Raw genomic sequence first — 57,671 nt, 5'->3', positions numbered from 1 at the left:
CCAGAGATCCATCAATGGTAGGTACATCATATCTATTTGGTATAGTTACATTGATTTTAGCTTATGCATTTGCTTTACCAGCAGGTATTGCAATGGCAAGAAATAAAGGTAAATTAGTAGATAAAATTGGTATCTTATATATTAATATTTTAATAGCTTTACCTTCATTAGCATTTATATTCTTCATGAAATATTTAGGTTCATTGATTAACTTGCCAGATAAATTCCCACAATTGGGACCAAGTAATATTAAATCTTATATAATGCCTGTATTAATCTTAACTATATTATCAACATCAGGTATTATGACATGGATAAGAAGATACATGATAGACCAATCTACATCAGATTATGTAAAATTTGCAAGAGCAAAAGGTTTGTCACAAAAAGAAATATTTAAGAATCATATTTTGAAAAATGCTATCATACCAATAGTAAATGGTATACCAGGATCTATAGTTTTAGCAATTGGTGGAGCTGTTATTACAGAATCAGTTTTCGCTATTCCTGGTATGGGTAAGATGTTACCTGATGCAATTAATTCAGTAAATAACAATATGGTTATTACATTAACATTTATATTTACAACATTATCAATATTTTCACTTTTAGCTGGAGATATATTATTGACAATGGTTGACCCAAGAATTTCATTAAATGCTAAGAAAGGAGATATCTAATGACTGAAGAAAAAATATTATCTAAAGATAATTTAACAGATGATATGTTTGAATTTGTTCAAGTAAATTCAAGAGAATCAGAAAAAATATCTACTCCTGAATATTCATATTGGGGATCAGTATTTAAGAAGTTTTTCGCATCTAAAGTGGCTGTATTTATGTTAGTTGTTTTAGTTATTGTTTTAGCTATTTCATTTATACAACCAATATTTTCTGGATATGATAACTTAGATTTAAGATATATTAATGATAGATCAAAACACTTTTTACAACCAAGTTTACAACACTTATTTGGTACAGATGACGTAGGTAGAGATGTATTTAACATGGTTTGGGCGGGAGCTAGAACAAGTTTAACAATATCATTTATTACTACATTGATAACAATGACATTAGGAATTGTTGTAGGAACAATTTGGGGATTTAATAAAAAGTTAGATTTTTATTTGATGGACTTTTATAATGTTATATCAAATATTCCATATCTATTGATAGTTATGATTCTTTCATACGTGTTGGGATCTGGTGTATGGCAGTTAATTTTCGCTTTATCCGCAACATCATGGGTAGGACTTGCCTATTTCATGAGAGTTCAAGTATTAATCATTCGTGATAGAGAATATAATATGGCATCAAAAGTATTGGGATCAAGTACGTGGAAAATAATTAAACACAACATTTTACCTCACTTGATTTCAATTATAGTAACATCAGCAGCTGCAAGGTTACCTGGATATGTTTCAACTGAAGTATTTTTAGGTTTCGTTGGAGTTGGGTTAGATGAAAGAATTCCATCATTAGGTAGAACAATACAAGCCCACTCACAATATATGCAATCAAAATCATATCTGTTTATAATACCAGTTGTGGTTATTGCTTTAATAACAGTTTCCTTATATATTGTAGGGCAAACATTAGCTGATGCTAGTGATCCACGTAATCATGAAGTTTAGGAGGTAGTTTATGGAAAATAATAAAAATATAATACTTTCTGTAAAAGACCTAGAAGTAAAATTTGCAGTTCGTGACAGAGAGTTGACGGCTATAAGAAAAATTTCTTTAGATTTTGAAGAAGGTAAAGTAGTAGCTTTAGTAGGTGAATCTGGATCAGGAAAATCAGTTTTCACTAAAACATTTACTGGAATGTTAGATGAAAATGGTAAAATTTCAAATGGTGAAATTTGGTTTGAAGGAAAAGATTTATCAAAATTTAAGACTGATAAAGAGTGGTTAGAAATTCGTGGTAAAAAAATTGCTACAGTATTTCAAGATCCAATGACTTCATTGAATCCTGTTCGTACTATTGGTTATCAAATTTCTGAAGTAATTATAAAACATCAAAAGAAATCAAAATCAGAAGCTAAGAAAATTGCTATTGAATTAATGGAAAAAGTTGGAATTCCAGAAGCTGAAAAAAGATTTAATGAATATCCATTTATGTATTCAGGTGGTATGAGACAAAGAATTGTTATTGCTATAGCGTTAGCATGTAGACCAAAAATCTTAGTTTGTGATGAACCAACTACAGCTTTAGATGTTACTATTCAAGCTCAAATTATTAAATTGATTAGAGATTTATCAATAGAATATGGATTTACAACAATTTATATTACTCACGACTTGGGAGTTGTTGCTAAAGTGGCTGATACTGTTGCAGTTATGTACGCAGGTCAAATTATTGAATATGGTACTGCAGAAGAAGTATTTTATGATCCAAGACATCCATATACATGGGGATTATTATCATCTCTTCCTCAACTTGAAGAAGAAGGTAAAGAGTTGTTTGCGATAAAAGGTACTCCACCAAGTTTATTCAAAGAAATAAAAGGAGATGCATTTGCTCCAAGAAGTGAATATGCTATGAAAATTGATTTTGAATTAGAACCACCAATGTTTAAAGTTAGTGATACACATTATGCAAAGACATGGTTGCTACATGAAAAGGCACCTAAGGTTGAAAGACCTTCTGCATTAAATAATTTACATGAAAGAATGTTAGAAATTACATCAAAAGGAGGTACTTATAGTGGAAAATAATAGAGAAGTACTAGTTGATGTTAAAGATTTAGAAGTTACCTTTACAAATGGTAAAAGAAAATTTGTTGCTGTTAAAGGTGTAAATTTCCAAATTTATAAAGGTGAAACATTTTCTCTAGTAGGAGAATCAGGCTCGGGAAAAACAACAATTGCTAGAGCGATTATCAGACTTAACAAAACATCCAATGGTGATGTAATGTTTAAGGGAGAAAAGATTAATGGAGATATTTCTAAAGAAAAATCAAAGGCGTTAAAAAAACAAATTCAAATGATTTTCCAAGATCCAGCTGCTTCATTAAATGAAAGAGCAACTATTGATCATATTGTTGGTGAAGGTTTAGATAATTTTAAATTATATAAAGACAAAGAAGATAGACAAGCGAAAATAAATAATGCATTAGATTCAGTAGGATTATTACCAGAACATAAATCAAGATATCCTCATGAATTTTCAGGTGGACAAAGACAAAGAGTTGGTATAGCTAGAGCCATAGTTATGAGTCCAGAATTAATTATCGCTGACGAACCTACATCTGCTCTTGATGTTTCTATTCGTGCTCAAGTCTTAAACTTGTTAAACAAGTTTAAGAAAGAAGAAGGATTAACATACTTATTCATAGCTCACGATTTATCGGTTGTAAGATATTTTTCTGATAGAATTGCTGTAATAACAAAGGGAAGGATAGTAGAAGTTGCACCAACTGAAGAGTTATTTAGAGCACCAATTCATCCTTATACAAAATCATTGTTACAATCAGTTCCGATACCTGATCCAAAAATTGAAAAAATAAAAGAAGTTCATGTATATGATGAAAGTTTAGCAAGTCAAGTTACAGAAAATCATAAGTTAAGAGAGATTGCTCCAGAACATTATGTATTTTGTACAGAAGAAGAAATTGCTAAATTTAAGGAAGAGTATTCAAAATTTAACTAGTGAAGATTTAAGACTGACATATTTTTTGTCAGTCTTTTTTTATTTAATAACACTTTTATTTTTGATATTTAAGAGTAATGAAAAACTTAAATATTTAAGATTATTTAATTTGTTTTGATAAAAATTATTTATATAATTTGAGCAGATATTATTACAAAAAATTAATATATAACAAAAAAGTTACCGAATTAATTGCAAAAAGGTTACAAAAAATATATAATTTTATACATAAGTTACAAAAATATTACAGGAATAGGTAAAAAGATGAAAAAAGATTTGTTAAAAAAAGCTGGTATTGCAGCTTTATCAACAGCTCTAATAAGTGGAGCTTTATTATTTCCATCATTGTCTTCTGCTAATGATGAAATGTATAAAATTAATAATAAAGTTAGTGTCTATATGAATGCGTATGATGCTAAAAATAGAAAGAATGCAGCTGGAAAATTTGGAGCTGGAGAATACTATGTATATAGAAAATTTGGAAATTACATAAATATTTCAGATACACCGGGAGAACCAGGAGGATGGATTAATCCATCTGATAATGAGGAAAATAAAAAAGTAAACTCTAATTCTAAGTCTAAAGCTAAAGAAGTTAAAACATCAACTACTGAATTTTTACAATTAAGTGGTGATATGATTACAATTAATGTAAACACACCTATATATATTTCTGCTGCTGATGCAAAAAATTCAGTTGATCAAAGAGGGACATTCTTCCCAGGTAGATATTATATATATAGAGAATATGATGGTGCATTTAATATTACTAGAGAAAAGGGAGTTCCAGGAGGGTGGATTTATTTTGATAGTTCTATAAAAAATGAATTAAAAATTTCAAATGAACTACCAAAAATTAGTGAATCTATTGAAGGAGCTAAAGAAACATTAAAAGTGATTTCTGGAGAAAAAACTAAAGAAGTTGTCAATAATGTAGATCAAAACAAATTTACTTTAGATAGAAAAGTTAGTGGATTTATGACGGCTTACAATGCTTCAAATTCGTTAAATGCGGTAAATACAGTTTATCCAGGAGAATACTATATATACACAAGATATAACGGTATGATAAATGTTACAACTGAGAAAGATGTTCCAGGTTCTTGGATAAATCCTAATCATACAAAAGCTGTTGAGACAAAAGTCGTAAAAGAAGAAAAGAAAAAAGAAGATACTAATAAAGAAACTAAAAAAGAATCAGTTGCGGAAATTAAAGAAGAACAAAAAGTAGAAGAAATTAAAGAAGATGTAAAAGAAACAGCTGCTGAAGTAAAAAAAGAGAAAAAACAAGAAAAATCTAAAGATGATGAAAAAAAAGAAGTAGTTGAAGAAGTTTCGGAATATAATTCTTATGACGTAATTGGATTTGCAAGACAATATGTAGGTTATAATTACGTATTTGGTGGTATGAGTCCAAGTACTGGTTTTGACTGCTCAGGTTTTACAAGCTATGTATTTAGAAATACAAGAGGTATTGTTTTATCAAGAGTAGCACAAGGACAATTTTATGGTGGACAATCTGTAAGTATGGATAATTTACAAGCAGGTGATTTAGTATTTTTTGGTAATTCAGTAAATGATATATACCATGTTGGTATATACGATGGTAACGGAAATGTTATACATGCATCAACGGAAGATACAGGAGTTATTGTAAGTAATTTTTATTCTTCATGGTATCAAAATAATTATGTTGGAGCAAGAAGATATTAATCTGATTTGAAAATTATAATAGGCAAGATGCGTAAGCATTAAGCCTATTATTTTTTTTGTTTATATTATATAATTAAAATAAGAATATATTAAGGAGATAATATGACAGATAATATTATTTATGAAAAATTAAAAACAGCATATGATGATTTAGTAAAAAAAATAGATTTTAAGCCTGAACTAGCAATTACATTAGGGTCAGGATTAGGAAAATTAGCTGATGTAGTTGAAGTTGAACAAGAAATTTCATATTCAGACATTGAAGGATTTCCAGTCTCAACAGCTCCAGGTCATAAGGGAAGATTTGTATTTACGTATATTCACGGCATTCCTACTGTAATCATGCAAGGGAGAGTGCATAGATATGAAGGATATAGTGCTTCAGACACTGTCATTCCTACTAGATTAATGGGGATGATGGGTGCTAAGACGCTTATCGTTACAAATGCGGCTGGAGGAGTTAATAAAAACTTTAGCATTGGTGATTTGATGATTATCAGAGATCATTTGACACAATTTGTTGAATCTCCATTAATGGGGCCGAATGTTAAAGAATTAGGTACAAGATTTCCTGATATGACTGAAGTTTATAATAAAGATTACAGTGATACTATTGAAAAATTAGCTAGAGAAAAAGGTATTTCAGTTCAAAATGGTGTATATTGTCAATTTTCAGGACCGGCATATGAGACTCCTGCAGAGGTAAGAATGGCAAGTATTTTAGGCGCAGATGCAGTAGGAATGTCAACTGCTATCGAAGCTATGGCTGCAAAACATATGGGAATGAAAGTTTGTGGGATTTCACTAATTACTAATTTAGCTACAGGTATTTCAGAAGTTGAGTTATCAGAGCAAGAAGTAATTGAAGCTGGTGAAAATGCATCAAAATACTTTATTGATTTGGTATTAGATTTTATAAAAACACTAAAATAAAATTAACCTCACAGTTTGTGAGGTTTTTTAGTAAGGAAAGATATGAATATAAATGTTAAACAAGAAGAAGCTATAAATAAAATAGATGGACCAGTATTGATTATTGCGGGACCAGGCACAGGTAAGACTTATACATTGGTTCAACGTGTAATAAATATGGTTGCCAATTTGAATATTGATCCTTCACAAATTATGATTTCAACATTTACCAATAAAGCATCTTTTGAATTAATTGATAGATTATCATTAAAATTTAGTGAATTAAATTTACATAAAGATGTAAATGATATGATGATTGGGAATTTTCATTCTATTGCAAGAAGGATTTTAGAAGAATATATAGAATTTACACCATTAAAAAGAGGATATATTCAAATAGATACAATAGAACAAAAATATTTAATTAATAGATTTCTGCCTTTTTTTAGAAAAATTGAAGGATATAATTTTCTGATTAATAGAAATAGGGAAGTAAGAGATATAGCTAAGATAATCAATAAAATTTGTGAAGATGGAATATTAGAAAGACAATCAAGTGATGAAAGGTTGAATATTTATCTTAAAATTGTAGAAATGTATGAAAATATTTTGAAGCAATACAATATGTTGGATTTCTCGCACGTTTTACTATATACATATAAACTCTTGAAGGAAAATCCGGATATTAGAGATGAACTTAGAAAAAAAATAAATTACATGATGATTGATGAATACCAAGATACAAATGTTATTCAAGAAAAAATTATTTTTGAATTATTAAATGAAAATCAAAATATTTGCGTTGTAGGTGATGATGACCAGAGTTTATATAGATTTAGGGGGGCTACCGTAAAAAATATTTTAGAATTTAGTAAAAAATTTCAAAATGTTAATAAAATAAATCTACAACAAAATTATCGTTCAGAAGGAAGTATAATAGGATTCTATTCTAATTATATGAATGGTTTGATTGATAAATATAAAGATTTGAGTAAATATAGACTTAAAAAAGTTTTATTTTCTGATAGAATGGCTAGATCTGAAAGAGTTGCAAAAATTACCGCAATAACAGATGATGAGTGGTATCAAAAAATTTACGAGCTTATATACAACCTAAAGAGTAAGGGGGCAATAAACAATTACAACGAAGTTGCTTTATTGTTTAGTTCTTTAAATCATGAAAAAGCTAGAAAGTTAATTTCATTTTTGAAAAGTAGAGATATAGATGTCTATATGCCGGCTACATCTACTTTAATTTCTCAAAATGAAATCAGAAAATTAATTGGGGCTTTATATGCGATTTTCAAAAATGTAATAGAGAAAAATGCTAAAAATATTGATAGAGAAACACAAATATTTTTAGATAGTTGCTATGATAATTTTTACAAATCTAAATTAAAAGAAGATGAACTTGATCAATTCATATTAAGAATGTCCAATTATATATCATCAGAGGATATAAAAATTACACTTCATGATATTTGCTATAGACTTTTTGGCTATAAGCCATTTTTTGACTATATGAATGACATTGAAAGAGCAAAAAAATATTCTAGATTTTTAGAATTGATAGATGCATTTAATTTAATTGAAAGAATTTACACGATAACATCCTCAAATTTAGAAAAATTTTTAAATGTATTTTTCTATGAATTTATTAAATTTATAAAAGATGAGAATATTTCTGAATTTGAAGAAGAAACAAAAATTCCGGAAGAAAATTCTGTGAGTGCGTTAACGATTCATGCTTCAAAAGGAATGGAATATCCAGTAGTTATCATGGCTTCAATGTGGGATAAAGTGTTCAACAGTTACAAAAATAAACTAGATGATGACTTAAATAAAATTAGTTTAATGTATTCTGAGGATACTTCATTTGAACCTAACGAAATGGTAAATTTATTAGATTTTTACCGAAAAAATTATACAGGCTTTTCAAGAGCGAAAGATTTATTGGTTTTAGCAGGTCTTGAAAATGAATACATTTCAGTATCGGATGAATTAAAAGATACATTTGACAGTTTGGAAGAGATGAATATAGATGAACTTAAAATGGAAAAAGGTCAGATTAAAGATACTAAAATAAAAACTTCATATTCATTTACTGCTGACATTGTACCATACAATAATTGTCCTTTTGAATATCTTTATTTAAGAAAATTAAAGTTTTCTATGCCTAAAACTCCAAGTCTATACTATGGTTCGGTAGTTCATGAATCTATAGAATATATTAATAAAAAAATAATAAAAGGCGTTAAAGTACTTAAAGAAGATATTGCAAAAGTGACAACCGAAATTGCAAGACAAAAGTATATTCAAGGAGCGGAAAGTCTTAATAAGAAAAATGTTGAAAAAGCTATAAAAGAAGTAGAGCTATATTTTGATTTTTTAAATACTTTAGGAAATCCTGTTGAAAGCGAATTGAATATAACCATGTCTACAGATAAATATGTGATCACTGGTAATGTCGATATGATTTATGAAAAAAATGGAGAATATCATATTGTTGACTTTAAGACAGGTACACCACCAGATGAAAATGGGGGGCATCATTCACTTGAAACTTATTTTAATCAAATAAACCTATATGCACATTTATTTGAACTTACTAAAAATAAAAAAATTGCAACAATGTCACTATATTTTACAGATTTAAATGCAAAAAAACGTTTATTCACTTTTGAATATGATGAAGCTAAAAATATAGAAATTAAAAAAATGATAGATGATACAGTTTCAAAGATTGAAAATGAAGAATTTAATATATCAGAGAAATGTAAAGAAAGCAGGAGTTTATTGAAGTTTTTTATGGCTAAAAAATAACAAAAACTCACTTACGACACTAGTCCTTGCTTAACGAACTGACCTCCTTAAAGTCGACTTTTATAGCCGACGTTAATGAGGTCAGTTCGTTTGTTGTGGCTGCGGAGGTGTATAAGTGGGTTTTATTTATTTTATATAATGTAATATAAAACCAAAGGAATGAAAAATAAAAATTTGGTTCTATAATATAATTATAATTAGTATTTAAAAGAACCGAATTTTATCTTTTAATACTCTTAAAATGTTACTTTAATTCTTAATTAAATCTATGTATATTTGATAAAAAAACTAATATCTAATTCTCCAAATGTCTTATTTTATTTACTGACGATATTTGACTAATAAATTTTTAATTAATATCAAACATTGTGTATTGACTTTTAATAATGAAACACATTCATTAATAATTACATCTATCTTGATATAGAAATATGATATGGAGTTAGGTATCCCGCTCGTTGTGCAGCATACATCGCATTTACAGCTATATTTTGAATACTAGAATACTTGTTAGGCTCAAAATCATAATAATCTCTTATTATCAAATATCCACTTGAAGCTCTTTCCCAGCTAAACTTATGTATGGCATAATATAAATCCTTTTGAGATGTTGTTCCAGAATTTGGAAAAGCATCATCACCCGTGCTTTTATATGGTTTATTCTTTAATTTTGAAAAAACTGGAGAATTCTCAACTTTATACCCATTAACTGGTGAATAAACCGAGTTTTTATTTTTATTTTTAACTGCATGAGTTAATAATTCTGATGATAAAACATACCCCTTAGCATAAAACCAGGCATTAACCGCTGCAACTTGTATTCTAAATTCTCGGTATGGATCTATTGTAATAATAGGACTTACATTGGATATATTTTTTAATAAAGATTTCCGGGAATAGTCATTTTTTCTATTTATCATGTTATTATATTTATAGTCATTGTAATCCTTCAATTGTTGTTCAAGTGTATCAATAAGTTCTTTAGTTTTTATAGTTTTATCATGATTTAAATTTCCGGATAGTATCAAATTTTTATAAAATTTGATATTATCTTCTAAACTTTTTTCAACGGAATAATTAATTTCAGATAATTGATTTTCAATAGCATTAATTTGATTATCTAGATCTGATATATTAACCACTTTCGAAATTTGATTATATGATTCTTCATTTGGATCTATAGCATAAACATTAGATGTATAAAAAGTTAAAACAGTAAATAAAATCGCTAAAAAATTTTTTTTATATTTTCGCATAAAAACCCTCCATTTATTATATAATATTTTCAAATATATAATATATTTTCTTATTTTCATCAAATATAATTATTAAGGTCTTGAAAAAAAATGAATCATGCTTGTTTTTTTTAATAGAATCTATAATTTTTATATCTCTTAATTTTATCAATCTCGTTAATCCTGCACTTTTTATCATTTCAGATAATAATTTCATATCACTGTCTAATTCTACATGTTTATAACATTCAGCACAATCAATACTATAATCAAAGTTTTTAGAATTTAATTTTAATATTCTTTGACCATCATTTACAAATCCTCTTTCAGATTCATATAAAACATCAATATTATAAGGTTTTTTGATACTAATTCCCCATGAATTTAATAATGTTTTTTTATAAAAATTATTATTATATTGTATAAAAAATAAAATTAGAGCAAGCAAAATTAATACAAATAAAATGATCCCTATTCCTATTTTACATTTTCTTTTCAAAAATACCTCCTTATTTCTACAACAATTAAATAATTACAAAAATTATATTGAACATAAATATCATTAAAAAAATAAATATTAAAAATAGTAATTTTGAGATTTATTTATTTTTTTTAGGAAATCGTTTTTTTTTAAAAATAACAAAATACAATTTAAATGTCAAGATAAAATTAATAATATTAAAATAAACTATTTTTAGTATATTCATATTATTTAACATTATAATTATTTTAAAATAATTTAATATTATATACCTTTTCGTTAATACTAAAATAAAAACGTGGTATTAAGTAACACTTAAATTCTTTGATGTATAAATATTATAAAAAAACGTTTTAGAAACTAATCTCCCTTTATTTGCTATATTAGTTTGATTTTTCTTGTATTTTTTATTTAATCATTTTTTGTACATTCTTATATTAGCATTAATATTGTTACATTTATTTTATAATTAAAAGCAGACGGATTTCTAAATTTTCTAAGTTTTGTCCGTAAAATTTTGAATCTTTTGAAGAAAATAGCAGACAAAAAGCCTTTATTCGCCATTTTTGTCCGTAAATTTTAAGTAGGAATGTGAATTACTTCGATAAAAGCAGATGAAATCAATTAAATCGGATATTTTATCCGTAAATTTATCCGAGAAAAGCAGATGAAAGTTTTAAAAATAGAGATTTCATCCGTAAAATATTCAAAATAGGGGTGAAATTTTTTAGTAATGTATTTTTAAGTGCAATATTTATATATATTTTCTTTCAGATATTTTTGCAACTTTAAAATTGTGTACGAAGTCAAATAAAACGTCAGAACTATAGGTATTATTTAAAAACTTAAATTGTAAAAGTTTTGTAAGTAAAACATCAAGATAACAAATTAGAAAATCTCCAATGATAGTATCTTTTTTTTGTAAATAAACGGATCTAGCATCAAGTTGAGACTTCATTATATGAAAAGATACTTCTATTCTCCAAAGTATATGGTAAGCCTCATATACATCTTTTTCAATCATAGACAGTTCAGAAGTAACAATAAGATTGTAACCAGCTAGTTCCAAAGATTTTTTGATTAGTTTTTCATTCATAGTTACTTTAATTTTGACATCTGTTTCATTTCCTTTTTTATCAGTTTCTTAAGTTTTTTAAAATTTAAAAAAGCTAGTAAATATGCTAGCTTAAAGTATGTGATATATTAATTTAATAAAAAAAATCATGGTGCTAAATCATAAATACGGGAACTGCCAAATTCCTGTATATAATATTACAAATTATTCTAATTATAGATGTGAAAATATATGAATTAGGTTAAGTTATACACTATAATTGTTTTTTTAGCCTTAAAAATGGTATAATAATAGTTATAGAATGGAGAAAATATGATAAAAAATAAAAGATTTGAGAGTGCTTTGGATATTTTAATGACAAGTGTTATTTCACTAATGATTATCTATTTTTTAGGTTTATCTGGGATATCTAATTTATTTTTGTTTGTTCCATTTATAACACTATTGATTAGATATGATATTAAGAAATTTTTTATTTCATTTTTAATTACTATAGTAGGAATGTATTTCATAACAGGTATTTTAAGCACTGTGATTTTTGGAACTCTTATATTAATTATGAGTTTTGTTATTTCAAATTTAATAAAAAGACAATGCAAAATAGAAAAAATAGTTAAGATTTCTACATTTGTATATATCGGATATATTATTTTAACATTTTCAATACTTTATTTTGTTTTTAAGGTTAACATGATTACGGATATTAAAAATTCTATGGAAAACATTGTAAAATATATGGAAGAATCTTTGAAGAGTGATATAAATTTTTCGAGTAACTCAATTGATTTGTATATTCAAAATTTGAAAAGTGCAACAAATTATTTTATAAGTATTATTCCTGGATTTTTGGTAGTTTTTGCAATATTAATCGCATTTTTTAATACAGTTTTTAGTCTTAAATTATTGAAAAAAATAGGATATGAAATAAAGCAAAATACTAAATTGAATAATTTTAGATTAGGAAATGAATTTAGAGCATTTGCAACAGCTGTGGCAATAGGATATTTAATTTCACTTGTATTTAAAATAAAAAATATAGATTTAGTAATGAAAAATATATCATTTGTATTGATATTTTTATTATTTGGAAATGGTATATTAACGTCAAACTTTTTATTGGAAAGAAAATTTAATCTTATAGTTGCTTATATAATTGTTATATTTGTATTTGTATTTTTACAAGCATATATGATATTTGCTTTTATAGGATTGATGGATTTAATAGTAAATTTAAGGATGGTATTTAATTTAAGAGAGAGTATGAAATGAGTAATAATTTTTTTGATAAAAAATATTTTAATATATGGATAAATCCAATTCTTGTATTAGTTATAACAATAATTTTATTAATATTAAATATATATCTGGGGATAATTGGTATATTTGCTTCATTTATAGCTATAGGTGTAGCTTATGATACTTACAATAAAAAGGATAAAGAGATTAAGAACTATATTGATCAATTGGAAGTTTCATTTGAAGGATTTACAAAAAGCGCAATATTTACAATGCCATTTCCTATTGCAATATTAAATGATAATCATGAATTAGTTTGGTATAATTCAAGATTTAAGGATCTTATAGGGCAAAAGTCTTCATTGATACAGATGAAGATGTATAACATAATACCTGAAATAAATGTTGAAAAATTAAATAGTAGAAATTTCTATAGCATGGATATAGTATATGGATTTAGAAATTATAATGTACAATTTAATTATACAAATCATGATGGAAATAGTCCGATGACATTGTTGTATTTTATTGATACTACTGATAAAGAAAATACTTTGAAAAAATATGAAGATCAAAAAATTGTTTTGATGAATATAAGGCTTGACAACTATGAAGAATTGTCTCAAAACACTTCAAGTGAGAAGAGACCAATTATATTTGCTGAAATAGATAGTAAGATAACTTCATATTTTCATAAATATGGAAGCTACATTAAAAAGAATGATAATAGTAAATATACAGCAGTTGTTCATAATAAAGAATATAATGAAATGGCACAAGAAAAATTTAGTTTTGTTGAAGATGTAAGAAATGTAAGTACTGGAGCATCAATGGCTCCGACTTTATCAATAGGAATTGGTAAAAATGAAGAATCACCTAGAGCTATTGAAAAATCAGCTAACTCTGCGTTGGATATTGCATTAGGTAGAGGTGGAGATCAGATAGTTATTAAATCAAAAGATAAATTGGAATATTTTGGAGGCAAAAATCAAGCGACAGAAAAACGTACAAAAGTTAAAGCAAGAGTAGTAGCTCATGCATTGATGCAACTAATAGATAAATCTACAGATATTTATATATCAGGACATAAAAATCCGGACATGGATTCATTTGGTTCAGCTTTAGGGTTATGGCATGTTGCTACAAAAAGAAACAAGATAGCATATATAGTTTTATCGGAAATAACACCTGCAATTAGAAATTTATATGATTATGCTGTAGAAGAAATAGAAGGATTGAGAGAACATATTATTGTTCCTGACGAAGCTTTTGAGAAAATAAAAGAATCTTCATTAGTTATAGTTACAGACAATCATAGGAAAGCGTCAATTGAAGAACCACGTATGCTTGAAAAAACAAAATCTGTTGTGATAATTGATCATCATAGAAGAGGTAGTGATTATATTGATAATGCTATATTAAATTATATAGAACCATACGCATCATCAGCTTCAGAATTAGTTACAGAAATGCTTATGTATATGGATGAAAAGATAGAAATTGACAAAACGATTGCAAATGCACTATTTGCAGGGGTTGTTGTTGATACTAAGAGTTTTAATCAGCAAACTGGAGTTAGAACATTTGAAGCAGCTGTAGTGCTAAAAGATAATGGAGCAGATCTAGGTATTGTAAATAAACTTATGAGTGAAGATTTACAAATTTTGAAATATAGATCTGAAATAATATTAAATTCTCAAATATATAAAGATATATACATCTTTGGGGAATTTAATCATGATTATGAAGAATCAACACTAATCGCATCGCAAGCTGCAGATGAAATGATGAGTATTGGAAACATTAAAGCATCATTCGTATTTACAATTTCAAAAGGGAGGATACATATTTCTGCAAGATCTTACGGGGATGTATCTGTACAACTTATTATGGAAAAATTGAATGGGGGTGGACATAGAACAATGGCTGCTACTCAAATAGATTCAACAATAGAAGAAGCAAAAGAATTGCTTAAAAAAGCAATTTCTGAATATGAACAGGAGGAAGATTAATGAAAGTTATATTAAAAGCGGATGTTAAAGGTTTAGGGAAAGAAGGCGAATTAGTAAATGCAAAGACAGGTTATGCAAGAAACTTTTTATTTCCAAATAAATTAGCTGTAGAAGCAACTAAAGAAAATAAAAAAGCTTGGGAAGAAGAATTAAGAATTAGAAAAGAAGAGTTTGAAGCAAATAAAGCCGAAGCAGAACAATTAAAAGAAAAATTAGAAACATTATCAGTAGTTGTAAAGAAAAAATCAGGAAATGATGGAAGATTATTCGGATCAGTAACATCAGGAGATATTGCTAAAGCTTTAGAAGAAAAAGGAATAGAAATAGATAAAAAGAAAGTGGAATTGAGTGATAACTTAAAAATAGCTGGGATTTATACAGTTAAAGTTAGAGTTTTCCCGGAAATGTTGGCAGATTTAAAAGTAGAAGTAAAACCAGAATAATCGGAGAAATATATGGAATCAAATTACGCACCAAGTGATATAAAAACAGAAAAAGCCATTTTAGGGCTTGTAATAGTTCATAATGATTTGGTGAATTTATTATTAGAAAAAATTAAAAGAGATGATTTCTATGATTTAAGAAATTCTGTAATTTATGATGCCATATCTGAATTGAGTTTTGAAAATTCTCCAATAGATTTTAATATGATTAATGATAAGCTAAGTTCTAAAGGTACACTTGCAGATGTTGGAGATGAGACATATGTAATGACTTTATTAGATAGTACTTATTATAGAGCTAATTATGACTCATATTTAAATATAGTAAAAGAAAAGTCTATGCTTAGAAAATTACTAACATTTGGAGATGATGTAATTAATAAAGTTCATACTACCAAAAATTCATCAGAGGAATTAATAGGAGAATTTTCAGAAAAACTATTTAAATTAAGTAGCTTTGATAATAATGAAGGACTTGTTAAACTTGAAAATACAATGGAAGAGGCGTTTAATCATATATTGGAAATGTCTCAAAATGATGGAGATATCACAGGAGTTACAACTGGTTTTAGAGATCTGAACAGACAATTATCAGGTTTGCAAAATTCTGATATGATTTTATTAGCAGCTAGACCATCAGTAGGGAAGACTGCTTTAGGAATTCATATGGCACTTAATGCAGCTTTAGCTGGGAAAAAAGTAGCAGTATTTTCACTTGAAATGAGTAGAAGACAGATATTTCAAAGGATTTTATCGATTATAACAAATGTAGAATTGCAATATATAATATCTGGCAAAATCCCTGAAGAAGATTGGCAATTATTATATGAAAAATCAAATATAATCCCAAGTATTGACATGTATGTTGATGATACAGCAAGTATTTCTCTAACAGAACTAAGAGCAAAATCTAAACGTATGAAACAAGAACATGGTATAGATTTGATTCTTATTGACTACCTTCAATTGATGACGACTGATATTGGTAGAAATGAAAATAGACAACAAGAAATATCAAATATTTCAAGAGGATTAAAGGCGCTTGCAAAAGAATTAAATATTCCGGTATTGGCACTTTCACAATTATCAAGAAAGTCTGAAGAAAGAACTAATAAAAGACCGATGCTATCTGACTTAAGAGAGTCTGGGGCTATCGAGCAAGATGCTGACGTTGTAATGATGTTATATCGTGATGATTATTACAATGAAGATTCAGAAGAGCAAAATACAATTGAAGTTATAATTGGTAAACACAGAAATGGTCCAACTGGCACTGTTAAATTATACTTTAAGAAAGAAAATACTAAATTTTATGACTTTGAGCATATGCAAGAAAATGAGTAGAGAATATATATTAGAGCCACTAAAAAAAGAACATGGCTTATTATTAAAAAATTGGGCGGATCATCAAGATCCGTTGTTTATCGGATACAATTATAGTGATTTATCTGATAAAGAATTAGATATTTGGTTTAAGATGAAGCAAGAGCGTAATCATGCTTTATATTTTTCAATATTTAATAAAGATAGAGATTTAGTTGGATATATCGGTGCAAAAGAAATTAATAAAGTTTTAAGGACTGCTAAATTAGGCATAGTCCTTAATTCAAAATTTATTTCTAAAGGTATAGGATCAATTGTTTTGGGTGAATTTTTAGAATTATATTTTAAGAGTTTGAACATGAGAAGATTAGATTTAGAAGTAAATGCTTGGAATTTAAGAGCAATTAACTTATATAAAAAGTTTAATTTTAAGATGCATTCTTCCGAATATATCAAATTTGAAAATCAGGCTATTGATATTAATAAAGAAAAATATAAAGGATATTTTGAAGAGCGCAATGGTGCTATTTTTACAAAAATATATGAGATGAGATTAAAAAGACAGGAGTATTTAGATGAAATTACAGATTGAGCAAAATATTATCGATTTGGGTACAACACCTATTGAAAATATGTTTATAAATACTTATTTGTCTTTTGCAAATGAAGTACAAATTAAAGTATATCTATATGCACTTTCTGTTGCATATAGTGAAAATCAAGAAATTTCAAATGATAATATTGCTATCGAAATGAAGTTAACAGAGGGGCAAGTTGTTGATGCGTGGCAATATTGGATTGATCAAGGATTGGTAGAACAAGATGGAGATAAATATATATTTAAATCTGTTAGAACACAATATTTACAATCCATGTATGGTATGAATCAGAAAAAGGGTAATACTTTTGCGAGAAGCACTTTTGAAAAAGATTATATAGAAAAAGAAGAAATTTATAATAATTCTGTTGAGTCAGTTGAAAGTAGACAACTTATTGAAAATATTGAAGAGTTTATATCTCAAGGACAATATATTCCTTTGAAGTTAAATCCTAGAGAAATCAAGAAAGTATTAGGGACTATGAATGATTTTGGAGCTAGTACAGATTTCATATCATATGCATATATGATGGCGTCCAATATTAGAGGAATAAAATCGGTAGATCAAATAATGGCTACAATTAGAAATTGGATGATTGATGGCGCTACGGATATTGAAAAGCTTGAAAAATATCTTGAACAAAAAGAAAATAATGAAAAAGAAAAAAAATCAGAAATTAAAAATATTAAATCTTCATCTAAAAAGGTTTCACTTGCTGATAAAGATGACAGGATGAGTAAGGAAGAGAGACTAAAATTTGTTCAAGAAAAAATGAATAAGAAGCTTCCAACTAGAAGAAGGAAATAACCATGAAAACAGTTCAAGAAATATTAGAAGATAGAAGAAGGCAAAATGAAATCAATTTGGAAAATAGGATTGATGAAGTTAGAAAAAAAGTGCCTAGAATTATTGAAATTTCAAATGAAATAAAAATAAAAAATATCCAAAGAATTAATAATCTTATTGAAAAAAAATCATCTGACGATATATCGAAAGAGATTTCTAAATTGATTTCTGAAAAAAATATTTTGATGGAAAAAAATAATATTCCAAAAGATTATTTGGAAATGAAATATCATTGTGATATATGCCACGATACAGGAGTTAACGGAACTAGGATATGTGAATGTAGAAAAAAACTTGAAGTTCAAAAACTGTATAAAGATAGTGAAATTGAAGAAATCATAAGAGAAGAAAATTTTGATAATTTTAATTTGAATTTGTTTAGAAAAGATAGACAAAGTAATGAAAATATAAGTCCATATGAAAATATGAGGGACTTAAAAGAGCAATTTTATGATTATGCAGTTAATTTCAGCAGAGACTCTGTAAATTTATTTTTATTTGGTCCAGTAGGTACGGGTAAAACTTTTATGATTAATAGTATTGCGAAAGAAGTATTAGATAGAAATTTTTCAGTTGTATATCTTTCTGAATCAGATCTTGTTAATTTGATTTTAGAGTACAAATTTGCATTTTCCAATCAAAAATCAGATCTTTTGCCAAGGATAAATTCAATATATGATTGTGATTTACTTATAATTGATGATTTAGGTTCAAATAATATAAATGATAATACAAAGTCGGCTGTTTTCGAAGTGTTAAACAAAAGAATTGTAAAAAAACTTCCAGTAATTATATCATCAAATTTGGATACAGAAGATGTTAGATCCATATATGATACGAGAATCTCTTCACGTATCGTAGGAGAATTTTATCAAAAATATTTTTATGGAAATGATGTAAGGATAAAAAAATGAGTTATATCTTAAGGGATGAATTTACTAGATTAAAAAAGTATAATATTGAAGAACTTGGTATAAAACCTGAGATTATTATTGAAAATCAGGCATTGAAAGTGTTGAAAAATATCGATTTAATTAGAAGAAACACTTTTGCTATAGTTTGTGGACTTACAAATAATGGGGCTATCGGATTAGCAATTGCAAGAAATCTATTAGCACTCGGAAAACAAGTTGAAATTTATATTATCGATAATAAAGAAGGCATAACAGAAGATTTTGAATATCAATTTAACTTGGTGAAAAAACTAAATATTAAAATAAATGATCTTGAAACATTGGAAGAATTGCAAAATTTATCCAGTGACTTAAATAGAGTTAACACTATAATCGATGCAATTACAGGTTTGGAATATAAATTTATTTTCAATGGTACGACAGAATATATTATAGATACTATAAATAAATCAAGAATTTACACTATATCAGTAGATATTCCATCAGGATTGGATTCTGATGATGAAAATTCAAATCTAAAATGTATAGATTCAGATGTGATAGTTACATTTCATAAATTGAAAAAAGGATTAAATAAAAAACATAGAATTAATAATATAGAAATTATTGTGGAAAATATCGGATTATTTGAGAGAGGTAAAAATGTTAGATATTAAGCTTATCAGAAAAGATAAAGATAAAGTTATAGAAGGATTAAAAAAGAGAAATGGGGAATTTCCTATTCAAGAAATTATTGATCTAGATGAAGAAAGAAGAGCTTTAATTACAGAGGTAGAAGCTAAAAAAGCTGAACAAAATCAAGTTTCAAAATCAATTCCACAATTGAAAAAAGAAGGAAAAGATGTGGCTCCTATCTTTGCTCAAATGAAGGAATTGTCAGCAGAAGTTAAGGAAATGGACGAAAAAGTAAGAACTATAGATGCTGAAATTAGAAATAAATTATTATACATACCAAATATTCCAAATGAAGAAGTTCCTCTAGGAAAAGATGACAGTGATAATGTTGAAATTAGAAAATTTGGAGAACCAAGAAAATTTGAATTTGGACCAAAAGCTCACTGGGATTTAGGTGTTGATTTAGATATTTTAGATTTTGAAAGAGCTGCTAAGGTTACAGGTGCAAGATTTTCAATATTTAAGGGCTTAGGAGCAAGATTAGAAAGATCTATAGCTGCATTTATGCTTGCAACACATACTGAAGAATCAGGATATACTGAATTATCTGTTCCATATATGGTAAACAGAGACTCTATGATTGGTACAGGGCAATTGCCAAAATTTGAAGAAGACGCATTTTACTTACCAAGTAAAGATTTCTTCTTAGTTCCAACAGCTGAAGTTCCTGTAACAAATTACAGAAAAGAAGAAATTTTATCATACGAAGAATTACCAGTGAAATATACTGCATATACACCATGTTTTAGACAAGAAGCTGGTTCAGCAGGTAGAGATACAAGAGGTTTAATAAGAAATCATCAATTTGATAAAGTTGAATTGGTAAAATTAGCGAAACCAGAAGATTCATATGAAGAATTGGAAAAATTAACAGCAGATGCTGAAAAGATATTACAATTATTGAATATTCCATATAGAGTTGTGATGCTATCATCAGGAGATTTAGGATTTTCATCAGCTAAGACATATGACATTGAAGTATGGATGCCATCATATGGTAGATATGTTGAAATTTCATCATGTTCAAACTTTGAAGATTTTCAAGCTAGAAGAGCAAACTTGAGATATAGGGATGGAGAAGGAAAAGTAAACTTTGTTCATACATTAAATGGTTCAGGATTGGCTGTTGGTAGAACATTTGCAGCTATTTTGGAAAACTACCAAAATGAAGATGGTTCTATAACAATTCCTGAAGTTTTAAGATCATATATGAATAATAAAGAAAAAATTTCAAAATAGGAAGTTAAAGTGTCAGAAAATAAAAAAATTGTGTTAACTGGCGGTGGTACCACAGGCCATGTTTCAGTAAATTTAGCACTTATACCATTATTAAAAAAAGAAGGATGGGATATTTATTATATCGGATCTAAAAAAGGTATAGAAAGAGAACTGATTAAAGATATTGAAGGGGTAAAGTATATTCCAATTTCTACTGGAAAATTGAGAAGATTTATTTCATTTAGAAACTTTTTAGATATTTTCAAAGTTATGTGGGGAATATTACAATCTATATTTATAATATTTAAGATTAGACCATCGGTAATTTTTTCAAAAGGAGGATTTGTTTCTGTGCCAGTTATAGTTGGAGGATGGTTCAGCCGTGTACCTTCAATTGCACATGAATCAGATTTAACACCAGGACTGGCTAATAAATTAGTTCAACCATTTGTAAAAACTATATTTACAACATTCCCAGAAACAGAGAAATATATAAAATCTGGAAAAGGTAAGTTTTTAGGGCCGGTAATCAGGGAAGATTTGAAAAATGGAGATAAAGATTCAGCAAAAAAATGGTTAAACATAAATAATGATAAACCAACACTATTGGCTATGGGAGGCTCATTAGGAGCTGAATTTATAAATAAGACGATAATAGATAATTTAGATTATCTAACTTCTAAATACAATGTTATCCATGCAACTGGTAAAAATGGATATAACCCATCAATTCAACATGACGGATATTATCAATTTGAATATATTAAAGAAAATTTAAAAGATGTATTTGCTTTATCAGATATTGTTATTTCAAGATCTGGTTCAAATGCAATTTTTGAGTTTTTATACTATAAAATTCCTATGATTTTGATTCCATTACCAATGACTCAATCAAGGGGAGACCAAATTGATAATGCTAAATCATTTGAAAAAAATGGATTTGCTAAAATGATTATGGAAGAAGATTCAAATAGCGAGAAATTATTGAGTTTAGTAGATGAAATGTTTGCTGAAAAATTGGGATTTATTTCTAAAATGAATAATTTTAAATTTGATGAAAATGTATTAAAAATTTATAACAAGTTAAAAGAGATAAAAAAATAAATTAATTATAATAAATTATTGCAAAAAGGTTACAAAACATATATAATTGTTTTGATAAAACTTTAATTATAAATAATTATGAAAGAGGAGAAATGAAGAAAAAATATATAAAAAATATATGTATACTTTCATTATCCGCTGTAGTAACTGCTGGAGCACTATTTTTTCCTAAGTTATCTTCAGCCGATAGTGAGAGATATGTCGTAAATAGTAGAATAAGTGTTTATACAAATGCGTATGATGCAAAGACTAGAAAAAACTCTACAGGAAAGTGGGGAGCTGGAACATATTATGTTTATAGAAGATTTAATGGATCTATAAATATTACTGATGTACAAGGAGAACCAGGGGGATGGATTAATCCTGACGAAAATTCTCAAAGATCACAAAACACTCAAAATAATAAAAAAAGTGTTGTTTATACATCAAATCAAAAGGTAGTAGTGGCAAATAACGGAAAGATGTCATTGACAGCGAACACTCCAGTATACATATCATCCTATGATGCTAAAAATAAAGTAAATCAAAGAGGGACATTCTTCCCTGGAGATTACTATATTTATAGGGAATATGATGGAGCATTTAATTTATCTAAGACAAAAGGTGAACCAGGAGGTTGGATATACTTTGATAGTTCTATAAAACAAAGTGTAAGTAAACCAAGTAAGTTACCAGAAGTTAAAGAAACAATAAAAGAATCTAAAAAGAATATGGAAGTACATTCTAATAATAAAAAAGTGGAAGTTGCTAAAGCTAACGAATATGTATTAAAAGGAGATGTAAGAGGATTTATCTCATCATATGATGCTGTTAATGGATCAAATCCTGTTAATACTGTTAGAGCAGGTAAATACTTTGTATTTTCAAGATATAATGGAATGATAAATGTTACAACATCTAAAGATGTACCGGGATCATGGATTAATCCAAATCATGTAAAAGTTTCAAATGCTAAACCTGCACCAAAGCCAGCACCTAAACCAGAATCTAAAAAAAATAAAAAGAAACCAGAAATAGATATTGTTAAACCTGAAGAGAAATATCAAACTGATGTAAAAAATCTTTCAGATGAAGCTATGATTTTAGTGTTCAAGAAAAATAAAAAAGAAATTAAAGCAGTTGATATTTCTGAGTGGAATGGAGATACAATTTATTGGGACAAATTAAAAGCTAATGATATAAAAGGTGTTATAGTTAGAGGTGGATATAGTACAGATATCGATGCAAATGCAAGAAAAAATATAAGAGAAGCATTAAATCATGGATTACATGTAGGAGCTTATTGGGCAATGTATCCAATAAGTGAGGAAGAAGCTGTAAAAGAAGCTAGAACATTTAATAATTTAATGAGTGAATTTAAAGGAGAAATAGAACTTCCATTGTTTGCAGATTTTGAGTATTTTAGTGATAAATATGCTAATAGTCAGGGCGTTTACTTAAATAAGAAAACTCGAACAGATATCGTTATTAAATTTTTGGAAACATTAAAATCTTATGGATGGTACGTAGGAAATTATGCTAATGTAGATTATATGGAAAATTATTTTGAAGCAGATAGATTAGAGCATTATGATTTATGGTTAGCTGATTGGAGAATAAACCCATCTGAAAAATGGTTAGAAAAATCAGGAATTCATCAATATTCATCAGAGGGTGAAAAGGTTGGAAATGGATCTACATCAACAGATATGAACAAAATATTTTATGATTATCCATCTATTATAAAAAATCTAGGATTTAATGGATTTATTAGAAATGTAGACATCAATAAAATTAAGTCTCATAAACCAGAAACACCTAAAGCTGCTAAGAGTAAATCTGTGACAGATTTAGCTTATGAAGTATTAAATAACAAGTGGGGAGTATGGCCTGATAGACAGGTTAGACTTGAAAAAGCGGGATATAACTATCATGCAATTCAAGATAAAGTTAATGAAATTTTAGGATATTAATAATAAAAAATCCTTTGCCAAATGTCCATAAGTCACAAAATTAGTATTTTAATTAAATTAAGTTCTTTGTCAAATACCCATAGGGCACAAGTAGTGCTGGTAAAGAATTAAAGTAACATATTGAGAGAATTAGATAGTAAAATTTCTAATTCTCTTTTTTTTTAATTTCCTTTTAATTTTAGTATTTAGTAAAAAAGCTATTACAAAATAACATTTTTAATTATTTTGCAATAGCCATTATTATATTATAAATTAATATGATTTAGAACTTCAATAATTTCTTCCATTCTCATGGATCTTGAAGCTTTTACTAAAACAAGTGAATTTTTTGTAATCAAGAATTTAGCTTTATCTATTAGTTTATCTTTTGTATCAAAGTAAAATACACGATTACCATCAAAGTGTTTAATAGCTTCATCATAAATATTTTTACTTAATTTTCCATAAAGTAGTAAATAATCAACATTTTCAGGTGATATTTCTCTACCTATTTCTTTATGCAGTTCAACTTCGTTATCTCCAAGTTCTAACATATCCCCTAAAATAGCTATTTTTCTAGAATATCCAGTTAATAAATTAGCTGTCTCCAATGCACTTCTTAAAGATTGAGGATTGGATTTATAGCTGTCGTTTAGTATGTCAAATCCCTTACATGGTATTAATTCTGATCTCATTTTTGTGATTTCTTTTTTTCCTAAAGCATCAATAATAGTTTGTTTGTTAACATCGAAAAGTCTACCTATTATTATTGCGATGGTTGAATTAAGAATTTGATGACTTCCTATTAGTGGAATATTAAATACATATCCATTTATATTAAATACACTTCCATTTTTATTTGATTCAATAATTTTAATGACAAAATCTGAATCTTCTCTAGTGCCAAAACTAATAGTTTTTTGCTTTATATTAATAGATTTTACTTTTTCTCTTAAAATATCATCATCATTATTGTATATGAAAATACCATCTTCTTTTAATCCATCAATTATGTGAAGTTTTTCTTCTGCGATGTTTTCTTTAGTTTTAAGTTGTTCTAAATGAGAATCACCAATATTTGTAATTATTGCTATATCCGGTTTTGCCATATTGGAAAGTACTTCTATTTGACCGAAACCATCTGTTCCCATTTCTACAACCCCAACATCGGTATGCTTATCAAATCTTAATAATGTTCTAGGTACACCGATATGATTATTTAAGTTTCCAATAGTTTTCTTTACGATTAAATCTTTTTCTAAGACACTTGATATTAAATCTTTAGTTGTAGTTTTACCGTTTGATCCTGTAATAGCGATTATTTTTAATTTATCTAAACCTTTTACATAATTTGTTGCTAAATCTATAAATGCTTGATTTGTGTTGTTAACCCAAATTATTGGTTTATTGTTTGGATTATCATATTCTCCATATTTAGAAAATGTAGCGGCAGCACCTTTGTTAAAAGCTTCATCAATAAATACGTGACCATCAAATTTTTCACCAATAATTGGCATATACATATCATCTTGCTCAATAGTTCTTGTGTCTATTGAAACTAAATCAATATTTGTATCTCCAAATTTTAAATCATTTAATGTTCCACCACAAAGGGAAGCAATTTCATTTAATTTTAAATTAAGCATTTTTTGACTCCTCTAAGGCTAAATTTATAAGAATATCTAAAAATTCAGAGTAAGTTGTGCGATCTGTAACTTCCCATAAACCTGCTGATAAGGATGTTGGAGTCATACCAGGGAATGAATTTATTTCATTAACATAGAAATCATGATTTTCATCCATGAAGATATCTACTCTAGCAAATCCTTTACATCCTGTTACTATATAAGCGTCTATTGCTAATTGTCTAACTTTATCTTCATCAGATTTTGGTAATTTATGAGGTACATTTATAACTAGATTTTTATCTAAATATTTTGCTGTATAGTCAAAAAGATCTCTTTCTGTATAATATGATCCTGGAAGAGATGCTTTAGGTTCTCCATTTCCAATTACAGAAATTTCCAATTCTACACCAATTTTTGCTTCTTCAACAAGAACTTTATTATCATACTTAAATGCTTCTTCAATTGCTTCTATTATATTATCTATATTTGCTTTTGAAACACCAATTGATGATCCATTGCTTGCAGGTTTTACATATACATTTTCTCCACAAGTATCAAAAATATTTGATAATAGGGAAGATTTGTCTTCATATCTTAAATATCTATTTTTTGTAACTAAATAATACTTTGCTTGAGGAATATTATTTAATTCAAAAATATCATTTGTAAGAGATTTATCGAAACAAACTGCTGATGAGGCAATTCCATTTCCTACATAATTTAATCCTAATGTTTGTAAAAATCCTTGTATTTGACCATCTTCACCAGTTGTTCCGTGAATACATGGAATGATTAAAGGATTATCTAATTTGTTTATATAAGTTAAAAAATTTATAATTGATTCATTTTTGTTTAATTTTGTATCAGTTTTAATATCTTCTGAGTCAATGATATCTTCAGTATATTCGCCGATTGGCACGAATTTTCCGTCTTTAGTAATATATGTATAACTTACATTATATTTTTGTTTGTCTAGATGGTTAATAATAGATCTTGCAGATCTAAGAGAAATGTCGTGTTCACTACTTTCGCCACCACATAGAATATGAATATCCACTGTTCCCCCTAAATTTTTTCATAATATATAAATATACTATAAAAGAGGTAATTAGGCAACTATGCCCAATTACCATCCTTAAATACTTGTACTTCAGTACCGTCTTTTTTCTTTCCAACGATATTTAAATCTTTTGTACCAACCATGAAATCAACGTGAATGATTGATTGGTTTACGCTATTTTTTTCTAATTCTTCAGGAGTCATATCATTTCCGCCTTTAATTGTTGTGGGATATGCTGCACCTAAAGCTAAGTGGCATGATGCATTTTCATCAAATAGTGTATTAAAGAATAAAATATTTGAATTTGAGATAGGGCTACCAAATGGAACTAAAGCAACTTCGCCTAGTCTTCTTGATCTATCTTCATCTTGATTTAATAATTCTTCTAAAGCTTGTCTTCCCACTTTAGCATCAAAGTCAACAACTACACCATCCTTAAATTCTACCCAAAATTCATCGATGATGTTTCCATTATTTGCTAAAGGTTTTGATGAAAATATTTTTCCATCAACTTTATCTCTCATTGGCATTGTGTAAACTTCTTCAGTTGGCATGTTTGGTAAAAATGCTTCGCCTTTTGCGTTTTGAGTTGAAGCTGCTCTCCAAATATGTCCATTTGGTAAACCGATTGTTAAGTTTGTACCATTTGAAGCTGTATAGTGTAAAGATTCAAAATCCATTTTATTTAACCAATCAGCTTTAGCTGTTAGATTTGAAATATTATCTTTCCATGATTGAACAGGATCTTCTTTATTAACTCTTGTTGTTTCAAAAATTGCTTCCCATAGTTCAGAAATAGGATCTTCACTATTTGGAAATACTTTTTTTGCCCAACCTTCTGTTGGAGCTGAAATAATTGTCCATGATGTGATATCATTCATTCTATATTTTTTCAAGTCATTCATTTTTGTGCTTAAAGCATTTGCTACAGCATGAATTTTTTTAGGATCGATATCTTTTAATAATTCAGGATTTACTCCACGAATAAATAATTGTTTTACACCATTTTTCAATAATGTTTCAGCTTTTTCATAATCATAGTCTGCAACTTCTTGTAAATCTTCAGTTGTTCTATATGTGTAATCCATTAATTTTTTAGCATCATCTTCCCATTCAACGATAACTTTATGAGCTCCAGCTGCATAAGCTTCTCTTACAACTTCTCTGGCTAAATCTGCTCTATCAACTGGAACATAGATTTGAACAGTATCTCCAGGTAAAACATTTAAGCCAACTTTTATGGATAATTCTGCTAATTTTGCTATTTTTTCTTGTAAATTCATAATTCCTCCAAACTAAGCCCAGTTTCCGTTTTTGAAAACATCAACTTTGTTTCCATCGTGTTTAATTCCAACTATATCTAAATCTTTAGTACCAACCATAAAATCTTCATGAACTAGTGCGTCATTTACTCCATGTTCTGCTAATTCTTCATCTGACATATTTTCACCATTTTTAATTGTAGTAGGATATGCCTTACCGAATGCTAAATGACATGATGCATTTTCATCAAATAGTGTATTGTAGAATAAAATATTTGAATTTGAGATAGGGCTGTCAAAAGGAACTAAAGCTACTTCACCTAGATATCTACCTCTTTCATCTTTTTCAAAAATAGAAGATAATGTCTCCTTTCCAACTTTTGCATCAAAATCAACAACTCTACCATTTTCAAATTTTAACCAAAATTCATCGATTACATTTCCGTTGTAAACTAATGGTTTTGAAGAATATACAACACCATTTACACCGTCTTTATGAGGAAGAGTAAATACTTCTTCAGTTGGCATATTTGGTACAAATCTTTCACCTCTTGCATTTGTACTCGAAGCAGCAGTCCAAATGTGACCTTCTGGTAGTTCTATTTGTAGGTCTGTACCATTTGATGCTTTATATTGTAAATATTTGAAGTTTTGTTCATTTAACCAATTAGCTTTTGTTAGTAATGTTTCCAAGTGATTTTCCCAAGCTTCTACAGGATTATCTAAATAAACTCTAGTTGTCTTAAAAATTGCATCCCATAAATCTTTTTGAGGATCTTCACTATTTGGAAAAACTTTTTTTGCCCATGCTTCAGTTGGTACGGAAACTACAGTCCATGAGTTGATGTCATTCATGGAATATTTTCTTAAAGGTTGAAACTTTTCAGATTGAGCTTTTGAATATCTCATTAATTTTTCAGGATCTATTCCTTTTAATAATTCTGGATCTTCGGCACTAATAGCAATTCTTTTTTGTCCTCTCACTGCATATGATTCCATTCTGTCATAAACATATTGAGGGATATTTTCTAGCACTTCTATAGGTGAATGTTCTAATGATAATCTTGAAATTTGTCCATCAACCCAATTTATCACAACTTCCTTTGCACCAGCCTTATACGCGCTTTCTGTAAGCATCCTTGCAAACTCAGCTCTTTCAACTGGACATCCGATAGAAATGATGTCTCCTTTTCCTACATTTGCTCCGACTTTTATTATTAATTCAGCATATTTTTTTAAATTTTCATTGAAATTCATAATTCCTCCAATTTTTCATATTAAATTTATTATAGCACTAATTGAAACAATTTTCGAATATTGATAATATATATGCTGTGTGATAAAATTAGAGATAATAATGCCTGAAAATAGGCGAATTTTACGGCCAATAAATATAAATTTGGTGACTAAAATGAATGGAGAAAATTATGAATGATTTAAAGAAGAAAATTCAACATTGGCAATTTATCAATTTTGGATTGCTATTATTTGATATAGCTGCTATTCAATTTGGTTTCTTATTTGCTTTAATGTTGAGATTTGATTTTAGTTATACAACAATACCAAGTATATATATTAAAAATTATATGGAAATGACACCGTATTATACGGTAATTACTTTAATAGTTTTTTATATATTAAAAATGTATAAAAGTCTATGGAGATTTGCAAGTGTTCCAGAACTATTTAAGGGAATATATTCATTTTTCATTACAACTGCTATACATTATGTTATAGCTTTGATATTCAAATTTAGAATGCCTGCATCATATTTTATAGTTGGTGGATTAGTTCAATTTTTAATGGTAACAGGAGTGAGATTTGCATACAAAATTTATTTAATTTTGATTACAAATAGAATTGATTCAGTTTCTGAAAAATTAATAAATAACGTGTTGATTGTTGGTGCTGGAGAAGCGGGGAGAATGATCGCACATGATATAAGAAATTATGAAAAAGAAAAATATATTGTTAAAGGTTTTATAGATGATAACCCAAATAAATGGGGAAGATATATTTTAAGTATACCAATTTTAGGAAATAGAGATACGATACTTTCAAATTCAGTAAAATACAAAATAGATACTATTATAATAGCTATCCCTTCAGCAAGTATTGAAATGAGACAAGATATTATAAATATTGCTAAGGAAACAGGTGCAAAATTAAAGATAATACCTTCTATTCCAGATTTGTTGGATAGTAACAATGTAACTATGAAGCAATTAAAAGATGTTCAAATAGAAGACCTTTTAGAAAGAGATTCTATAAAAATTAACACAGCTGCTACAATGAGAAATATTTCAGGAAAAGTAGTTTTAGTTACAGGTGGAGGAGGAACTATTGGTAGTGAACTTTCAAGACAGATAGCTCAAAATAATCCAAAACAATTAATTCTATTTGATATTTATGAAAATAATACATATGAAATTGAACAAGAATTAAGAAGAAAATACAAAGATCTTAATTTAGTTGCTGTTATAGGTTCAGTTAGAGAGCAAAAAAGATTGGACGATGTATTTAATCAATATAGACCTAATATTGTTTATCATGCAGCAGCACACAAGCACGTTCCTTTAATGGAAGTAAGTCCAAATGAAGCTATAAAAAATAATATTTATGGAACATTTAATACAGCATACGCTGCATTAAGATATAATGTTGAAAAATTTATTTTAATCAGTACGGATAAAGCTGTAAATCCTACAAGCGTTATGGGCACAACAAAAAGAGTTTGCGAAATGATAATTCAAAGTATGGACTATGTTATAAGAAACAAAGATTTATCAAAACTGCCAAAACTTGATATAATTAATCAAGGTAAATTGAGAGATTTTGATTGTAAATTTGTAACTAACTTCGTTGCTGTTAGATTTGGAAATGTTTTAGGAAGTAATGGTTCAGTTATTCCATTATTCAAAAAACAAATTGCAGAAGGTGGACCAGTTACTGTAACTCATAAAGATATCATTAGATATTTTATGACAATTTCAGAAGCTGTAGGATTAGTAATAGAAGCTGGATTCTATGCTAAAGGTGGAGAAATATTTGTACTAGATATGGGAGAGCCAGTAAAAATTGATACATTAGCAAGAAACTTAATAAAACTTTCAGGATATGTTCCAGATCAAGATATAAGAATAGAATATACAGGATTACGTCCAGGTGAAAAATTATATGAAGAAAAATTAATGTCAGAAGAAGGATTGAGAAAGACTGAAAATCAATTAATTCATATTGCTCAACCAATAGATTTTGATAATGAGATATTTTTCAATAATTTAATTTCTATGCAAAATCCTGCATCAAAAAATGATGTAACAAATGTATTAAAATATTTAAGCACAATTGTACCGACATATCATTCATCAGAGTCGGATTTATTAAATAATAAAGAAAAATTTGAACAGTTATATAAAACATCTAAATAAAAATAGAAAGGTAGATTAATGTCAGTATTATTAACAGGAGGAGCTGGATATATAGGCTCACATATAGCAGTGGAATTGCTATCACAAGGTAAAGATGTTGTGATTTTTGATAATTTTTCAAACGCATCAAAAAATGTAATTGAAAGAATAAAAAAAATTTCAGGAAAAAATGTAAAAGTATATGAAGGTGATATTAGATTATCTCAAGATTTAGAAGAAGTTTTTGATAATGAAGAGATTGAAGCGGTAATCCATTTAGCTGGATTAAAAGCTGTAGGAGAATCAGTAGAAAAACCTTTAGAATATTATGATAATAATATTTCAGGCACATTAGTTCTTTTAGATACAATGAAAAAATATGATGTGAAAAATATTATATTTTCATCATCAGCAACAGTATATGCTGCAAATAATGGTAAGCCATTTAGTGAAAATGATGAAAAGGGAAGACCAACCAATCCATATGGATGGTCAAAATGGTTTATTGAACAGATTTTAGAAGATTTACACACTTGTGATAATTCATGGAATATAGTAATATTTAGATACTTCAATCCAATTGGAGCTCATAGTTCAGGAATGATCGGTGAAGATCCAAAAGGTATTCCAAACAATTTACTTCCTTACGTAAATAAAGTAGCAGTGGGATTATTACCTAAGCTTATGATTTTTGGAGATGATTATAATACTAAAGATGGCACAGGAGTTAGAGACTATATTCATGTTGTAGATTTAGCTAAAGGACATACTTTAGGATTAGATGTATTGAAACAAAATAATGGAGTATCCATATATAATTTAGGTAGAGGAAATGGAAGTTCAGTTTTAGATATAGTAAATACTTTTGAAAAAGTTACAGGTGTAAAAATAAACTATGAAATTGGGACAAGAAGAGACGGAGATATTGATACTTCAATTTGTGATGCAAGTAAAGCTAATAATGAACTAGGTTGGACAGCTCAATTTGATTTAGCAAAAGCAATTGAAGATGGTTGGAATTGGCAATCAAATAATCCAAATGGGTATGAAGAAAATTAATTAATATAAGAGGAAAAATGAAAAAGTTAAATGTACAGTTTTCACCACCAGATATTTCTGAAAAAGAAATTGAACAAGTGGTAGAAGCATTAAAATCAGGCTGGATTACAACTGGTCCAAAGACAAAAGAATTTGAAAGAAGAATTGCATCTTATTGTGGTACAAATAAAGCTGTTGCATTAAATTCTCAAACCGCAGCAGCAGAGTTAACGCTTAGAGTTTTAGGTGTTGGACCAGGGGATGAAGTTATAACATCAGCATATACATATACAGCAACAGCTTCTGTAATAGATCACGTTGGTGCAAAAATTGTTATGGTTGATACACAAAAAGATTCTTTAGAAATGGATTATGATGCTTTAGAAAAAGCAATCACAGAAAAAACTAAAGTAGTTATACCTATTGATATTGCAGGTATTCCTTGTGATTATGATAAGATTTATGAAATTTTAGAACGTAAAAAATCTTTATATAGTCCATCAAATGATATTCAATCAAAATTTGATAGGGTAATTGTTGTAGCAGATTCAGCACATGGATTTGGATCAGAATATAAAGGTAAAAAATCTGGTTCATTAGCTGATTTTACAACATTTTCTTTCCATGCAGTTAAAAACTTGACTACAGCAGAAGGTGGAGCGGTTACATGGAAGGATGTTGAAGGTCTAGATAATGAGACATTATATAAACAATATCAACTATATTCATTACATGGACAATCAAAAGATGCATTAGCAAAAACTCAACTAGGAGCATGGGAATATGATGTAATGGGTCCATGGTATAAATGTAATCTAACAGATATAGCTTCTGGAATAGGACTAGCTCAATTAGATAGATATGAAGATATGATTGAAAGAAGACACTTTATCATGTTAAAATATAAAGAATCATGTGATAAATTAGGAGTGAAGGTATTAAATCATAAGGACGACATTAAGAAATCATCAGGACACTTATATATCACAATGGTTCCAAATATTACATTAGAACAAAGAAACGAAATTATTATAAAAATGGCAGAAGAAGGTGTTTCATGCAATGTTCATTATAAACCACTTCCGCTATTAACTGCTTATAAAAATTTAGGATTTGACATAAAAGATTATCCAAATGCTTATAATCAATTTGTTGGCGAAATAACATTGCCTCTTCATACAAAACTTACAGACGAAGAAGTAGAATATGTTATTGAAAAATATACAGAAATTCTAAAAGAATATTTATAATCAGGGGTAAATATGAAATTAAAAAAATGGGATGATTTACCAGATAATTTTAAAAATAATCAAGTAAAAGTTTATTATGAAATATTAGAAGAAAAAACATTTAGCTTGATTATTAAGAGATTATTTGATATAGTTCTTTCTTCATTACTAATATTTTTATTATCTCCAGTTATTTTAATTTTATCTATTTGGATAAAATTAGATTCAGAAGGTGAAATATTTTTTAGGCAAGAAAGAGTAACTCAATATGGAGAAATTTTTAGAATTTTTAAGTTTAGAACAATGGTAAAAGATGCAAATAAAATTGGTAGCCAAGTAACCGTTTCTAATGATGCTAGAATAACCAAAGTAGGAAGGTTTATAAGAAAAGTTAGATTAGATGAAATACCTCAACTTATAAATGTTTTTTTAGGTGATATGACTTTTGTAGGCACAAGACCGGAAGTTCAAAAATATGTTGATCATTATACACCTGAAATGATGGCTACACTATTGTTACCAGCAGGCATCACATCTGAAGCTAGTATCAATTATAAAGATGAAGAAAAGATATTAACAGAAAATAAAAATGTTGATGAAACTTATGTTAATATCATTTTGCCAGAAAAAATGAAATATAATTTGGAAAGTATGAAAAAGGAATCTTTTTTATATGATATATCAATAATGTTTAAGACATTTATTGGGGTGTTGAAGTAGATGTTTATGTAATATGAAAGGGAATAAAATGAGTAAAAATATAGCTATAATAATTGCGGGTGGCTCAGGAAGTAGAATGGGACAAGATATCCCAAAACAATTTATTAATGTATATGATAAACCAATATTGATATATACATTGGAAAGTTTTGAAAGACATCCATTAATTGATGCAATAGAAGTTGTGTGTATAGATGGATGGGAACAAGTTTTACAATCATATGCTAAGCAATTTAATATTACTAAGCTAAAATGGATTGTAAAAGGTGGATCTACAGGACAAGAATCAATTAGAAATGGTGTTTACAATTTAGAAAATCATGTTAATGCTGATGATAATATTATTATTCATGATGGAATAAGACCATTAGTTGATGATGCAGTTTTATCAGATGTTATTTCTAAATGTGATAAATATGGAAATTCTGTTACTTCTATGCCATACAATGAACAAATTTTTGTTATTGACGATGAAATTTCAACAGTTAAGTATATACCAAGAGAAACATTAAAGAGAGTATCTACTCCTCAAGCATATAAATTTGACTTATTATTTGATAAGTATCATGAAGCGTTTGAAAAAGAGATAGGAATATATGGTTCTCATTATGTTAATACAATGATGGTTGAATTAGGTGTTAGACTATATTTTGCAGCAGGTTCTGATAAAAATATTAAGTTAACCACTAAAGATGATTTAGAAATGTTTAAAGCTCATTTAAAAGCTGATAAAAATAATTGGTTGAAATAGAGGAATTTATGAATTTATTAAATAATAAAATGTATATCGAAGATTTACAATATGTATCTAATCTTGATTTACCTTGGGAAAAATTAAATAATAGTTCTATATTAATTTCAGGGGCAACTGGATTAATAGGAAGTTTTTTAATAGATGTTATAATGTTTAAAAACAAAGTTGATAGTTTAAATTGTAAAGTATATGCATTAGGTAGAAATGAAAAAAGAGCTAAAGAAAGATTTTCTTATGTAGAAGATCAAAGTCTTTTTGAATTTGTTCAATATGATATTAATAAACCATTAATTAGAGATGATATTGGTGAAGTTGGATATGTATTGCATTTAGCAAGTAATACTCATCCTATACAATATGCTACAGATCCAATAGGTACAATAACTACAAATGTATTTGGAACTTATAACATGTTAGAATTTGCATATATTCACAAAGCAAAAAGATCTTTATTTACATCTTCTAATGAAATTTATGGTGAAAATAGAGGAGATGTTGAAAAATTTGAAGAAACATATTGTGGATATATTGATTCAAATACATTAAGAGCGGGGTATCCTGAAAGTAAAAGAGTCAGTGAAGCTTTATGTCAAGCTTATATAACACAAAAAGATATGGATATTGTTGTTCCAAGACCAACTAGATCATACGGACCAACATTATTAAAGACAGACACTAAGGCTTTAAGTCAATTTTTAAATAAAGGAATATCTAGAGAAGATATAGTTTTGAAAAGTGAAGGAACACAGTATTATTCTTATTGTTATGTTTCAGATACTGTTTCAGGACTTTTAACAATAATGTTAAAAGGGGAAAAAGGTAAAGCTTATAATATAGCTCATGAAGATTCAGATATAATGCTAAAAGATTTAGCTAAAATAATTGCTGATTATGTTGGAACTAAAGTTGTTTTTGAAATACCAGATGCTATAGAAGCTTCTGGATATAGCAAAGCAACTAAAGCTAGATTAGATGGAACTAAGTTAGAAAATTTAGGATGGAAACCAAAATATAGTATAAAAGAAGGTATAGAGAGAACTATAGACATATTATCTTATAATCATTAATAATATAATGATTATAATTTTATTTATAAATAAAATTATAAAATAATATGTTTTATTATTTAAGGTTATTATGAATAAAAATTTAAAAACAGAATTAATACTAAGATTGCTTTTTATTTTAGCATCTATTTTTAGTATGAGTTCATTATTATATCAAAAGGTAGACTTTTTTTATAAAATCATTACTGTATTAAATTTAATAAATCTAATATTAATTTTTGCTCTGAAAATAAAAAACAATTACTGGGATAAAAATTTTATTTATCTGCTTTCTATTTTGTTAGGTACTAATATAGTGTCTACTATTGTAAATAGTGGATCAAATTTTATAGATAATAGTATTCATATTGCATTTATGACAGTATATTGTTTTATGATGGGAATTTATTCACCTAAGACTCAGCAAAAATTATTTAAATTAATAACTTATGTAGTACAAATAGTTGCTTTATTATCAGCTATTTTTACTATGTTAATTTTAATTTTTAGATTTTCATTTGTGTTGTCATTTAAGAGTACATTATCCTATTATGGGGTAATGAACAATAGAATATGGGGTGCTATAAATCCAAATATTAGTGCAATATTTTGTTATATAAGTATTATAACAGCGCTGTTATATCTATATAAATATAAAGGTGACTATAAGATTAACAAATTTTTAAAAATAAATATAATAATTCAATTTATACATTTTTCTTTACAACAAAGTAGAGGAGCTATATTAAGTATGCTCGTAATGATAATTTTGTATTCCATTTTTATTTCAAATGATAGAAGGCTAAAAATAATATTTGCAAAATTATGTATTTACACTATTGGTTTTATTATATCGGTTTTGGCAATTAATTACACTGCGAGTCTTTATATTAATACTTTTAATGTGAAGAAAGTATATGTAAATAAAGACTCTAAACCTTTTATAGCAAATAAAACAAAAGAATTAGAAAGTAAAAATACAGATCCTAATTTAGGTATAAGACTAGGGGATTCAACATCGAGTGGAAGAATTGATATATGGAAAAAAGCAATTGAAATGGCAAAACAAAAGCCAATTTTTGGATATGGAATTAATAATATTCAATTATATTATCCTATGTATTTTAGTGAAAATGTTATATATAATTCATTAAAAGGTGGTAGTTTCCATAATATATTTTTGACTGTCTTAGTAGTTGGTGGAGTTATTAATTTAATTTCTTTCACAGCTTTGATAGGATATATTTCATATAGATTTTTAAAATATTTAATTTATGGAAGAAGTAAATATATTAAATTATTAAATATATTATTCTTTGGAATGATGTTTGGAGAATTATTTGAAAGTTTAATATTATACTCAACTAATTTCATAAGTATATTCTTTTGGACAATAGCAGGATATGGATTATTCTTGATAAATAAAGAAAACTATTTGATAACTCATGAAGAGTAAGGAGAAAAAATGGAAAATATAAAAGAGCTACAACAGAAAGCCTTAGAGATGTATGAATATTTTTCAAAATTTTGTGATGATAATAATTTGAGATACTATGTGTGTGGAGGAGCTTGCATAGGAGCTATTAGACATAAGGGTTTTATTCCATGGGATGATGATATTGACTTATTTATGCCTAGACCAGATTATGAAAAATTAGTATCAATTTGGAATGAAAAAGGTAATAAAGAAAAATATACATTATGTAGAACTAATAAGAATATAAATTACCATGATGGTGGTACTTTGTTAAAAGATAATAATACAACATTTATAAATAGTCATAGTGTAAATGAAGATATCCATCATGGATATATGATGGATATTATACCGTTAGATGGTTGTGCGCCTTTAGGCTTTAAGAGAAAAATACAAAAAATTAATGCAGCTATTTATTCTTTATTTAATGTTCAAAGGTTACCAGATAATCAAGGTAAAAAAATAAGAATGATGTCTAAAGTTGTTTTAGGATTAGTTCCATCAAAAAAATTAAGATATTTTATATGGAAAAAAGCTCAAAAAAATATGAGTAAATATAATTTTGATGAATCAAAATATATTACGGAGTTAGTTACAGGATTTAGATATATGAAAAATGAATATCCTAAAAATGTATTTGATGGATATAAATTAATAAAATTTGAAGATATATTAATTAAAATTCCTAATGATTATGATTTTTATTTAAAAAAAGCATTTGGAAATTATATGGAATTGCCTCCGGAAGATAAAAGAGTTCCTAAACATGATGTAGTTTTTTATGATTTGAATAATTCATACAAAATATATAAAGGAAAGAAGTATTTGGTAAAATAATAATGAAATATATACTAGAACAACCTAATAATAAAAATGTAGATTTAAGAGATTTACAGCTTAAAAATTTAGAAATATTAAAATATTTTGATTCATTTTGTAAAAAACATGACTTAAAATATACACTATGTGGAGGATGTTGCATTGGAGCTTTGAGACATGAAGGATTCATACCGTGGGATGATGATATTGATGTACATATGTTTAGAGAAGACTATGAAAAATTATTTAAATTGTGGTCGAAATTTGCTGACAAAGATAAATATAAAATAGTTAGAACAACTAAAAATGACTATCAAGATACTATGTTAACTCAAATATCAATGAATAATACGACTTTTATAAAAAATAATCAAGTTGATAAAGATATAAATCATGGTATTAAATTAGAAGTAATTCCACTTGATGGTGCTCCAGAATCAAATTTTAAGAGAAAGATACAATTATTTAATGCACTTAAATTTTATTTATATAATAGAGGATTTGCTCCGGAAAATAGGGGAAAATTATTTAATATAGTTGGTAAAATTTTATTATTTTTTAGAAAAACACCAAATTCTAGATATAAATTATGGAAAAGAGCAGAAAAAAATATGACAAAATATTCAATTGAAAGTTCTAAATATATTACAGAATTATGTGTTACTTGGAAATATATGAAAATAAAATATCCAAAAGAAATTTTTTTAGGTGAAAGATTAGCTAAATTTGAAGATGGGTTTTATCCTATTCCTTATAATTCCGAAAAATATTTAAATATGGCATTTGGAGATTATACAAAATTACCAAAAGAAGAAGATAGAAAACCTAAACATGATGCAATTTTGATTGATCTTGATAAATCATATGAAGAATATAAAAATATATATTACTTAAAGGATAAAAGATGAAAAGTGAAAAAAAATTATTATTTAAAAATACATTAATGATGTATATAATGCGATTTTCTACGTACTTTTTTGGTTTTATTTCCGTACCATATCAAACAAGGATATTAGGACCAGATATGTATGGAAAGATAGCATTAGCAATGGCATTAATGGTTTATTTTCAGTTAATAATAGATTTTGGATTTATATTATCTGGAACCCAGGAAGTAGCTAGAAATTCTGATGATAGAAGTGAGTTAAAAAGAATATATTCTTCAATTCAATATTTAAAATTTGGACTGATTATGATTTCTTTTATTGTTTTAACTGTATTTTGTTTAATGGTAAAAAGTTATAGAGATGATTATTTATTTTACTTTTTATTTTTTGTAGGAACAGCTATAAATGGATTATTGCCGGACTATGTATATAGAGGGATTCAGGAAATGAGCGCTGTTACTTATAGAATTATTATATCAAGAACAATATTTACAGCTTTGATTTTTGTTTTCTTAAGAAAACCATCAGATTATATGATTATTCCAGTTATAAATGCGTTTGGCAATTTAGTTGCTTTTGTTTGGTCTATTTTATATTTGAAAAAAACATATAATATTCATTTGGTTAAAGTAGATTATAAAACAATTAAATCTCATATGTTAATGTCTGGATCATTCTTTTTATCAAGAATTGTAGGTACAGTATATACAAGTATGAATTTAATGATTTTAAATTACGTGACACCTATATCTAAAGGATATTATGCTGTAGCAGATAAATTATTTTCAACTGGACAGCAAGCATTATCTCCAATTTCAGATAGTGTTTATCCGTATATGGTAAAAAATAAAGATTTTAAATTAGTTAATAAAATTTTAATAATATTAATGCCTGTTATAATTATTTTCTGCTCAGTATTTTATATTTATGCTGAAAAAATGATGGTATTTATATTTGGGGCTGATTATGCATCGTCTGGAGAAATAATTAGATCACTTTTACCAGCAGCAGTTGCTACATTGCCAGATTATTTATATGGTTTTCCAGTAATGTCTGGGTTAAACATTACTAAACATGCTAATTATTCAGTTTATATTTCTTCAGGAATACACATTATAATATTGCTTATTGCATTTAGAACTGGAAATATTTCCGCCGTATTTTTAGCAAGACTTATTTCATTTACTACAATTATTGATTTAATATATAGAGTAATAATTGTAAGAATATGTTGGAAAAAATATAATAAAGATTATAGAAAAGAGGTTATAAGTGAGTAAGCTTTATCATATTAAGGAAAGTATAAAAAAAACATTAAAAAAAATACCATTATTTTATAGTTTAGGTCATAAAATAATGTTAAATAAAGAGGAAGAAAAAAAAGAAAAACTAAGAGAAAGTTTTAAAAAATATGGAGTTCAAGGAATTAAGGATGTACAAAAATTAATGGAAACTTCAGGTTGGGAGTTTTTCTTTTCTTGTGGTACATTGTTAGGAATTATAAGAGAAAATGGTGTTATTGAACATGATGTAGATTTAGATTTAGCTATAATGGAAAATGAAAATTTTAGTTGGGAAAAATTAGATGAGTTAATGTCAACTATAAATTTTATACCATTTAGAAGTTTTTATTTAAGAGATGAAGTTGTAGAAAAAACATATATTAGAGAAGGGTTACAAATTGATATTTATGTGGAAGAAATTATAGATGAAAATTATATGGAAGCTCCTTTTTTCTATAGAAGAAATCACATAAATTATGTTGACAGAATGGAACATTCAGTAGCTTTTATGAGAGATAAAAGAACTAAAAATATATTGAGAAAGAAAATATTTGATTTTTATGTAAATATACCTGAAAATTATGAAGATATATTATATGGAAATTACGGAGAAAATTGGAGAATTCCAATAAAAAATAACGAAATATGGACAGCGCCAAATTTGATATTCGATAAAAATATAAAGGGATATAAAGTAATGCACTAGAGGAGAATTTATGAATGCACACAATATAAAAAATAAACTTAGTATGGCTATAAATGAACCGTATTATTTTGTAAAATATTATTTTATTTTATTACTAATACAATCATTATTTTTCGTAGAACCTAAAATGCAGAATTTAATAAATTATTTATTTATTATGTGGGGAAGCATAATGATGTTAAATAATTTTGTTTTAAGTAAACAATATTTAAAAATAAAAACATTATATGTATTCTTTGCCTGTTGGATATTTTCAATATTTACAGTCTTTTTGAATAGAGAAGCAGGAAATTTAATATATTCATTAAAAACAATATACTTATTGTCGATAGTGTATTTTATATTTTATACATATTTTAATCTAACAAAGAAAAGTAAAAACGAATCATTATATAGTATTGTAAAACCTCTTGTTATATTACAATTTATATTTGCTGTACTTTCTATTTTGATGTTTATTTTTAATATTTCAGGATATGTTTTGAGACCTGATGAAGGATTTTACTTTGGTGTAAGATATATTTTTAGAAATTCTGGAATAATAAATCCGCTTTTAGCAGGGATTTATAATGATCCAAATTATGGAGTTATAATAAACTTTAGTTCTATACTATTATCTATTTTTATGATTAATAATAAAAGAACGGGTAAATTTTTTAAAGGTATATTATATATAAATATATTACTTGAATTTTATATGTTAGTTTTAGCTAACTCAAGAGCTGCATACATTGGAATGGTAGTATGTATTATTATGATATTATCATTATTAGCATATAACTTTATAAGAAACCACAAAAATGAGTTAAAACATTTATATCATATTGGTGCAATTATAATTATGGTGTTAATTACTTTAATACTAGGGGATTTTATAAGATCTGAATCATATAAAATATTACAAAAGCCCGTAACAAGAGTAACACTTGTATTAAAAAATTCAAAATATGATCCAAAATTAAAAAACTCAAAACTTAATTTTGATAAATTTAATTTAATTATAAAAAAAGTTCCTTTGTCAGATAAGTATATCGGTCTTTATCCAAAATATTTTGAACATTTGGGAGCACATGATGACTCAATAAAATTAAGTATTGATAATAATAATTTTGAAAAAATTTCAGAAGATAAAGAAGATACAGACACAAAAGATATATTACAAGCTGGTAATGGTAGAGTGGGAAGATGGTATGAATCCTTAAAATTAGTTACAAAGCATAGACCTCTAACGGGAACATCATCTAGAGGAACAAAGTATTTTGCGGCTAAATATGCTAGTGAATCAGAACCATTTAGAAGATTAAATGAAGGGCAAGATCCAGTTAATAGTTTAATAAGATTTTTATTACATTACGGATGGATAAGTTTTATTTTATTATTATCATTTGGATTATTTGTAATAGTAAATATAATTAAAAATATTAAAAAATATGAAAAAGTAAATTACAATTATATACTTATTTTTGGACTGGTTGGATATTTGCTAGTTATATCAATGTTTTTATCTGCATTGTTAGATGTATGTAGTTTTTATTCTGCAACATTAGCATTTTTATTAGGATATTTAGAATTTGTTAAACCGCAAGATGAGGAAAAAATTAATGAATGAGTTAATATCAATCATTATACCTGTATATAATGGTGAAAATTATATAAATAGAATGTACAATTGCTTAGTAAATCAGACATATACTAATATAGAAATTATTTTTGTAAATGACGGTTCTACAGATAATAGTAAAGAAATCCTAGAAAATTGTGCAGAAAAAGATAAAAGAATAAAGTTTATAAATAAAATTAAAAATACAGGCGTAAGTGAAACTAAAAATATTGCAATAGATAATGTATCTGGTAAATATATTTTATTTGTTGATATAGATGATGTAGTATCTCACAATATTGTAGAAATATTATATAAAAATATAAAGAAATATAATGCTGATATTTCTTCTTGTGATTTAGAAAAGGTTTACGATAATAATTTAGTATTTGGAAAAATAAACAATGAAGTTTCAATTTTTAATAAAAAAGAATCAATACTTGCTGCTTTAAAAGGAAAAAAATTGAACATGTTTACCACAGCTAAATTATATAAAACTGAATTATTTGATAATATTAGATTCCCAGAAAATATGAAAATGATTGAAGATGCGTATATTTCTTGTGAATTATTACTTAAGAGTAATATGGTTGTTTATACATCTGATAAATTATATAAATATATATTTAGAGATGGAAGTTTAATGAATAGTTCGTTTAGTATAGAAAATGAATTAAATATAATTGAAGTTCAAAAAAGAAATGCACAATTAATATTGGAAGTTTATCCTGAATTAAATGTAGAAGTCCAACAAAGGATTTTATGGGGATATTTTAGATTTTTTGATAGACTTTTATTATCTGAAAAAATTGATGAAAATATGATAAATAAATATAAAAAAGAAATTTATGATAGAAAAAAATATGTGTTCTTAGGAGACTTTTTTAATATAAAAAGGAAAATTTCTACAATTATTTTATTTATAAATTTAAATTTATATAAAAAATTAATAAATAGAAAAGGTAAAAAATTATTTTAAGAATATAAATTTAATAGGGTAAATTACATATCGTAAAAATAGATATGAAATTTACCCTATTTTTATTTGCAAAAATTTCAAAAAAGGTATATTATATATTCATAAAATTATAAAAAGGAGAGTTCATGAATAATATAAAATTTGATATATTGAAAAAATTGTACTTAAATAATAAATTAAATCAAAAAGAGATATCAGAAAAAATCGGAATTTCTGTGGGATTAGTAAATAAAAATTTAAATGAATTGAAATTGGAAAATTATATAGATAAAGACAATAAATTATATGAAAAGTCAGAAAACGTCTTAAATAGTTGTAAAGTAAAAAATGCAATAATATTGGCTGCAGGGTTTGGTATAAGAATGGTTCCGATAAATATGGAACAACCTAAAGGTCTTATCGAGATAAACGGAGAAAAAATAATTGAGAGATTAATAAAACAATTACAAGAAGTAGGTATAACTGAAATTACTGTAGTTGTAGGATTTCAAAAAGAAAAATATGAGTATTTAATAGATAAATTTGGAGTTAATCTAAAGATTAATATGACATATCATGAAAAAAATAATATGCATTCATTAAATATTGTAAAAGAAAAAATTAATAATACTTATATCATTCCATCCGATGTATACTTTTATGAAAATCCATTTTCCAAATATGAAGGATATTCGTGGTATATGATATCTGATACAGAAAAAAGTTCAAGTTATATAAAGGAAAATAGAAAAAGAGAAATAGTAATAACTAAAAATAAAGAATCTGCAAATCAAATGGTCGGAGTTAGCTTTATCTCTAAAGATGATTCCGAAGGAGTAAAAAAAATATTAGATGAATATTCTAAAAATTCTGAATATGATAATTATTTTTGGGAAGATGCATTAATAAAATCAGGATTTAAGTTTTATTCTAAAAAAGTAGCAAATTCTAAATATATAGAAATAAACACTTATGAAAAACTTAGAGAAGTTGATGAAAATTCTAAAGATTTAGAATCAGACAAAATAGACGTAATTTCACAAGTTTTTAATGTTGATAATAACGAAATTGTTGATATTAAAACATTAAAAAAAGGTATGACTAATAGATCCTTTTTATTTACGATAAATAATCAAAAATACATTATGAGAATACCTGGTGAAGGTACAGATAAGTTTATAAATAGAGCTGAAGAAGCAGAAGTATATAATTTAATAAAAGAATACAATCTATGTGATGATATTATTTATATTAATCCAAAAAACGGATATAAAATTACTAAATATATTGAAAATTCAAGAGTTTGTGATTATGAAAATGATTTAGATTTAATAAGAGCTATGAAATTTTTAAGAGAATTTCACTATAAAAAATTAAAAGTAAATCACGAGTTTAATCTTTATGATAAATTAGAATATTATGAAAGTTTATGGATAGTAGATAAATCAATTTATGTTGATTATGAAGAAACCAAAGAAAAAGTCTATAAAATAAAAAAATTTATTGATGAAAACAAAAATGATTATATATTGTGTCATATAGATGCGAATGTTGATAATTACTTGTTCTTTAAAAAAGAAAATTATGAAAAAGAAGAAATTAGATTGATAGATTGGGAATATGCTTCAATGCAAGATCCGTTACTTGATATTGCAATGTTTTGTATTTATTCTTTATTAAATCAAAGATACGTTGATAGAGTAATTGACACATATTTTGAAGGTACGACATTAGAAAAGGACAGAAATTTAATTTATGCATATATTGCTGTAGCTGGATTGGTATGGAGTAATTGGTGTGAAATTAAAAGTCAAATTGGAATTGAATATGGAGAATACTCAATTGCACAATATAGATATGCTAAAGATTATTATAAAATATTAAAAAATAAAGGAATTGTAGACTAATGTACAAAGTAGATAATGCAATAATATTAGCGGCAGGAGCATCGAGTAGATTTGCACCACTTTCCTATGAAATGCCTAAGGGATTAGTTGTGGTTAGGGGAGAAGTACTAATTGAAAGACAAATAAAGCAAATAAAAGAGAAAGGTATTGATGAAATAATAGTTGTTACGGGATATCAATCTGAAAAATTTAATTATTTATCAGAAAAATTTGGAGTTAAAATAATTCAAAATACTCAATATGATAGACGTAACAATAATTCAAGTATTTATGCTGTTAGAGATTATTTGAAAAATTCATATATTTGCTCAGTAGATAATTATTTTAATGAAAATGCTTTTGAAAAATATGTGGAAGAAAGTTATTATTCTGTTTTATATAGTAAAGAATTCATTAATGAATGGTGCGTGTCATATGATAAAGAAGAATATATTACCGGTGTGAAAATTGGTGCAGAAGATTCTTGGTATATGCTTGGTCATACATTTTGGAATGAAAAATTTTCAAAAATTTTTATAGAAATTTTAGAATCAATATATGATGATGAAGATACACATGATTTACTTTGGGAAAGCATATATTTGAATAATCTTGATAAATTAAAAATGAAAATAAGAAAATATCCTAGTGATTATATATTTGAATTTGATTCATTAAACGAATTAAGAGAATTTGACAATAGTTATATTTCAGACACAAGATCTAAAATTATAAAATCAATAGCGGAAAAATTTAATTGTTTAGAATCTGATTTAACTAATTTTGTAGCCACAAAAGACTTTATAAAGGCGAATGGATTTGATTTCACTTTTAAAAATCAAGTTTTCCATTATGATTATGAAACTAAAAATTTAGTAGAAAAAGGAGGAAATAAATGATTAACGGATTTTTATCAGGAATATTGTGGGCGTTAGATACAGTAATTTTAAGTATAGCTTTGGCAAGCACAAACTACATTTCTACACCTGAAGCGCTAATGTTTGCTCCGTTTGTAAGCACATTTTTACATGATTTATTTTCTACTATGTGGATGACAATAATTACCATAGCAAAAAAACAAACAAATGAAATAAAAAGATCGTTGAAAACAAGAAGTGGTAAGATAATAATTTTAGGAGCTTTATTAGGTGGTCCGATAGGAATGTCAGGATATGTAATAGCTATTAATAATATCGGTCCTGGATTGACCTCGATTATATCTTCTATTTATCCGGCTGTTGGAGTATTATTTTCTATTATATTCTTAAAAGAAAAAGTTAAACCAATTCAATTATTTGGCTTGACTATAAGTATTTTAGGGGTAATATTCCTTAGTTATCAAGCAAATGGAGAATTTTCTGAAGGAAACTCGTTTTTAGGTTTCATTGCAGGAGTTGTTTGTTGCGTTGGATGGGCTTCAGAAGCTGTAATAGTTGGATACGGCATGAAAGATGAAGGAATAAGTGACGAAAATGCATTATTTATAAGACAAATTTCCTCAAGTTTATTTTATGGAGTTGTAATCTTAATATTCTTAGGAGCTTGGAAATTTACATTTTCAACATTATACACAAATTCAATATTATATGTATTATTAGCAGGAATATTTGGGACTATGTCCTATTTAATGTATTATAAAGCAATAAATAAAATAGGAGCATCAAAGGCAATGCCATTAAATATAACATATACAGCTTGGGCAGTATTTTTCTCATATATAATATTAAAACAAAGCATAACATTATATAGTATTATTTTAGGTATTGTCATTATTTTAGGTTCTATACTTTCTAGCGTAGATTTAAGACAATTCAGAAAATAATAAATGAAAATATTGACAAATACAGTTTTTATGATAAACTAATTTGGTTAAATAATATTCAGGAGGAAATTATGAACTTTATAGATGTTTTAGTGAAAACACTTCAAACACAAAAAATTAACACAGCAATTTTTGCAAGTTTAGCAATCATTTTATTTGGTTACTATCTTAGAAAAAAAGAAATTTTCAATGAAAATACAGGAAAGATACTTACAAAGGTAGTATTATCAGTATCATTGCCAGCATTAGCATTGAAATCATTTATGGCAGACATCAACCCAGAAACATTAAACAAAGGTATTGGTATTTTAATTTGGGGTATCGCAGTTTATATTGTACTTATTATATTAACAATACCAATGTATGCTCAATATAAAGGGGATGAAAATGATACTTTAAGAATTTTATCTATTTTCGGATCAACAACATTCTTTGGTATTCCAATTGTTACAGCTATTTATGGAGCTCAAGGAGCTTTATATGCATCAATCTTTAACATTGGATATAGAATTTTCTTATATTCATATGCATACATTAAGATGAGCAACTTAAAGATGACATCTGACAATTTGAAGAAGATGTTCTTAAATCCAATTGTTTTAGCAACATTCTTAGGATTATTTATTTGGATATTCCAAGCATATTTACCACAAGTTAATGTAACATTTGCGGATAAGACAGGAAAAATGGTAGAAAAATCAGTGGCATTCTTAAGATTAGATAGAACTTTCCCACAATTTTTCCAAGTATTGACATATTTATCAAGCTTAGCATCACCATTAGCATGGTTAGCAATTGGTTCAACATTAGGATCAGTAAGCTTCAAAACAGCTATTTCAGACAAGAAAACATGGTATTATACAGTTATGAAATTAATAGCTGTACCAGCAATTAACGTAATCGCATTAATTGGTTTAAGATTAGTTGGATTCCCAATTGATTTAGTTGGTTTAGGAACAGTTGTAATCATGATGGCAACACCACCAGCAACAGTAGCAGTAGCATATGCTATTAGTAATGATAAAGATGCTTTATTAGCTTCAAATGCTTCATTATTAGCTACATTAGGAGCAGTTTTAATGGCTCCAATTTGGATAGTTGTTGTACAAGTTTTAGGACACACAGGATTATTTTAATATAATTAGTTAAATTACTTAAATATAAAAGGGGAAATATATGACACTTAAAATTGCATGTTATGGTGTAAGACCAAATGAAGTATCATCATTTGAAAAATATAATAAATATGGATATGATTTGGTTCTTATAGAAGAATTATTAACACATGATAATATTGAAACAGCTAAAGGTTGTGATGCAGTTATGCTGAGAGGTAACTGTGTAGCAGATAGACAAAATTTAGAAAAATTAAAAGAGTATGGAATAGATTTAGTTTTTACAAGAACAGTAGGATTTAATCATATTGATTTGAATGTTACTAAAGAATTAGGACAAAGAGTAGCAAGAGTACCAGCTTATTCACCAAATTCAGTAGCAGAATTGTCAGTAACATTGGCAATGATGCTTTTAAGACATACTGCACATACTGTAAACAAGACAAGCAATTATGATTTTCGTGTAGATCCTATTATGTTTAGTAAAGAGATTAGAAACTGTAAAGTGGGTATAATAGGAACAGGTAAAATCGGTTTAACAGAAGCAAAATTATTTAAAGGGTTAGGAGCTGATGTTTTAGGATACGATATTTACCAAAGTGAAGATGCAAAGAAAGTATTGAAATTTGTTGAATTAGAAGAATTATTAAATGAATCAGATATCGTAAGTATTCATGTTCCATATATTAAAGGACAAAATGATAAAATGATTAACGATGATTTTATATCTAAAATGAAGGATGGTTCAATACTTATAAATACAGCTCGTGGCGAAGTTCAAGATAATGAAGCGATTTTAAGAGCATTAAAATCAAATAAATTAGATGGATTTGGTACAGATGTATTTGCAAATGAAACAGCATTTTTCTTCAAAAAATTTAATAGTGGAGATGAAATATCTGATAAGGTTGTTAGAGAATTAGTTGATATGTATCCAAGAGTACTAGTTACACCACATGTAGGCTCAAATACAGATGAAGCTTTGAAAAACATGATAGAAATTACATTAGATAATTTTAATGATATATTAACAACTGGTAAAACTGTAAATGAAGTAGGAATTATATAATATATAAGTAGTTGTATTAATTAATTAATTGTGTTATAATTACATGGTTAAGAACTAAATAAAAGTGAAAGAGGTGATATTATGAAAAAGAATTTACATCCTGAATACCATCCAGTAATATTTTTAGATACATCTACAGGATACAAGTTCCTATCTGGATCTACTAAAACATCAAATGAAACGATGAAATGGGAAGACGGAAATGAATATCAAGTTATTCGTGTTGAAGTATCTTCGGATTCACATCCATTTTATACTGGAGCACAAAGAGTTGTTGAACGTGGTGGTAGAGTAGAAAGATTTAAGAAAAAATACAAAATGGATTAGTTTTAATTCAAATGATATTTACAATAACAATGCCAAGGGGAACCTTGGCTTTTTATTTTATATAAATTATTTATGTTATTTTCGTAATAAACAGATAAAATTGTAATTTATTTGTAACTTTTGTAATTTTTATGTTATAATATAAAAATTAAATAGATACAAATAGGAGTTTTTATGAATTACAATATAAATTTAAAAAAAATATTTGAAAAAATCATTTTATTAACAGTATTTTTGGTAGTACTTTTTATATTTGGGAATAAAGCTAATGCATCAGGAGTAAATGGTTTTATAACACAAAAAGATGGTAGTGTGTTATATTATATTGATGGAGTAAAAAAATATGGCTGGCAAATAGATGAAGGTAAATGGTATTTTTTAGATAGAAAAAATGGGATAAAAAAATATGGTTGGCAACTAATTGATGGTAAATGGTATTTTTTAGATAGAAAAAATGGAGACATGAAAACAGGTTGGCAACTAATTGATGGTAAATGGTATTTTTTAGATAGAAAAAATGGAGATATGGAAATAGGTTGGCAATTAATTGATGGTAAATGGTATTTTTTAGATAGAAAAAATGGAGACATGGAAATAGGTTGGCAATTAATTGATGGTAAATGGTACTATTTAGATAGAAAAAATGGAGACATGAAAATAGGTTGGCAATTAATTGATGGTAAATGGTACTATTTAGATAGAAAAAATGGAGATATGAAGACTGGTTGGTTAAATGTAGATAGCGCACATTATTTTCTTCACCAAAATAATGGAAATTTAATTTATGGTGATTTTGAGGTTGATGGTGTAAGATATTATACAGATAAATCAGGAAAATCTTATTTATATAACAAAAGTTTAGTACCTAATTCTAAAACAGTTTATTCTGAATCAGTTTCAGTGGTTAAATATGATTTAGATTTACCAGCTATAAAAAGTAGTTCACCTAAAATATATACAATTGGTCAATTTGAATGGCATGGAGTTATATATTGGGGAGGACATAAATTTACTTATTATTCGGAAAGAGTGTTACCAGGTGGAGGATTAAGTATACCGGGTAGATACACAAGCCAATTAGGATATGTTACTGATAAAGATGGATATATTGTTTTAGCATCTAATATATTTGTGCCAAAAGGGACCGTTATTGATACACCTTTTGGAGCTCAAGGGAAAGTTTATGATAGATGTGAGTCATGCTCAATCGATTGGTTTGACGTATATACAAGATAATCACTATAAGAGACGAAGAAATTCGTCTCTTTTTATTTTGATATTTAGTTGATATAATTATTTCGGTATAGATATAAAGCGATATTTTTAGGTGGTGAGATATGGATAAAAGATATATTTTAAAATATAATAGACCTTCAGAAAAAACATACAAAGGATGGGAAGAAGAAGCTTTACCACTAGGGAATGGCTATATTGGAGCTAAGATATTTGGATTAATTAATGAAGAAATCATTCAATTTAATGAAAAATCTCTTTGGTCCGGAGGTCCAAATGGAATCGATGATTATCAAGCTGGCAACGATGATTATAGATTTGAAAGTTTAAGGAATGTTCAAAAATTATTGAAATCTGGGAAAATTAATAAAGCAAGAGAAATGGCTGAAAGTAAATTGATAGGACCACAGAATTCTCAGTATGGAAAATATTTATCTTTTGGAGAAATTGATATTAAATATAACGATTCTGATACAATATCAAATTTTGAAAGAGGATTAGACATTTCCAATTCTTTACATTATACAAAATATTTATCAGATGGAAAAAATATTGAAAGAGAATCTTTTATAAGTTATCCGGATAATGTTTTTGTAATGCACCTTAAAAATGAAAAAAAACAGACTATTACAATAAATCTAAATTTGACAAATTATTTAGTTGATAGTGATGAGAATTCAAAAATGAAAGTAGGAGATTCTACATTTTTTGAAAAAGGTATTTTACTTTCGGGATATGTTTGCGAAAATAATTTACGATTTTCAGCATATTTAGAGATTGAAACTGATGGTAGAATCGAAAATGATTATGGCTTAAAAATTTCTAATTTTAACGATGTTAAAATATATTTATCCGCTAAAACTAATTATATTCAAAATCCAAAATTAAATTATAAAGATGATAAAATTAATCTTAATGAAGATGTTAAAAATATTGTAAAAACTGCTATTTTAAAAGGTTATCAAAAAATTAAAGAAGACCACATAAAAGATTATAAAAATTTATTTGACAGAGTTAAATTAAATATTTCTGAATATGATGATAGATATATGGATGAAATTTTAGAAGAATATAAAATTAAACAAAATAATTATTTAGAAGAATTATATTTTCAATATGGTAGATATTTATTGATTTCTTCTTCAAGAGCTGGAAAAAATGCACTTCCTGCAAATCTTCAAGGCATTTGGAATGCTGTTGATAACCCACCATGGAATAGTGATTATCATTTAAATGTTAATTTGCAAATGAATTATTGGCCAGCATATATTACCAATTTGTCCGAAACAGCTATTCCGCTTATAAATTATGTTGATGATTTGAGATTTTATGGTAGGAAATGTGCTGAAAAGTATGCTGGAATAATATCAAATGATGACGAAGAAAATGGTTGGATGGTACACACTCAAGCTACTATATTTGGTTGGACTGCACCAGGTTGGAATTATTATTGGGGTTGGGCACCAACATCAAATGCTTGGATCATTCAAAATGTCTATGATTATTTTAAGTACACATTAGATTATGATATTCTTAGAAATAAGATATATCCAATGTTAAAAGAGACGGTTAAATTTTGGAACTCATTTTTAATTTATGATGAAAAAAGTGATAGATATGTAGTTTCTCCTTCATATTCTCCAGAGCATGGGGATATTTCAATTGGAAATACTTACGATCAGTCATTGGTACATGATTTGTTTTCAAATTATTTAGAAGTTGCAAAAATTATGAATGATACAGACTATATTGAAGATGTTAGAATAAAAATGAGTAAACTTAGACCAATTCATATTAATTCTAAAGGAATGATTAAAGAATGGTACGAAGAAGATTCATCTGATTTTAATGCATCTAAAATAGAGAAAAATCATAGACATATTTCACATCTAGTAGGATTGTTTCCGGGAAAAATTTTTGATTACGATGAAAAATACAAAAATGCAGCGAGAATGTCTTTAGAAGATAGAGGAGATGGAGGAACTGGTTGGTCAAAGGCTTATAAAATTAATTTATGGGCAAAATTAAGTGATGGAGATAGAGCTCATAAATTATTAAGAGAGCTTTTAGTTAATTCGACATTAAAAAATCTATGGGATACACATCCGCCGTTTCAAATTGATGGTAATTTTGGAGCTGTTAGTGGTATAGCTAATATGCTGGTATCTTATAAACAAGGGGGAATTATCCCGTTACCTGCACTTCCAAAATCTTGGAAAGATGGTGAAGTAATTGGTTTGAAAGTTTTTAATAAAGAAGTTAATATTAAGTGGAAAAATGGAAAAGTTATTGATTTTAAGGTTATATAAATGTGTAAATTTATGATATAATTATATGTTATGAAATTTAAAAATATGTCAGGGGTTAAAATGTAGTGAAAAATGTAAAAATAGATGATTTGCTAAATGGAGATTATAGATTTACTAAAATTGTTTTGCAATATATTTTGAATTATACAATGTCTGATATATTTCAAAATAGATTTGAAACATTAAGTGAAGAAAAATATCTAGAGTTTATGAAAATTCAGGAAAAGTTAAAAGATAAAATACCATTGCAGTATGCTATTGGAAAGTGGAATTTTTATGGTAGAGATTTTATAGTAAATGAAAATGTTTTGATTCCAAGACCTGAAACAGAATTGCTAGTCGATGAAGTTTTGAAGGAAAATTTAGACGGTAAAACTATTTTAGACATAGGGACTGGAAGTGGGGCAATAGCTATTTCGTTAGATTTAGAAGCTAAAAATTGTAAAATTTTTGGGTCTGATATATCAATTAATGCATTGAAAATTGCAAAAAAAAATTCTAAAAGTTTAAATTCAAATGTTGAATTTATTGAATCGGATTTATTTCAAAAAATTGATAGAAAATTTGATATAATAGTCTCAAATCCACCATATTTAAGTGAAGATGAATATGATAAAGTTGATGAAATTCTTTATTATGAACCTAAAAATGCATTTGTAGGTGGGAAAAAGGGTTATGAATTTTATGAAAATATTATAAAAAATGCTTCAAAATATTTGAACGAAAATGGAAAATTATTTTTTGAAATAGGATATAAGCAGGCGGAAGTTGTAAGAGATTTGCTTTTACGTAATGGATATAATAATATTAAAATTAAGAAAGATTATAGCAATTTAGATAGGGTAGTTATAGGTGAGTTATGTTTGAAAAATTAGAGTTAACAAAAGAGAAATATTACGATTTAGAAAAAAGATTGGCTAGTCCTGAGTTATTAGCTAATATGAATGAATGGCAAAAAGTTAATAGAGAATATGTTGATATCAAGCCATTAGTAGAAACTTATGAAGAATATAGAAAAAATGAAAATTTGATTGAAGAAAATAAAGAAATGCTAAAAATGGCAGATGAACAAGAAATGAAAGATTTATTAAATGAGGAAATAGCAGAAGCTAAGGGGAATTTAGTAAGTTTAGAAGAAAAGATAACATTCTTACTTGTTCCAAAAGATCCAAATGACTATAAAAACGTTTATGTGGAAATTAGATCAGGAGCAGGTGGTGATGAAGCGGGATTATTTGCTGGTGAGCTTTATAGAATGTATCAAATGTATTCAAGTAAGCAAGGATATAAGATTGAAATTGTTTCACTTTCTGAACAAGGAATCGGTGGTATCAAAGAAGTTATCTTCATGGTAAAAGGAGAAGGTGCATATTCAAAATTAAAATATGAATCAGGAGTGCACAGAGTTCAAAGAGTTCCACAAACAGAGACATCAGGACGTATTCATACTTCAACAGCGACAGTTGCAGTTTTACCAGAAGCTGAACAAGTTGACGTTGAAATCAATGAAGCAACTGAATTGAGAATTGACTACTTTAGATCATCAGGAGCAGGTGGACAACACGTTAATACAACTGACTCTGCTGTTCGTATTACTCACATTCCTTCAGGAATTGTAGTTTCTATGCAAGATGAAAAATCTCAACATAAAAATAGAGATAAGGCTATGAAAATTCTTTATCAAAAGTTATATGAACACAAATTGGAAGAACAACAAAAAGAATTATCTGAAGATAGAAAATCTCAAGTTGGTACAGGAGATAGATCAGAAAAAATCAGAACTTACAATTTCCCACAAGGAAGAGTTACTGATCATAGAATTAACAAGACAATTTATCAATTAGATTCATTTTTAGATGGTAATATTGAAGAAATGATAGATGCTTTAATTTTGGAAGATCAGACAAAAAAATTAGCATTGTCTCAACAATAGATTAGAGTGATCATGAAGAAAGTATTTTTAATTTGTTTATTAATCATATCTATTGTTGGATGTTCAAAAAATGTAATTGTAGGGCAAGATGGAGATAAATCAGCCTCAGAATATTTAAGAAAATTTTATGATTCAGATACACAAGGAGTGAAAGTTGATTTTATAAATTATGATATATTTAATAAATTAAAAACTCAGACAAATGACTTTGTGATTGTATATTCTAGCTTAAAATGTGAATATTGCAAAAAATTTGTTCCTGAATTATTTAAACTATTGAATGAACAAAAAATTTCTCATGTTTATTTTATGAAATTTGATGAAATGTCACACGACCACCAAAAAAAAGTTTCAAGTACATTTTCTGATGGTATAATTCCTACTGTTCAATTTTTTAAAGGTGGAAATTTAACAGAATTTCAAGGAGAATTTGATTTGTTAAAACTATCAAAAATAATTGAAGATTTTAAAAAGGAGAATAATAAAAATGGATAATCAAAAAGATTTATATCTTGAAAATTCATTAATAAGCTCATTTGTAGGAAATCCGCTATTTGATGATATTTATTTAGAACATAATTCATTACCGGAAATAAACTTTGATGAAATATCTACAGAATCTGAAATTTTTGGTAAAAAAATTTCATTTCCGCTAATAATAAACGCAATGGTTGGGGGATCTGAAAAAGGATTTGATGTAAATCAGACTTTATTTTCACTAGCTATGGAATTCAAATTGCCGTTTTCTGTAGGATCACAAGATGGAAATTTTGATAATGAAGAATCAAAATTATATCTTGAAAGAATTGGTGAAAGTGAAAAATCCGAGGTAGTTGTTCTATCAAATTTAAGTGCGAAATCGGATGAAAAATCAATTGAAAATGCAATGAACTTGATTAATAGTGATGGAGTAACATTATACTTAAATTCAGCCCAAGAAATCATAAGTTCTGATGGAGATACTAATTTTAGAAATGTACTAGAAAATATTAGAAAATTATCAAAAACTTATTCTTCTAAAATGATTATAAAAGAAAAATCTATGGGAATGACAAAGTTAACTGTTGATAAACTTGTGGATGCTGGTGTAAAGTACATTGATGTTTCTGGAAGTGGAGGCACCAATTTTATTGAAATTGAAAATCTTAGAAATTATAAAGAAGATTTTTCAGACTTATACAGTTGGGGGATTCCTACTGCAAAATCAATAATTAATGCTAGAGAATCAAGCCAAATGCTTAAAATAATTGCAAGTGGCGGTATAAAAACAGGATTAGACATTGCAAAAGCATTAATCATTGGTGCTGATTATGTAGGAGTTAGTGGTGAATTATTGAAATATCTATTGCATGGTGGATATGATCAAGCTAAAAATTATTTAGAAGACTTAATCTACAAAACAAAAGTTGTTATGTTCCTTTTGGGAGTGAAAAATATAGAAGAATTAAAAAATGTAGATTATAAGATAGTTGGAAGATTAAAAGAAATATTATAATATACTTTAAGAAAGAAAAATCATGAAAGAATACAAACAAAAAATCGCAACGAAAGGCCAATTAAAATTAATTATCTTTACAGATTTACTAATTTTCTTAGCCATAGGCGTAATTATTTATGAAACATACAAAAAGGTAAATCACTTTGCTTCATACCTTTTGCTAGGAACAGTATTTATCCTAATGGGAGTCAACCAATATATTTATTACAAAAATAATGGTGGAATCGGCTATATCGCAATGACAGCAATATACTCAATTATAGGTATAACAATGATAGGATTTAGGCTTTTAACATAATTATATAAATTTTTATTTTGTGGTAATTAAATTTTTGATTATCCTATATGTCGAGCTTATAGTTAGTAGTTTAGTATTATGTACGGCGAGAAATGGGGAAGAAAATATAAAAA

At 26.9% G+C, this 57,671-nt stretch carries 51 protein-coding genes (1 of these 51 running past the window's edge); 44 read left to right on the top strand and 7 right to left on the bottom strand.

Annotated features, from left to right (window positions below):
• The 7 genes from ABGF48_RS00255 to ABGF48_RS00225 form a co-directional block, all read left to right on the top strand.
• On the top strand, positions 1 to 680 hold the final stretch of the coding sequence (locus ABGF48_RS00255; RefSeq protein WP_408104355.1) for an ABC transporter permease. It extends 814 nt beyond the left edge of the window; 680 of the gene's 1,494 nt are visible here — the last part of the coding sequence; its start codon lies beyond the left edge, outside the window; it ends in the stop codon at positions 678 to 680.
• Positions 680 to 1,633, top strand: a complete 954-nt coding sequence (gene oppC, locus ABGF48_RS00250; RefSeq protein WP_408104354.1) for an oligopeptide ABC transporter permease OppC — start codon at positions 680 to 682, stop codon at positions 1,631 to 1,633. The genes ABGF48_RS00255 and oppC overlap by 1 nt, the downstream gene beginning before the upstream one ends.
• A 10-nt stretch (positions 1,634 to 1,643) precedes the next feature.
• On the top strand, positions 1,644 to 2,717 hold the full coding sequence (locus tag ABGF48_RS00245) for an ABC transporter ATP-binding protein (protein ID WP_408104353.1): 1,074 nt from the start codon (positions 1,644 to 1,646) through the stop codon (positions 2,715 to 2,717).
• On the top strand, positions 2,707 to 3,651 hold the full coding sequence (locus ABGF48_RS00240) for an ATP-binding cassette domain-containing protein (RefSeq protein WP_408104352.1): 945 nt from the start codon (positions 2,707 to 2,709) through the stop codon (positions 3,649 to 3,651). Before ABGF48_RS00245 ends, ABGF48_RS00240 begins: the two co-directional genes overlap by 11 nt.
• 264 nt (positions 3,652 to 3,915) lie before the next feature.
• Positions 3,916 to 5,364, top strand: a complete 1,449-nt coding sequence (locus ABGF48_RS00235; protein ID WP_408104351.1) for a C40 family peptidase — start codon at positions 3,916 to 3,918, stop codon at positions 5,362 to 5,364.
• Positions 5,365 to 5,466: 102 nt separating this feature from the next.
• Positions 5,467 to 6,297 (top strand): purine-nucleoside phosphorylase, encoded by an 831-nt coding sequence (locus tag ABGF48_RS00230; RefSeq protein ID WP_408104350.1) that lies wholly within the window; start codon positions 5,467 to 5,469, stop codon positions 6,295 to 6,297.
• A 42-nt stretch (positions 6,298 to 6,339) separates the two neighbouring features.
• Positions 6,340 to 9,099: a UvrD-helicase domain-containing protein gene (locus tag ABGF48_RS00225; RefSeq protein WP_408104349.1), complete on the top strand. Its 2,760-nt coding sequence runs from the start codon at positions 6,340 to 6,342 to the stop codon at positions 9,097 to 9,099.
• 413 nt (positions 9,100 to 9,512) lie between these two features.
• Here ABGF48_RS00225 and ABGF48_RS00220 read toward each other — a convergent pair whose 3' ends face one another.
• The 3 genes from ABGF48_RS00220 to ABGF48_RS00210 all read right to left on the bottom strand — a co-directional run bounded on the left by ABGF48_RS00220 (position 9,513) and on the right by ABGF48_RS00210 (position 11,911).
• The gene (locus tag ABGF48_RS00220; RefSeq protein ID WP_408104348.1) at positions 9,513 to 10,355 is read right to left on the bottom strand and encodes a hypothetical protein; all 843 of its coding nucleotides are present in this window, start codon (positions 10,353 to 10,355) and stop codon (positions 9,513 to 9,515) included.
• Between the two features lie 16 nt (positions 10,356 to 10,371).
• Complete coding sequence (locus ABGF48_RS00215; RefSeq protein WP_408104347.1) at positions 10,372 to 10,833, bottom strand: hypothetical protein; 462 nt, start codon at positions 10,831 to 10,833, stop codon at positions 10,372 to 10,374.
• 736 nt (positions 10,834 to 11,569) lie between these two features.
• Positions 11,570 to 11,911, bottom strand: coding sequence for a hypothetical protein (locus ABGF48_RS00210; protein ID WP_408104346.1), 342 nt, complete (start codon positions 11,909 to 11,911; stop codon positions 11,570 to 11,572).
• A 291-nt stretch (positions 11,912 to 12,202) separates the two neighbouring features.
• On the opposite strand from ABGF48_RS00210, the gene ABGF48_RS00205 reads away from it, so the two are divergent.
• The 11 genes from ABGF48_RS00205 (at position 12,203) to ABGF48_RS00155 (ending at position 24,212) form a co-directional block, all read left to right on the top strand.
• Positions 12,203 to 13,159: a DUF2232 domain-containing protein gene (locus ABGF48_RS00205; RefSeq protein WP_408104345.1), complete on the top strand. Its 957-nt coding sequence runs from the start codon at positions 12,203 to 12,205 to the stop codon at positions 13,157 to 13,159.
• Complete coding sequence (locus ABGF48_RS00200; protein ID WP_408104344.1) at positions 13,156 to 15,138, top strand: DHH family phosphoesterase; 1,983 nt, start codon at positions 13,156 to 13,158, stop codon at positions 15,136 to 15,138. The genes ABGF48_RS00205 and ABGF48_RS00200 overlap by 4 nt, the downstream gene beginning before the upstream one ends.
• Positions 15,138 to 15,581 carry a 50S ribosomal protein L9 gene (rplI, locus tag ABGF48_RS00195; protein WP_408104343.1) on the top strand — a complete coding sequence of 148 codons (444 nt, stop codon included), beginning with the start codon at positions 15,138 to 15,140 and terminating at the stop codon, positions 15,579 to 15,581. Before ABGF48_RS00200 ends, rplI begins: the two co-directional genes overlap by 1 nt.
• A gap of 12 nt (positions 15,582 to 15,593) precedes the next feature.
• Positions 15,594 to 16,925: a replicative DNA helicase gene (gene dnaB, locus ABGF48_RS00190; RefSeq protein WP_408104342.1), complete on the top strand. Its 1,332-nt coding sequence runs from the start codon at positions 15,594 to 15,596 to the stop codon at positions 16,923 to 16,925.
• The gene (locus ABGF48_RS00185; protein WP_408104341.1) at positions 16,918 to 17,496 is read left to right on the top strand and encodes a GNAT family N-acetyltransferase; all 579 of its coding nucleotides are present in this window, start codon (positions 16,918 to 16,920) and stop codon (positions 17,494 to 17,496) included. The genes dnaB and ABGF48_RS00185 overlap by 8 nt, the downstream gene beginning before the upstream one ends.
• On the top strand, positions 17,480 to 18,310 hold the full coding sequence (locus tag ABGF48_RS00180) for a DnaD domain protein (protein ID WP_408104340.1): 831 nt from the start codon (positions 17,480 to 17,482) through the stop codon (positions 18,308 to 18,310). Before ABGF48_RS00185 ends, ABGF48_RS00180 begins: the two co-directional genes overlap by 17 nt.
• Before the next feature lie 2 nt (positions 18,311 to 18,312).
• A complete protein-coding gene (locus ABGF48_RS00175) occupies positions 18,313 to 19,263 on the top strand; it encodes an ATP-binding protein (protein ID WP_408104339.1) in 951 nt (316 codons plus the stop codon).
• Positions 19,260 to 19,919, top strand: a complete 660-nt coding sequence (locus ABGF48_RS00170; RefSeq protein WP_408104338.1) for an NAD(P)H-hydrate epimerase — start codon at positions 19,260 to 19,262, stop codon at positions 19,917 to 19,919. Before ABGF48_RS00175 ends, ABGF48_RS00170 begins: the two co-directional genes overlap by 4 nt.
• A complete protein-coding gene (gene serS / locus ABGF48_RS00165) occupies positions 19,906 to 21,177 on the top strand; it encodes a serine--tRNA ligase (RefSeq protein ID WP_408104337.1) in 1,272 nt (423 codons plus the stop codon). The genes ABGF48_RS00170 and serS overlap by 14 nt, the downstream gene beginning before the upstream one ends.
• 9 nt (positions 21,178 to 21,186) lie before the next feature.
• The gene (locus tag ABGF48_RS00160; protein ID WP_408104336.1) at positions 21,187 to 22,260 is read left to right on the top strand and encodes an undecaprenyldiphospho-muramoylpentapeptide beta-N-acetylglucosaminyltransferase; all 1,074 of its coding nucleotides are present in this window, start codon (positions 21,187 to 21,189) and stop codon (positions 22,258 to 22,260) included.
• A gap of 92 nt (positions 22,261 to 22,352) precedes the next feature.
• Positions 22,353 to 24,212, top strand: coding sequence for a GH25 family lysozyme (locus ABGF48_RS00155; protein WP_408104335.1), 1,860 nt, complete (start codon positions 22,353 to 22,355; stop codon positions 24,210 to 24,212).
• 245 nt (positions 24,213 to 24,457) lie between these two features.
• Here ABGF48_RS00155 and ABGF48_RS00150 read toward each other — a convergent pair whose 3' ends face one another.
• Genes ABGF48_RS00150 through ABGF48_RS00135 form a run of 4 tightly spaced genes read right to left on the bottom strand, consistent with a single transcriptional unit; the run spans position 24,458 to position 29,398 of the window.
• Positions 24,458 to 25,837, bottom strand: coding sequence for a UDP-N-acetylmuramoyl-tripeptide--D-alanyl-D-alanine ligase (locus ABGF48_RS00150; protein WP_408104334.1), 1,380 nt, complete (start codon positions 25,835 to 25,837; stop codon positions 24,458 to 24,460).
• Positions 25,830 to 26,876 (bottom strand): D-alanine--D-alanine ligase family protein, encoded by a 1,047-nt coding sequence (locus ABGF48_RS00145; RefSeq protein ID WP_408104333.1) that lies wholly within the window; start codon positions 26,874 to 26,876, stop codon positions 25,830 to 25,832. Before ABGF48_RS00145 ends, ABGF48_RS00150 begins: the two co-directional genes overlap by 8 nt.
• Before the next feature lie 59 nt (positions 26,877 to 26,935).
• Positions 26,936 to 28,162: an aminopeptidase gene (locus tag ABGF48_RS00140; RefSeq protein WP_408104332.1), complete on the bottom strand. Its 1,227-nt coding sequence runs from the start codon at positions 28,160 to 28,162 to the stop codon at positions 26,936 to 26,938.
• 12 nt (positions 28,163 to 28,174) lie between these two features.
• Positions 28,175 to 29,398: an aminopeptidase gene (locus ABGF48_RS00135; protein ID WP_408104331.1), complete on the bottom strand. Its 1,224-nt coding sequence runs from the start codon at positions 29,396 to 29,398 to the stop codon at positions 28,175 to 28,177.
• Positions 29,399 to 29,568: 170 nt separating this feature from the next.
• Here ABGF48_RS00135 and ABGF48_RS00130 point away from each other — a divergent pair, with 170 nt between their 5' ends.
• From ABGF48_RS00130 to ABGF48_RS00005, 26 genes are all read left to right on the top strand, one after another.
• Positions 29,569 to 31,572 carry a polysaccharide biosynthesis protein gene (locus ABGF48_RS00130; protein WP_408104330.1) on the top strand — a complete coding sequence of 668 codons (2,004 nt, stop codon included), beginning with the start codon at positions 29,569 to 29,571 and terminating at the stop codon, positions 31,570 to 31,572.
• A gap of 18 nt (positions 31,573 to 31,590) precedes the next feature.
• Complete coding sequence (gene galE / locus ABGF48_RS00125; RefSeq protein ID WP_408104329.1) at positions 31,591 to 32,610, top strand: UDP-glucose 4-epimerase GalE; 1,020 nt, start codon at positions 31,591 to 31,593, stop codon at positions 32,608 to 32,610.
• 17 nt (positions 32,611 to 32,627) lie between these two features.
• Positions 32,628 to 33,839 (top strand): DegT/DnrJ/EryC1/StrS family aminotransferase, encoded by a 1,212-nt coding sequence (locus ABGF48_RS00120; RefSeq protein ID WP_408104328.1) that lies wholly within the window; start codon positions 32,628 to 32,630, stop codon positions 33,837 to 33,839.
• 12 nt (positions 33,840 to 33,851) lie between these two features.
• Positions 33,852 to 34,538, top strand: coding sequence for a sugar transferase (locus tag ABGF48_RS00115; RefSeq protein ID WP_408104327.1), 687 nt, complete (start codon positions 33,852 to 33,854; stop codon positions 34,536 to 34,538).
• A gap of 28 nt (positions 34,539 to 34,566) precedes the next feature.
• Positions 34,567 to 35,289 (top strand): IspD/TarI family cytidylyltransferase, encoded by a 723-nt coding sequence (locus ABGF48_RS00110; RefSeq protein WP_408104326.1) that lies wholly within the window; start codon positions 34,567 to 34,569, stop codon positions 35,287 to 35,289.
• 8 nt (positions 35,290 to 35,297) lie between these two features.
• Positions 35,298 to 36,359 (top strand): NAD-dependent epimerase/dehydratase family protein, encoded by a 1,062-nt coding sequence (locus tag ABGF48_RS00105; RefSeq protein WP_408104325.1) that lies wholly within the window; start codon positions 35,298 to 35,300, stop codon positions 36,357 to 36,359.
• A gap of 70 nt (positions 36,360 to 36,429) precedes the next feature.
• Entirely contained in the window at positions 36,430 to 37,794 is a 1,365-nt protein-coding gene (locus ABGF48_RS00100) for an O-antigen ligase family protein (RefSeq protein ID WP_408104324.1), read from the top strand.
• A gap of 9 nt (positions 37,795 to 37,803) precedes the next feature.
• The gene (locus ABGF48_RS00095; protein ID WP_408104323.1) at positions 37,804 to 38,652 is read left to right on the top strand and encodes a LicD family protein; all 849 of its coding nucleotides are present in this window, start codon (positions 37,804 to 37,806) and stop codon (positions 38,650 to 38,652) included.
• A gap of 2 nt (positions 38,653 to 38,654) precedes the next feature.
• Positions 38,655 to 39,542: a LicD family protein gene (locus ABGF48_RS00090; protein ID WP_408104322.1), complete on the top strand. Its 888-nt coding sequence runs from the start codon at positions 38,655 to 38,657 to the stop codon at positions 39,540 to 39,542.
• Positions 39,539 to 40,801 (top strand): oligosaccharide flippase family protein, encoded by a 1,263-nt coding sequence (locus ABGF48_RS00085; RefSeq protein WP_408104321.1) that lies wholly within the window; start codon positions 39,539 to 39,541, stop codon positions 40,799 to 40,801. The genes ABGF48_RS00090 and ABGF48_RS00085 overlap by 4 nt, the downstream gene beginning before the upstream one ends.
• Positions 40,794 to 41,510: a hypothetical protein gene (locus ABGF48_RS00080; RefSeq protein WP_408104320.1), complete on the top strand. Its 717-nt coding sequence runs from the start codon at positions 40,794 to 40,796 to the stop codon at positions 41,508 to 41,510. Before ABGF48_RS00085 ends, ABGF48_RS00080 begins: the two co-directional genes overlap by 8 nt.
• 10 nt (positions 41,511 to 41,520) lie before the next feature.
• Entirely contained in the window at positions 41,521 to 43,119 is a 1,599-nt protein-coding gene (locus ABGF48_RS00075) for an O-antigen ligase family protein (RefSeq protein ID WP_408104319.1), read from the top strand.
• Positions 43,112 to 44,089 (top strand): glycosyltransferase family 2 protein, encoded by a 978-nt coding sequence (locus ABGF48_RS00070; protein ID WP_408104318.1) that lies wholly within the window; start codon positions 43,112 to 43,114, stop codon positions 44,087 to 44,089. The genes ABGF48_RS00075 and ABGF48_RS00070 overlap by 8 nt, the downstream gene beginning before the upstream one ends.
• A gap of 125 nt (positions 44,090 to 44,214) precedes the next feature.
• Positions 44,215 to 45,975, top strand: coding sequence for an NTP transferase domain-containing protein (locus ABGF48_RS00065; RefSeq protein WP_408104317.1), 1,761 nt, complete (start codon positions 44,215 to 44,217; stop codon positions 45,973 to 45,975).
• Positions 45,975 to 46,853, top strand: a complete 879-nt coding sequence (locus ABGF48_RS00060; RefSeq protein WP_408104316.1) for an NTP transferase domain-containing protein — start codon at positions 45,975 to 45,977, stop codon at positions 46,851 to 46,853. Before ABGF48_RS00065 ends, ABGF48_RS00060 begins: the two co-directional genes overlap by 1 nt.
• Complete coding sequence (locus ABGF48_RS00055) at positions 46,850 to 47,776, top strand: DMT family transporter (RefSeq protein WP_408104315.1); 927 nt, start codon at positions 46,850 to 46,852, stop codon at positions 47,774 to 47,776. The genes ABGF48_RS00060 and ABGF48_RS00055 overlap by 4 nt, the downstream gene beginning before the upstream one ends.
• A 71-nt stretch (positions 47,777 to 47,847) precedes the next feature.
• On the top strand, positions 47,848 to 48,912 hold the full coding sequence (locus ABGF48_RS00050; RefSeq protein ID WP_408104314.1) for an AEC family transporter: 1,065 nt from the start codon (positions 47,848 to 47,850) through the stop codon (positions 48,910 to 48,912).
• A gap of 40 nt (positions 48,913 to 48,952) precedes the next feature.
• Positions 48,953 to 49,960 (top strand): 2-hydroxyacid dehydrogenase, encoded by a 1,008-nt coding sequence (locus ABGF48_RS00045; protein ID WP_408104313.1) that lies wholly within the window; start codon positions 48,953 to 48,955, stop codon positions 49,958 to 49,960.
• Between the two features lie 81 nt (positions 49,961 to 50,041).
• The gene (locus tag ABGF48_RS00040) at positions 50,042 to 50,287 is read left to right on the top strand and encodes a type B 50S ribosomal protein L31 (RefSeq protein WP_408104312.1); all 246 of its coding nucleotides are present in this window, start codon (positions 50,042 to 50,044) and stop codon (positions 50,285 to 50,287) included.
• A gap of 174 nt (positions 50,288 to 50,461) precedes the next feature.
• The gene (locus tag ABGF48_RS00035; protein ID WP_408104311.1) at positions 50,462 to 51,523 is read left to right on the top strand and encodes a hypothetical protein; all 1,062 of its coding nucleotides are present in this window, start codon (positions 50,462 to 50,464) and stop codon (positions 51,521 to 51,523) included.
• Positions 51,524 to 51,624: 101 nt separating this feature from the next.
• Positions 51,625 to 53,829: a glycoside hydrolase family 95 protein gene (locus ABGF48_RS00030; RefSeq protein WP_408104310.1), complete on the top strand. Its 2,205-nt coding sequence runs from the start codon at positions 51,625 to 51,627 to the stop codon at positions 53,827 to 53,829.
• Between the two features lie 65 nt (positions 53,830 to 53,894).
• Positions 53,895 to 54,704: a peptide chain release factor N(5)-glutamine methyltransferase gene (prmC, locus tag ABGF48_RS00025; RefSeq protein WP_408104309.1), complete on the top strand. Its 810-nt coding sequence runs from the start codon at positions 53,895 to 53,897 to the stop codon at positions 54,702 to 54,704.
• A complete protein-coding gene (gene prfA / locus ABGF48_RS00020) occupies positions 54,689 to 55,762 on the top strand; it encodes a peptide chain release factor 1 (protein WP_408104308.1) in 1,074 nt (357 codons plus the stop codon). The genes prmC and prfA overlap by 16 nt, the downstream gene beginning before the upstream one ends.
• Positions 55,763 to 55,774: 12 nt before the next feature.
• Positions 55,775 to 56,257, top strand: a complete 483-nt coding sequence (locus ABGF48_RS00015; protein WP_408104307.1) for a thioredoxin domain-containing protein — start codon at positions 55,775 to 55,777, stop codon at positions 56,255 to 56,257.
• Positions 56,250 to 57,257: a type 2 isopentenyl-diphosphate Delta-isomerase gene (fni, locus tag ABGF48_RS00010; protein ID WP_408104306.1), complete on the top strand. Its 1,008-nt coding sequence runs from the start codon at positions 56,250 to 56,252 to the stop codon at positions 57,255 to 57,257. Before ABGF48_RS00015 ends, fni begins: the two co-directional genes overlap by 8 nt.
• Positions 57,258 to 57,279: 22 nt before the next feature.
• Positions 57,280 to 57,558 (top strand): hypothetical protein, encoded by a 279-nt coding sequence (locus ABGF48_RS00005; protein ID WP_408104305.1) that lies wholly within the window; start codon positions 57,280 to 57,282, stop codon positions 57,556 to 57,558.
• The last annotated feature ends 113 nt before the right edge of the window (positions 57,559 to 57,671 follow it).

Origin of the sequence: Helcococcus bovis, from assembly GCF_046035835.1 — a bacterium.
In the GTDB taxonomy this organism is placed as follows: Bacteria; Bacillota; Clostridia; order Tissierellales; family Peptoniphilaceae; genus Helcococcus; species Helcococcus bovis.
This window is presented reverse-complemented; position numbering and strand designations above follow the sequence as displayed.

What these genes read in the sequence shown, in the direction of transcription:
- ABGF48_RS00135 (WP_408104331.1), bottom strand. Translation starts at nt 29,398, where the DNA reads ATGAATTTCAATGAAAATTTAAAAAAATATGCTGAATTAATAATAAAA.
- ABGF48_RS00170 (WP_408104338.1), top strand. Translation starts at nt 19,260, where the DNA reads ATGAGTTATATCTTAAGGGATGAATTTACTAGATTAAAAAAGTATAAT.
- dnaB (WP_408104342.1), top strand. Translation starts at nt 15,594, where the DNA reads ATGGAATCAAATTACGCACCAAGTGATATAAAAACAGAAAAAGCCATT.
- ABGF48_RS00065 (WP_408104317.1), top strand. Translation starts at nt 44,215, where the DNA reads ATGAATAATATAAAATTTGATATATTGAAAAAATTGTACTTAAATAAT.
- fni (WP_408104306.1), top strand. Translation starts at nt 56,250, where the DNA reads ATGGATAATCAAAAAGATTTATATCTTGAAAATTCATTAATAAGCTCA.
- ABGF48_RS00155 (WP_408104335.1), top strand. Translation starts at nt 22,353, where the DNA reads ATGAAGAAAAAATATATAAAAAATATATGTATACTTTCATTATCCGCT.
- ABGF48_RS00245 (WP_408104353.1), top strand. Translation starts at nt 1,644, where the DNA reads ATGGAAAATAATAAAAATATAATACTTTCTGTAAAAGACCTAGAAGTA.
- ABGF48_RS00115 (WP_408104327.1), top strand. Translation starts at nt 33,852, where the DNA reads ATGAAATTAAAAAAATGGGATGATTTACCAGATAATTTTAAAAATAAT.
- ABGF48_RS00035 (WP_408104311.1), top strand. Translation starts at nt 50,462, where the DNA reads ATGAATTACAATATAAATTTAAAAAAAATATTTGAAAAAATCATTTTA.
- serS (WP_408104337.1), top strand. Translation starts at nt 19,906, where the DNA reads ATGTTAGATATTAAGCTTATCAGAAAAGATAAAGATAAAGTTATAGAA.
- ABGF48_RS00230 (WP_408104350.1), top strand. Translation starts at nt 5,467, where the DNA reads ATGACAGATAATATTATTTATGAAAAATTAAAAACAGCATATGATGAT.
- ABGF48_RS00100 (WP_408104324.1), top strand. Translation starts at nt 36,430, where the DNA reads ATGAATAAAAATTTAAAAACAGAATTAATACTAAGATTGCTTTTTATT.
- ABGF48_RS00045 (WP_408104313.1), top strand. Translation starts at nt 48,953, where the DNA reads ATGACACTTAAAATTGCATGTTATGGTGTAAGACCAAATGAAGTATCA.
- ABGF48_RS00075 (WP_408104319.1), top strand. Translation starts at nt 41,521, where the DNA reads ATGAATGCACACAATATAAAAAATAAACTTAGTATGGCTATAAATGAA.
- ABGF48_RS00090 (WP_408104322.1), top strand. Translation starts at nt 38,655, where the DNA reads ATGAAATATATACTAGAACAACCTAATAATAAAAATGTAGATTTAAGA.
- ABGF48_RS00055 (WP_408104315.1), top strand. Translation starts at nt 46,850, where the DNA reads ATGATTAACGGATTTTTATCAGGAATATTGTGGGCGTTAGATACAGTA.
- ABGF48_RS00120 (WP_408104328.1), top strand. Translation starts at nt 32,628, where the DNA reads ATGAAAAAGTTAAATGTACAGTTTTCACCACCAGATATTTCTGAAAAA.
- ABGF48_RS00185 (WP_408104341.1), top strand. Translation starts at nt 16,918, where the DNA reads ATGAGTAGAGAATATATATTAGAGCCACTAAAAAAAGAACATGGCTTA.
- ABGF48_RS00110 (WP_408104326.1), top strand. Translation starts at nt 34,567, where the DNA reads ATGAGTAAAAATATAGCTATAATAATTGCGGGTGGCTCAGGAAGTAGA.
- ABGF48_RS00095 (WP_408104323.1), top strand. Translation starts at nt 37,804, where the DNA reads ATGGAAAATATAAAAGAGCTACAACAGAAAGCCTTAGAGATGTATGAA.
- prfA (WP_408104308.1), top strand. Translation starts at nt 54,689, where the DNA reads ATGTTTGAAAAATTAGAGTTAACAAAAGAGAAATATTACGATTTAGAA.
- ABGF48_RS00200 (WP_408104344.1), top strand. Translation starts at nt 13,156, where the DNA reads ATGAGTAATAATTTTTTTGATAAAAAATATTTTAATATATGGATAAAT.
- ABGF48_RS00105 (WP_408104325.1), top strand. Translation starts at nt 35,298, where the DNA reads ATGAATTTATTAAATAATAAAATGTATATCGAAGATTTACAATATGTA.
- rplI (WP_408104343.1), top strand. Translation starts at nt 15,138, where the DNA reads ATGAAAGTTATATTAAAAGCGGATGTTAAAGGTTTAGGGAAAGAAGGC.
- ABGF48_RS00015 (WP_408104307.1), top strand. Translation starts at nt 55,775, where the DNA reads ATGAAGAAAGTATTTTTAATTTGTTTATTAATCATATCTATTGTTGGA.
- ABGF48_RS00140 (WP_408104332.1), bottom strand. Translation starts at nt 28,162, where the DNA reads ATGAATTTACAAGAAAAAATAGCAAAATTAGCAGAATTATCCATAAAA.
- ABGF48_RS00040 (WP_408104312.1), top strand. Translation starts at nt 50,042, where the DNA reads ATGAAAAAGAATTTACATCCTGAATACCATCCAGTAATATTTTTAGAT.
- ABGF48_RS00060 (WP_408104316.1), top strand. Translation starts at nt 45,975, where the DNA reads ATGTACAAAGTAGATAATGCAATAATATTAGCGGCAGGAGCATCGAGT.
- ABGF48_RS00005 (WP_408104305.1), top strand. Translation starts at nt 57,280, where the DNA reads ATGAAAGAATACAAACAAAAAATCGCAACGAAAGGCCAATTAAAATTA.
- ABGF48_RS00070 (WP_408104318.1), top strand. Translation starts at nt 43,112, where the DNA reads ATGAATGAGTTAATATCAATCATTATACCTGTATATAATGGTGAAAAT.
- ABGF48_RS00130 (WP_408104330.1), top strand. Translation starts at nt 29,569, where the DNA reads ATGAATGATTTAAAGAAGAAAATTCAACATTGGCAATTTATCAATTTT.
- ABGF48_RS00210 (WP_408104346.1), bottom strand. Translation starts at nt 11,911, where the DNA reads ATGAATGAAAAACTAATCAAAAAATCTTTGGAACTAGCTGGTTACAAT.
- ABGF48_RS00030 (WP_408104310.1), top strand. Translation starts at nt 51,625, where the DNA reads ATGGATAAAAGATATATTTTAAAATATAATAGACCTTCAGAAAAAACA.
- ABGF48_RS00150 (WP_408104334.1), bottom strand. Translation starts at nt 25,837, where the DNA reads ATGCTTAATTTAAAATTAAATGAAATTGCTTCCCTTTGTGGTGGAACA.
- galE (WP_408104329.1), top strand. Translation starts at nt 31,591, where the DNA reads ATGTCAGTATTATTAACAGGAGGAGCTGGATATATAGGCTCACATATA.
- ABGF48_RS00225 (WP_408104349.1), top strand. Translation starts at nt 6,340, where the DNA reads ATGAATATAAATGTTAAACAAGAAGAAGCTATAAATAAAATAGATGGA.
- ABGF48_RS00085 (WP_408104321.1), top strand. Translation starts at nt 39,539, where the DNA reads ATGAAAAGTGAAAAAAAATTATTATTTAAAAATACATTAATGATGTAT.
- ABGF48_RS00175 (WP_408104339.1), top strand. Translation starts at nt 18,313, where the DNA reads ATGAAAACAGTTCAAGAAATATTAGAAGATAGAAGAAGGCAAAATGAA.
- oppC (WP_408104354.1), top strand. Translation starts at nt 680, where the DNA reads ATGACTGAAGAAAAAATATTATCTAAAGATAATTTAACAGATGATATG.
- ABGF48_RS00050 (WP_408104314.1), top strand. Translation starts at nt 47,848, where the DNA reads ATGAACTTTATAGATGTTTTAGTGAAAACACTTCAAACACAAAAAATT.
- ABGF48_RS00235 (WP_408104351.1), top strand. Translation starts at nt 3,916, where the DNA reads ATGAAAAAAGATTTGTTAAAAAAAGCTGGTATTGCAGCTTTATCAACA.
- ABGF48_RS00220 (WP_408104348.1), bottom strand. Translation starts at nt 10,355, where the DNA reads ATGCGAAAATATAAAAAAAATTTTTTAGCGATTTTATTTACTGTTTTA.
- ABGF48_RS00205 (WP_408104345.1), top strand. Translation starts at nt 12,203, where the DNA reads ATGATAAAAAATAAAAGATTTGAGAGTGCTTTGGATATTTTAATGACA.
- ABGF48_RS00180 (WP_408104340.1), top strand. Translation starts at nt 17,480, where the DNA reads ATGAAATTACAGATTGAGCAAAATATTATCGATTTGGGTACAACACCT.